The sequence below is a fragment of the Bacillus sp. 05T22 genome (assembly GCF_056396765.1).
The window spans coordinates 1-40,373 of sequence record NZ_JBFTMC010000027.1; the positions used below are offsets into that span (position 1 = coordinate 1).

The window sequence follows — 40,373 nt, forward strand, 5'->3', positions numbered from 1 at the left end:
TTGATGTACTGAATGAACCGAATGTACCGCCTTTATGGAACGGAAGTAACATCCACTCTGGTGTTGTTACATGGGGACCATTCTCATATACGATCGCACGCTCTTTCCCAACTTCTGCTACCATTTTCACTTCAAGTTGTTTCAAATAACGTAAACCACCGTGTACAAGCTTCGTTGAACGACTTGATGTACCTGCTGCAAAGTCTTGCATTTCAAACACAATTGTTGATAAACCGCGTGTTGCTCCATCTAATGCAATACCAGAACCAGTAATACCTCCACCAATTACGATCACATCTAACTCTTGTTTATTTACTCCGTTTAATACGTCTTTACGTTGTTCACTTGAAAATTTCATGGTAATTCCTCCCTTTGATAACGAAAAAAGAGACCACAAACTCCGCTATAGAATTCGCTTCTATAGCGTGTTGTGGTCTCTCCAAATCTCCTACCGAATTATTAACTTATCATCATTATAACACTGTTTATAATTATTTAAAAGCTTTTGTTGCTTCAATTGCCTTTTTCCAACCAGCATATAGCTCTTCACTTGTTTCCGCTTCCATTGCTGGTGCAAAGCGCTTGTCCATATTCCACTGCGCCTTAATTTCGTCTTGGTTTTCCCAATATCCAACTGCAAGACCTGCTAAATATGCTGCACCTAAAGCCGTTGTTTCATTCACTTCTGGACGCTCTACTGGAACATCTAACATATCACTTTGGAATTGCATTAAGAAGTTATTCTTAACCGCTCCTCCATCAACGCGTAATGTTTTCAGTTCAATACCTGAATCTGCTTCCATTGCACACAATACATCTTTTGTTTGGTATGCTAATGATTCTAGCGTTGCACGGATAAAGTGTTCTTTCGTTGTTCCGCGCGTGACGCCAAATACTGCTCCTCGTACTTCACTATCCCAGTACGGTGTTCCTAGTCCTACGAATGCTGGAACAACATATACACCGTCAGTAGATTCAACGCGAGATGCGTATTCTTCGCTATCACTTGCATCTTTAAACATACGCATGCCATCACGTAACCATTGAATTGCAGAACCTGCTACGAAAATACTTCCTTCTAATGCATATTCAACTTTACCATTTAAACCCCATGCAATCGTTGTTAATAGGCCATGCTCAGACGCAACTGCTTTTTCACCTGTATTCATTAACATAAAGCAACCAGTTCCGTATGTATTCTTCGCCATACCTTCACCGAAGCAAGCTTGTCCAAATAACGCTGCTTGTTGGTCACCTGCGATACCTGCGATTGGTATATTTTGGTTAAAGAAATGATAATCAACTGTATGGGCATATACTTCAGAAGATTGACGTACTTCTGGAAGCATGCTTTTCGGCACTTCTAACATGTCTAGAAGCTCATCATCCCACTGCAGGTCGTGAATATTAAACATTAATGTACGTGATGCRTTTGARTARTCTGTTAYGTGCGCTTTACCRCCAGACAATTTCCATACAAGCCATGTATCAATTGTWCCGAATAATAAYTCGCCRYKTTCYGCTTTYTCTCTTGCACCTTCAACGTTATCTAAAATCCATTTTACTTTCGTACCAGAGAAGTACGCATCAATTAAAAGACCTGTTTTTTCACGAACCATTTCGCTATAACCTTTTTCTTTTAACTCTTCACAAATTTCAGCTGTTTGACGAGATTGCCATACGATTGCGTTATAGATTGGTTTACCAGTTTCTTTATCCCAAACAACCGCTGTTTCACGTTGGTTTGTAATCCCGATACCAGCAATTTGCTCTGGCTTTACGTCCACTTCACTTAAACAAGTTGCAATAACCGCTAAAATTGATCCCCAAATTTCTTGTGCATTATGCTCTACCCAACCTGGCTTTGGAAAATGTTGTGTAAATTCTTTTTGAGCTGAATGAACAATTTTACCTTCTTTATTAAAAAGGATTGCACGTGAGCTTGTTGTTCCTTGGTCTAATGAAAGAATGTATTTTTTCATAATCGGTTCCCCCTTATGCTACTTTTCTACTATTTGTATTATTTTGGCTCTTTTTACTTGTCATATAAGAGATTGCTAGTACAATCACAGTTGCAATTATCACATAAATAAGTGCTGCATTTTGTTTTCCTTCAAATACAACTTGATGGAATAAACCTGCAAGTGATCCACCTAAAATCGGTCCTACTACCGGAATCCATGCATATTTCCAGTTTGATCCACCTTTACCCGGAATCGGTAAGAAGAAGTGTGCAATACGAGGTCCTAAATCACGAGCTGGGTTAATCGCATAACCTGTTGTTCCACCTAATGATAAACCAATACTTACAATTAAGAAACCTACGATGAATGGATTTAAACCATCCGCAAATTTATTTGCACCAATTGCTAATATACCAAATACTAAAACGAATGTTCCAATCATTTCACTTAAAAGGTTTGCAAATGTATTCGGAATTGCTGGTCCTGTTGCAAAAACGCCTAATTTTGTACCTGGGTCTTCTGTTTCTTTCCAATGAGGTAAGTAATGTAAATATACGATAATTGCACCGATGATTGCCCCAATCATTTGCGCTGCGATATAACCTGGTACATCATTCCATGGAAGCGCTCCTTTAAAAGCAAGTCCAAGTGTTACTGCCGGATTTAAATGCGCCCCGCTAATTGATCCTACTGCATATGCTGCGATGGCAACCGCTAAGCCCCAGCCCATCGTAATAACAATCCAACCAGAATCCTTAGCAAACGACTTCTTTAAACTTACGCCTGCACAAACGCCGCCACCAAGAACGATTAACAACGCTGTCCCTATTAACTCCCCTAAAAATGCTGACATAAAATCCCTCCACAATCAATTTAAATGATTCCAATGTGATAGAGGTAAAATGAATGGCCATTCGTTTTTTTTCAAAAGAAAAAGATCCACACCTGGCATGCTTCTATATAAAAAATATAGAAACAATGAAATGTGGATCTCTTCTTTTCTCCGTCACGTTTATTAACTTATCTATAATGTTAACCTCAAATGAAAGCGGTGTCAATACATTTTTTTCACATTTTCGACACTTTTTATTTTTCTCAACATACAAGCCACTGTTACGAGAAAAAGCGGTCTTTCACTCACTTTCTCCCTTTGTTTGTACAAAGCATAAGGCGAAATTAGGTACTGACCGCTTCTATGCTCAAACGGATCCTCTCTCCCGCCTAAAAGAAAGCTTTTTCTATTTTTGGTAATGTTTCCAGAGTTCTTTTTTCGACGTTGTAATCGCCGTCGCACCAGCGGATAACGCTCTTTCTACATCATCAACCGTACGAATAAATCCGCCTGCTAAAATCGGTACGCCCGTCCGTTCTTTCACCTCAGCAATCACACCTGTTAAAGCTCCGGGAAGCACCTCAATATAATCTGGTTTTGTTTTTTCTAACAGGTTACAACTCTTTTCCATCGCACTCGAATCAATTAAAAAGATACGTTGAATCGAGACAACACCCTTTTGCTTCGCCTTCATAATTACACTTGCCTTTGTCGACAATAGTCCATATGGCTTATACTCTTGGCATAAAAACTCTGTCGCATGGCCATCGCTTTGCAAACCGTGAATTAAATCGACATGTAAAAATACCTTTTTACAATGCTGCTTCGCCAGTTTCACAACACTTTTCAATTGACCGATATGAATGTCTAAAATAACAATATACTCATAAGAACTATATAGTAACTTTTCTAAGTCTTTTATTTGCCGAACAGCTGGCAAAATATTTTGTTCATGAAATTCCATTCAAAAATTCCCCTTCTTTACGTCATCCTACCTTTTATAGTACACAATTTAAGCGAAAAGAAAAGATGGTAGGAGAAACTTTTAGGTCTCTTGCTGCCAGATTTTGTCGAACGGTCGATATCCTATGTCGAAGCGCCGATATATGAAGAGAAACGATCGATATATTTTAAAAATCGCCAATATAATGATGGCGCAAAAAAAGAGTGAATAACCGATTAGTTACTCACTCTTTACTAGGATTAAAGCAATACAGAATCCTTATCACTCTCTTGATTACGTCGCTCTCGTTCTTCCTCTAAGCGCTTCATATATACTTCGCCTTCTTTTTCAATAAACTCATTATCCATCTCTTGCTCTTTTTTTGAAGTATATAAAACCATGTAGCCACTTACGACAATCCCGATAATAACAAGATAGATCCACCATGGTAAAGTTTCCACTTGATTTCCTTCCCTTCCTAAGACAAGCCTTGTTAGTTTCACTGTATGAGGGTAGGACAAGAGTTATGACAATTTCTTTTTCAAACAAGTAAAGCAGTACTCCCATCTACAATCACCGTAGATAGAAGTACTGTCTTTAAAATTCTATTGATGAATCCAAACTGCACCTGCAGACTTGTCTTCTGCTTGGCCTACTACTTCAAACTTTAATCCTAGTTTCGGCAACTTACGTCCTGCATCTGGAATCATGCTGTTGATATACTGCTTAGAATCATCGAATTTCGCAACGCCTGGTAATCCTTTATAATCAAAGATACCGCGAGCTGGTGAATCTACTTTCCATGCTGGCGTTTGATCAAATGAGAATGCAGCATCTGCAATTTGATAACGCGTACTGCTTTTCACAGTCGGTTGTCCGTTTAATGTACCTACGATTGCCTCTGGATGAGAATCTACTACGCCTAAGAATCCTTCACCTGGATGAACGCCTACCCAGTTATCTGTAAAGCTTTGATCCGCATACCATACAACCATTCCTGTATTAAATACTGGGCCACGCGCATGTTGTAACGCCATGTCAGAACCAGCGTAATTTCTCCACTCTACATAATAGTTATGTTTTTTCTGTTCAAATCCGTTAGACACAGTAAATCCTTTTAACGTCATTGCTGGTTGTCCTTCTGCATCATCAGAAAAAGCAACTTTACCATCGACAGTTAAGCTTGCATTGTCTAAAGCAAATCCTTTATAAGCTACTGCAATATCTGTTAAATATTCAAACTGTAATTTTACTTTTTTCCCTTTGAATTGGCTTAAATCGTATGATTTATCAACCCACTTACCATCAGTTGTATCCATACCGCCTTTTACATCTTTTTCACCCATTCTATCAATGCGTGTCTTCGTTCCATCTTCTGCAATAGCGTACACGTCAAGGAAATCATACTTCGCTTCAAGCTCATAGAATGCCTTATAATCAAACTTAGCATTCGTTGCATTTGTTAAATCAAATACTGGTGTCTCAAGTGTTGTATAAATGTCATTTCCTTTTGTACTGTAATAAAACTTCTTGCCAAATGCCGATTCGATATTTTTTATATCTTTGTCCGGCAAATTAACGCGAACGATTCCTGGTCGGTTTGATTTCGTAACACTTTGGTCTAAATATGTTGCAGCACCGATTCCCGTGCGAAGTTTATCATAATCTACCTCAACGATATTCGCCCAGTTACCCTTCATATTCTTTTGGAAAAACTCTTTATTTTGTGGTGAAAAACTTGTTGGCTCTGTTCCTGCAATCTTTCCAGCCCAGCTGCCGCCGCTCATAATAGACCAAGATTCAACTGGTTCACCTTGTCCAGTGTACTTTGTATCGTACTCATCCGGTAAACCTAAATCATGACCGTACTCATGGGCAAACACACCAACCGCTCCATCTTCAGGCTCGATTGTATAATCGTATGCAGCCATCTTTCCGCCCCAATTCGGAACAGAAGCTTTTGTTCCATCAATTGCATATGGTTTTGATCCAAGTTTTGAACGGTGAGACCAAATCGCATCGTCTTTCAATTTACCGCCACCAGCTTCTTGTCCTACTCCCGCATGAACAACCATTAAATGATCAATAATGCCGTCTGACTCATTTTTATTTCCGTCACCATCTTGATCGTACTGATCAAACTGGTCAAAATCAGCTAAATTTATCCCTTTTTCTACTGCTGCTTTTAATGCTTCCTTCACAAAATCACGCGGCCCTAAAGGCCCTTTATTATCATGACCAGTTCCAGCATCTGCACCATAATCAGAAGCTTTTCCTGGAACAGTAAGCCACTCCGTTACAGTTCCATCAACTGTGTAGCTACCACCTGATTGCTCTTCATAATATTGCTTGAATGTATTAATTTTTGACCCATCAAATAGCGTAAATGGCTCATCACCAAATAACATTTTTTGATAATGCTCACGATTAAAGTCCTTAGCATACATATATCCTGGCGCTTGATCAATATTATTATGTTTAAAATCGCTAAATTCTACGAGTAAAACAAGCACTTTATCTTTTCGAACAGTTCCATTGTACTCTTCTTGCTTCGCTGGTGTAGTAGGTACTTTTCCATTTAATTTCCTAGGATTCAATCCTGCATCTTGTCCAGCTACTGGTCCTGCTGTTGGCTGCTGCGCCTGTTCATTTTCCTTCATTTTTGCATCTTTTACTTTTTTCATAAAATCAGAAGCTTCTTGCGTAAGACTATCCCCTGCAATTACTTCTTTCCCAGGGTTTTCCCCTTTCTTTTTCTCAACATACTTTTCAACAGCCTTTGATGTCTCAGCTTGTGATGCAGATTGATCAATTACTCCCCGTTGTTTTAGCGCTTCTGCCAAACGCTCCTCCGGTATTAAATGCTCATCTATTGGTAGAGATGATGTTGGTGTCTCAGCATACGCTGCATGACTTCCAAAAGCAAAAGTACTACTTAGCACTGCCGCTGTTGCTAATACTGACAAGGGTTTTAACTTCTTATTCTTTTTCAATGCATTTCCTCCCCGATGTTTGCGAATTATCGTTTTTTTTGTCGATAACAATATAATATTCGTATTATGATGAATATTCAATATTTTTCAATAAATAAAATGTTGAGAAATATTTTTTTATGCAGGGTGAAATACATAAGATAGCAAAATAAAAAAGTTCTGCCCTAAATAGCAGAACTTTCGTTCGAATCATCTTCTTAATTATGAAAGAAGGAACGGGTTTATAATTATAAAATTCTATTCATTGATAGATACAGCATGCTCTTCAAAAAAAGCTTGGACATATTTCATAAACTCTTCCGGCTCTTGACGGAACGGAGCATGATAACCTTTTTCAATAATATGGAATGTACTATTTTTAAATAGTTGATGATACGTTTCACCATTTTTCCACGGAACGCTTTTATCATTTCTACCCCAAATAATTAACGTCGGCACCTTAATCTCATCTGCATCCATCGCAATGCGGCGCTCCCTCATTTTCGTCAGTTCACTATAATGTTCTTTATCATCCCGTCTATTTTTCACTTCATTTTTATCATAATCCGTAATGGTAGATACCGTATTTACATCAACTGATAACTTTGGCTTTTGGAAACCTTCTTTTTGCTGGAAAGATTCTATCCCTGTCGAGTCCGCTAAAATAAGGTGCGTAATCGCCTCAGGATATAAGTACGTTAAATTAAGAGAAATCTCTCCCCCCATGGAATGACCGAGCAGCGCAAACTTATCATAGCCTAGTTTTTTCATTAACTTATAATATAAATTTGCTTGTGCAGGAAATGAATACTGGAAATCCATCGGCTTAGAAGAACGTCCAAACCCTAAAATATCCACTGCAATAATCGTATGATCTTTCGCTAATTCTGGATAAATATCACCAAATCCATCAGAAGAACCCCCAAACCCATGAAGCATGAGCAGCGGTGGTTTCCCTTCACCAATTTGTTTAAAATATATCGTTTGTCCATCTATTTCTGCCATTTTTTCTTTTGTGTTTAATTTTGTTGCAACAGTATTTTTTACTTCTTCTACTTTCGCTGTCGGTTTCTCAACGATATTACAAACCATTAATAATACAAGTGAAAGACCACTAATTATATAGAACTTTAATTGTTTCAAGTTAATTGTCTCCTTTCTGTTACTGTAACTATGAACAAATACACTTACAATAAGCTTTCACTTTTTGTCATTATTTTATAGCCGACACAGTTGTAACCATTTTAGTTACAACTGTGTTAAAAAAATATACTTTCCCTCTAAGTAAGCATTKGGATATTTCTTGTATTTGATTATTTTCGTACTGTTCAACCCTCTTGTAATCATTATAGTTACAAATAAAAAGTAGGTCAATCATTTTTCAAAATTTTTATATACTTATAGAAATGAAGAATAAAGAAAAAAATAAAAGAAGAACGTCCTGTTAGTTAGTTCAGGAAAACGTTCTTCTGTTTTTGCTGTAAATTTACTTAAATTTCTTTTGGTGCTGAAAAATCTGCGTGGCTATTAGAAGGTGCTCCTCCCGTGTCCCCTTTGTTTAAAGCCACATTGTTAAAATCACTAAATCCAGCTGTAATAGATAACGTAAATGCAAAACCTACTGCTGTTAAGATAATTTTTTTCATCATTTTAACGCTCCTTTTTTTATTTGTTTTTTTCTTGCTTCTTTACTCATGTGATAATATTTGCTTGCTTTTTCATGATTGTTTTCATTGTAGAATTTATCAGCTAAACGCTCTGCATACTCTTCAATACAATCAAATAATTCTTCTTTTTCAAAGTACATAATTCCTTTTAAAACAGCCTTTTCGAATGCATTTATATTAGTATTCATTTCTTTTAAAATCATAAAACGATATTGATACTCCTGATTTTTAAATTGATTACAAATATGCAATCCTTTTTCTATTAATGATTCAGCAATATCTGAACGATTTAATTTCAAATTTTCATCAGCTTCTAAATACAATGCTCGGAAATGATTTGGAGATTTCTTTGTTACTTCTGATAAGTGACGAATTGCGGATTCGGATACATTTTGATTTGCATACAGTAAACCTAAGTTATTGCGTACCATGAGGATATATTTTTCATGATTTGTTTTTTGGAATACATCTAATGTAGCGTTCAATGTTTCTTCAGCTAACTCAAATTGTTTTAAATCAATACAACATAGTCCGTATATATTTTCACATAATGCAAGATTGATTTCATATCCTGATTGCTTAGAAAATTCCTCTTTTGCTTTTTGAATGAAATCAATTGCTTTTACTTGTTGGTATGAGTGATAATAAAATTCTCCTAACCTATAGTTAAATTCAGCCTTTTCGAATGGATTTGTAATGTATTGTAATAGTTTTTCAGCTTGATCAAACTGCTCTTTTGCTTCTGTATAGTTTGTGATAAGTCTCAAATGAAAGCCTTTAAAAAAATGATAATAATATGCTAGAAGCCCTTCTKTCGGAATTTCAAAAGATTCTACTCTATCAAAACTATCTTCTTTAACCGCAACCCAGTCAGGACATTGTATCTGAAATTTAATAATGCATAATACAATAATACATCCTGATTTGCTTCTACCTGATTCAGGTTATTATCAATTTCTTCTTTACATCGTGTCGCTTTTTCCACTTGTTGTTGCAACATTACTTGATACCAAGTGTCTAGTGAATGTTTCATTTGTTCTTTCGTTACTACATGTGTGCTCACAACAATTCATCCCCTTCATTTTCATCTACAATAAACTGAATGTTAACACAATTCCACAAATTGTATACAGAATCCCTCTTTTAAGTTGATTGAGAAATAATTGTTAGAATATTCAACTCGAAAGACACAATTAAAACCTACCTCATAAATAAAAAGCATTATACCGATTGGTGTAATGCTTTTTATTGGGGTGAAAAATTTACTTTAGGAAGAATATGCTTTTGTAAACTGTTGCTACTAAATGCACTTACTGTTTGTGTGTTTGGATCAAATTGCAATCCTAATGCTTTAAATATAACCTCTGTTTGTACAGGGGATACACTAAATGATACTGTGTCATTATCTAGGTAAATATTTAATTCAATGCTCTCAATCATTATCTTTCATCTCCAATTTTTTGATTCATTCTTGGCTATTTTTTGTTTTGGAATAGCTTTTTGTTTTTCTCTTAAAACCTCAATGGAATTTAAAGGTTTATCTTCTTCGTAATAACTTAATAATATTTGTCGTTTTGTATCGTTCCCTTTCATCATAATGTTAAGATTTACGATATAAACGCCATTTTGCTTTTTCTTGATGAAGTTGTTTGCTTGTAGCTTTCTCATTAACTTTGCAATAGTAGGCTCAAAAACCCCGACATCACTAAAAAACAAATTAATTAAAAAGTTAAGCATCTAAAATCCCCAAAACCATTGATATAACTGGGTTTTCCCTACTTTTTTGTTTAATTTACTCTCTTCTATAACCAAAGAGGCTTTTCATAAAATACCTTTTACTCTATATGTTTATGACACTAGAAGGGGCTAGCCCCCCGCTTCGATTCACTTCAGCCACTGCGCTCACATCCAAAAACAAAGGGTAATACTTTTATGTTTGATATCCGCCTTATTAAAAATATTTTCCGTATAGGAAGTGAATAAGCTTCCTATACGGAAAATATTACATATTAATACTTTAGGAAATTTTAAAAGTAAAGAGGTGGTTTTTAAATGTATAATGGGTCAATATATTTTCCTTATATAAATTATAATCAATACTTCGATCGTCAATTCCCTGTTCCTCAGATTCCAAGTATACCGGGAATGCCAAGTTTTCCGAGTGCACCAGGTTTTCCGGGAATGCCAAGTTTTCCGGGTGCACCAGGTTCCCCAGGGACACCAGGTTTTCCGGGTGCACCAGGACAGCAAAGTTCACAAGCTCCAACATCTCCTCCTCCATCATTTATTCCTCAACAATCAACTGCTTCACCATTTGCTGTTGATCCAGGAGCAATTTCATTCTGTTTATTTCGAAATACCTATATATGGCTTAGTAATGGTGAACARTTTTGGTATTWTCCRATTTTTGTAGGACCRAGGTCTGTTGCTGGTTTTAGATGGAACGGTAGGTTTTGGGTTATTTTTGGAATTGATACGAGAAGGATTATTTCATTTACATGTTTTTAAAAATTATAGAGTAACGATAAAAGTTTAACTATATAAACAAAAGAGGTATTAGAATGAAAAACTTTCAATCATTTGATGGTACAATCACTATGATTAACGATTTTGTAACAGGATCAAATGAAGAAATAGGATGTAATAAATTAATATCCGTAGATAATGGTTATGGGACTCTAGTAAATTTTGTAGTGAAACCAAATACTTATTTTATTGACTACGCAGCGGTAGTAGTAGGAGATAAAGTAACTGGATTTTACGATGCTAACGTCCCTGTTCCTCTCATTTTCCCACCACAATTTCAAGCAATTGTTATAGCGAAATATATACCCTCTCAAAATGTAAAAGTAGATAATTTTAATGAACAGTTAGAGAGTAGTGATGGAAAATTAAAATTAAATATTTCTCCTTCTACTCAAATTTTATTAACAAATGGCCAATTTTTTACAGGGAATCTTGCGAATCGAAATTTAATAGTTATTTATGGTCTTACAACAATGAGTATACCAGCTCAAACTACACCATATAAAATCATTGTTTTGTGTCAAAAGTGATTTTTATTTTAAAGGGTCTCTCGGTTTATTTGAGAGGCTTTTTTTGTTGCATGTTCAGCTAGTTTTTTCGGTTCATAACATTGCATATTTATTTTAGTTTTGCAACACCCTCGATATAGTTTGTATATACAGTATGCTTGCACTTTTTCGATTCTATCAGGTTATAAAAAATACGAAAAAGTGTTGTTTTTTAAGGAATATTTAAGGTTATATATGTATAATAAAAATAGATATGAAGATTGAGAGTATAATGTTTTTACTGATGCGAGGTGAAACAAAGAAACGAAAAGAGGGAATAAATTGCATTTGGATTTTGTAGCTCAGAAACAAAGAAGAAATGAATTGCGTTTTAATTTTTCTGTTCAGCAAGCAAGAAGGAACCCATTACTTTCTTTCATTATTAGCGGAATGTGGACCATTTTTTTAGAAATGTTGTTTTTTATCACGCTAGGCTATTTCGAATTAGAGAAGACTAAGCTATTTTTTAATGAGGGAATCACATTAAGTATAGTTACTATAATTTTATGGAGTATACTATTTTTTATTGTTTATTTGAATAAAGGGATAACCAATAGACTTAGACCATCTATAAGAATTCATATTTTATTGTTTGTAATAGCTCATTTAATAGCTTGGCTTTATATATTCATACAAGAAAATATGAATTATTCACTTGTGAATAATTGGATTTATTTGCAGTATGCACAGTACCTATTCAGCTTGGTATTCATTTATATGGTGTATATTTTAGTTTATAATTTATTTGGTAAAATTTTACCAAGTGTAATATTAACTAGTTGTTCTTTAATTATTTTAGCGATTGTTAATTATTTCAAAATTATGTTCAGAGGAGAGCCGCTTTATCCGTCTGACTTTACACAAATCGGGCATATGCAGTCCGTTATACCGATGGTTATGGATTATTTTAGTTTGAAAAATATATTGATAGTAATCATTAGTATAGCTTTATTTATATTTGTAGTTTTTTATATTCGAAAACACATTAACTCTATAAAAATCCATATTAGTATGAGGATTGTTTTAATATGTGCATCCGTGTTTATGGTATATTCGTTTAGTAATTACCCTAATACATTTGTGAATAAGTTATTTGCAAATGGGGGGATATACTTCCCTTTGTGGAATCAAAATATGAACTATGGTCAAAATGGTTTGGTTTTGGGGTTTTTAAGTAACTTAGATACAACGGTCATCCAGGAACCAGAAGAATATTCAAAAGAAAATATGCTTCAAATTGCAGAGAATATAAAGAAACAATATGGCGATAATGTGGGAGAACAAAAAAAAGCAGAGAAACCGAATATTATATTTCTTATGAGCGAGGCTTTTTGGGATCCTACAAAACTAACGAACCTTTCATTTAGTGAAGATCCGGTGGCGAATTTACATCATTATATTGAGAGTTTTCCAGGTGGACAAACAATAGCTCCTACATTTGGGGGAAATACAGCGAATACAGAATTTGAAGCGTTAACGAGTTATTCAATGAGTTTGTTAATGCCTGGTTCTATACCATATCAACAAGCTGCTACAGGTCAGAAAGAAATTCCATCCATCGCAAGTGAATTGAAAAAGCAAGGGTACTATGCGAGTGCAATTCATGCTTTTAATCGAGCGTTTTATAAACGGGACGATGTATATAATACATTTGGATTTGATAACTTTAATGCAGAAGATACGATGAAAAATAAAGAATTAGCTGGAGACAATATTAGTGATTTATCTATGAGTAAAGAAATAATAGATGAATTGAATAAGAGAAAACAGCCTACATTTATTCATGCGGTGACGATGCAAAATCATTTTCCATATAATCCAGAGCGGTTTGAAGAAAATAAAATAGAAGTTAGTGGATTAACAAATGAAGAATCAAAAGCAGAATTAGAAATCTATACGGAAGGTGTAAGGCGTTCCGATGAAGCTCTACAATATTTAATAGAACAGCTTAATGGGTTAGAAAGACCTACTTTATTAGTCTTCTTTGGGGACCACTTGCCAGTGTTAGGAACGAATAAGGCTATTTATAAAGAGGCTGGATATATAGAAAATGAAGAAACTTTAAGTGAAAAATTAACTATGTCAGAAACGCCATTACTAATGTATGCAAACTTTGATTTGCCAAATGATAACTTAGGCTTAGTAAGTCCGATTTATTTTTCAAATCTTGTTCTTGATTATGCTGGATTAAATAAATCACCATTCTATCAGTTTTTATCGGAACTACACAAAGAAATACCAGTGCTTAAAGATGATTTAAAGGTCGATAAAAATGGAGAAGAAATAAAAGATTTAACGCATAAACAAAAAGAAATGTTAGAGCAATATAAACTTATTCAATATGACTTACTTGCTGGAAAGCAATATAGTAAGGACATATTATTCAAATAAGCGAAAAAAAGAACTTGTATACGATACAAGTTCTTTTTTTATAGTATTTAACGGGGTAACCAGACAAGCTGGGTTAATTAGGGAGTATTACCTGTACATTTAGTATAAATTAAAATGTAATCGTTTTATTGAAATGAATCTTTAAGCTCAGGTGAATCAGAATAGAATTTCGCTTTTGATGGTTGAACACTGCAAATAAATAGTGTAATAGATACCAAAAACATTATAAATGCTCCTGAAACTACAACAAATCGTATAGATATAAGCTCGGAAGAAATACCAAAGATTGCAGTAACGGTAATAATTAAAAAAGCCTCAATAAACCCGTAAATACTTACAACTCTCCCCATCACATCAACAGGTATATTGTTTTGATAAAATGTGTAAAAACCAGTATTAGAAAAGGCAGTAGCAAATGACAAAACAAAAGCTCCTATAGATGCTATAAAAAAGGTATTAGAGGATGTAAAAACCACATAACCTACTGCAGTTATTAAGGAACCCATACCAATAAGCCATGAGGTAGGTATTTTTTCAATAATTATTGCATTGGATAAAGAACCTGCTAATACTCCTGCTCCAGCAATGCTGACTAAGACTCCATATTCACCTTCAGATAAGGAAAGTATCCTAGTTGCAAAAGCAGCTTCCAGCGAATCTGTAGCTGTCATCATGACTATCATCGCACTAAACAAAAGATAAATCATCATGATATATAGATACTTACGACTAAATCCAATAACAAGCTTCCAATCATCTATTAATAGCTTAAGAGATAATTTTGTTGTATCTGATGTTTTTTCTAATTGTGCAGCGGATTCTACATTAGGCATTCCTACTGTAATTAATGCAGATAAAAATAAAGCTACAGCATTGATATAAATAGCCATATTAGGTGTACCAATTGTAAACATCATTCCTGCTATTGCTGGTCCAGTCAAAAAAGCTCCGGAATCAAGTAGGCTACGCAAAGAATTGAAACGTTTTCTTTGCCCTGTTGGTATTAACTTCGTGATATAAGTTACCGATGTTGAGTGGTACATAGAACTCGCTATTGTAATTAGAAAGACCATAGTATATATAAGCCCTAAAGAAGAGAAGAAAGGTAATAATGCAATTAGAACAGTCTGAAAGACATCTAGTGCTATCATGAGATATTTTTTATTTAAACGATCTACAAGACTTCCTGACCAAATATTAGTAAACAACGTTGATAAAGCCCTAATAATATATAAACCAGAGACAGCAATAGCCGACTCTGTTATGTTAAGGACGATAAGGTTTAGAGCGATAAAGTAAACCCAACTTCCAACACTTGAAACACCAATGCTAAACAATAAGATAGATGGATACCGCCAAGTTTCCAATGTTTTTTTAAAACTCAATTGAATTCCTCCTAAAATATAATCAGATAGAATGCAACACTTAAAACAAAATAAAAAAATCCCACCCCCAAGACTTAAGTGTCTTGAGGACGAGATTTTAGATCGCGGTACCACCCCAGTTTATTAATATGTCACCATATTAACCTTATCAGGTACAACAAAAATACTTATACCCTAGCTCTATAACGGGAGCGCCCGTCACACTATCCCCCTATAGCGGGTTCCAATGTGCTGCTCTGAGCCTTGCTTCAATAAAGAAATTCTAACCCTTTTTCAGCTACCAGGGTTCTCTGTATAGAATTCACTTTATTTACTCTTCTCTTCATTGCATTTAATTTCATATACAATAACATTATTGGATATATATTGTAAATGTTTTTTTATATCTCATATACAAACTTAGTTAACATAACCCTACTTATTGGTAGTAGCCGAAACGATAAAAATGAACTTCATTGCTATAACAGATACCAAATTTTCGTTTAGGGGGTACTTCAAAATCTTAGCTTGATGGCGATGCCACTTTTAAAAATAAAAAGGGCAAGCAACCCCAGCTATACGCTAAAATCACTTGCCTCATAAGTATTATTTAGTTATGAAAAGTAGGCTTATAAAACGAACGATTATCAAGCGCAAAGACACGTTCTGTGTATTCACCTGGTTTCGTGCGTCCAAGCGCACGGTCCATCATGTTCATCTTCGCATCTAAATTATCGATGTAATGCAGAATTTCCGCTTCTTTTACTAATGGCGGTTTTGGGCTACCCCATTCAGCTTTGCCGTGATGAGATAAAACGATGTGCTGAAGAATTAATACTTCTTCTCCTTCAATTTTCAGTTCATCGGCTGCTTTTCCAATTTCGTTTACCATGATGGAGATGTGACCTAGTAGGTTTCCTTCCAATGTATACGTTGTTGAAATTGGACCAGACAATTCAATTACTTTACCAAGGTCATGTAAAATAACACCTGCATACAGTAAATCTTTATCTAAAGATGGATATAGCGTAGCAATGGCTTTCGCTAAATCAAGCATCGATACAACATGATAGGCAAGCCCTGATACAAACTCATGGTGATTTTTCGTTGCTGCTGGATAGTCTAAAAATTCACTTTGATGCTTATTTAATAAGTGTCTTGTGAGACGCTGAATGTTTGAGTTTCTCATTTCAAATATGTACTGTGTAATCTTTTCTACCATATCTTCTTTTTTCACTGGTGCTTTTTCAACAAAGTCTGATATATCTGTTACTTCATTCGCATTTGCAACGCGAATTTGCTTCACACGAAGTTGAATGCGCCCTTTATAGTTTTGAATATCTCCAGCTACCTTAACAATCGTTTCTGCTACATATTGTTTCTCAACTTCTGGTGATACATCCCATAGCTTCGCTTCAATATCTCCAGTTTGGTCTTGTAAGATTACTGTTAAAAATGGCTTTCCATTACTCGCGATACCTTTTGTCGCTGTCTTAATTAACAAGAAGATATCGACTTGTTCACCAACTTCATATTCTGCAATTTTCTTTTTCATTCTGATTCCTCCACCAACTTAAGTACTTTTAGTATAGCACATTACACCTTATTTTCTTTACGCTCATGTGTTAATTTTATAATCTGTTTTTCCGCAAAGAATGATAATAGATGGGCATGACATGTAAAGAAAATCACTTGTCTATCCTTCGCAATTTCTTTTATTAACTGGGTTGTTCGTTTTGTTCGTAGTGCATCAAAATGCACAAAGCTGTCATCAATAATAAATGGATAATCATGCTCAAACGTCCGCGCTAACGCAAAGCGCAATGATAAATAGAGCTGTTCCGCTGTCGCTTGACTGAGTTCATGACTATAAAAACGAATACCATCACTCCGTTCTACAATAAACGGCTCTGTTTCTGATGGTGAAAAAATCTTACTATACTGACCACCTGTTAAATATACAAAATACTCCTCGGCCTTTTGTAAAATGCGCGGCAGCTGCACTTCATGATAGTATTGCTTCGTTTTTGTTAATACTGTTTTTGCCGCTGCATACGCCGCCCACTTCTTCACTTGCTCACGTACTTGAGACTTTTTCATTTCCCATTCATGGAGTAAATCACCGTACGTACTACCTTCTTCTAAGTTCGCAATTTCCACACGGTGCTCCGCAATGCGCTCGGTCAGTTCCTTCTCTTGCGAAAGGAATTTTTGTATATGAAGCGCTTCTTGCTTCAGTTTTCCTTCATACCCTTCCACTTGATAGTGTTCCGCTAATGATAAGCTCTTTAAACGTTTTTCTAACATGTCAATCTGAGGTGATAGCCGCTCTACTTGCTTCTCTGCATCTTCACGCTTTTCTGCTCGCTTGCCCGCTTCTAAAAACGTTTCTTCATCAGTAGCTGCTGCCACGTTCCATAGCGCATCTCTTTCTAATGTAAGTTGCTCTACTTGATGCTGTAATAGTGCTTGTTCTTCTTTCCAATCAGCTAGCTTCCCTAAAAGCTGCTCCCTCTTTTGTTTCTTTTCTTTTTCCTTTTGAATACGATTACTGATCATATGAAGATGATCAAAATCTGTATTTTCCATAACGTTTTCTAGTCTATGTTCAAACTGCGAAATCATTTCATATAATATTCCTTTTCGCTCCGCCAGCTTTCCTACCTCACGATATAACTGCTGCATCTTTTCAATGCGTTCAAATGCCGGCAATACATGTGCATATGTATAAAAAGTCGGGAAAGAATAACGCGCATTATATGTATCCACTTGCTCTCCCACATGAAACGTATCTCGCTCCCATTCTTCATATGCAGAAACACCTTTATCATAGGTTCTTTCAATTTGTTGTAATTTATAAGACTCTCGCTCAAATAATTTACGGATTTCTTCATCTTTTTCTAATTGATAACGAATGGATAGCGCCTCTTCATTTTGCCTTCCGCCTGCACTTTGCTGCAGCGAGAGCAGTTCTTCTTGTAAACCATCGGAAGAAGTATCTTTATACAAAACAAGTGCAAGTACAATTAGGACAAAGACGATAACACTCGTAAATAACAGCGCACGGTTATCTAAAAATACACTTGTCAGCAAAATCACTGTATTAATAGCTAACAAAAGGAAACAAACTTTCTGCCAACGCTTTTTCTTTTCCTGCGCATTTTTCATTCTTTCTTCATACTTACTGCTAGTACCTATAAAACCTGCACCGTGAAACGATTTTTCCTTTTCTACAAGTTTTTGTCGCTCTTCATCCGCTAACATCTGCTTTCGAATGTGCCCTACATTCTCTTCCTGTTCTTCTAATTGCTCCTGGGCCACTTTAAAGCGCTCATCAAGCTGCTCTTTCCGATTATCTAATTCTCTTGCCTTTTGCACAGTTTGCGTTATCATTTCTTTCGCTGCAAGGCTTGTATCAAATGAAAGCACACTTTCTTTCTCAAAAGTAGCACCAATTTGCTGCTCAAGCTCTTCTATCTCTTCTTTCATATTTCCAATACTTACTGTAATATCGCGCATTTCTTGACGTGCATTTTCATATGACATATGCTGCATACGAAGTTCTTCTACATAGCTATCCTTTTGCAAGAGCTCTTCTTGTACTTCTACCCCATCCACTTCCGTTTGCACCATTTCCATCCTTTTTTGGATGGAATCCAATTGCACCCCGAGCGGCTCGAGTTTTACTTTTATCATTTCATAACGTTCTACTCCTCGAACAGGAAACGGATTCTTCTGTTCTTCTAGCGCTTTTTCATATGCATGTTTTTCAATCACAAGAGGTTGCAATGCAGCCAATACTTCATAGTCTTGCTTACGCTTTTCTGCCATCTCTTTTTCATTCCGAATATGAGCAAGACGCCCTTCATTTTCTTTTAACTGCCCCATTAACTTTTCATACGTACCAATCTTCCCTTGCCACGCCCCAAGCTTTTCTTGGAGCTTCTTTATTTCTTGAAGTGACGTATTGATCTCAGGCTTACGACCATTTGGCTTAAAACGCTGCTCCATTTCTTTTTCTAACTTTTTATCTAACTGCAGCAGAGCATCGCTCCCAACTGCACTCGCCGAAAATAAATAATTTCCGATTTCAGCTTCTCCAATATGATGAATATTTTGAAGACCGTGCATATCAAACGAAAAGATAGAATCAAACAGGCTCTCATTCATCCCGCTCAGCACAGTCTGTAACACTTCTTCTCCAGCTGTTTTTCCATCTTCAAAGTAAACCGTTACTTCCCCGGCAGCCGTTTTCGGCAAGCGCTCGATTTTGAGTCTCCCATACTGCTCCGTCATAACAGTCACCCTACCGCCGTACTTTCCGCCTTCTTTCGGCTCATAACGCCTTTGTCCCCTTATTGGGAACCCAAACAAAATACTCTTCATAAACGAACGAATCGTTGATTTTCCTGCTTCATTTTCACCGTACAACACCGTCAGCAATGAAAGATCCATTTCCACATTTTCTAATTTTCCATAACCATAAATATGGAGTTTTTCAATTTTCATTTTTTATCCCTCTCTTGCTGGAATAGTTGCTCTAATATAATATTTTTCGCTTCCTTTTGAATCTCTGCTTTTTCCTCATCTGAAAAGGATTCAATCACGTTACGCGCAACAGGAGATGTCCAAATCGTCCTGAGCACCGCATCCATATTCGTAAATGATTCCAATTCTTGCAATACACTACCAACAAAATGATTCTCCTTTTTTAATCGCTGGATTTCTGCAAATGAAACCGTTTCATTCTTCCACTTCATCACATACACAAAATCTCTTCGTTCTTCTCCCGCTGCTAAAATATGAAAAATCTCTTCCACTCGTTTTTCATCACGCAAATAAGGAGATAATGGTCCTTGTCCGATGAATACAACTGTCAAAAGAGTTCCTTCCTCTTCCTGACGCCATTCATTCATCACTTCCGTACAAGCTATCATAAGGTCATCAACCGTTTGCAATTCATCAATGCTAATTTCCGTCTCTCCCCAAACTACATCCGCCGCACCGAAAAATGAACACACCGTTCCCTGCTCTGTTATCTCAACAAGATACGCCCCCTTCTCTCCTGTTTCCTTCCGGTGGCGTCCTTGTATATTGCCTGGATAAATGATATACGGCTCCTCTGCTAAAATCTCTCGCTTATGTATATGCCCAAGAGCCCAGTAATCAAATCCCTTTTCTTTTAACTCACGAATTTGAAACGGCGCATAGCGATTATGTTCCGCATCGCCTTCCACACTCCCGTGAAGCATGCCAATATGAAAAGGCGCATCGCTCATTTTTGCATACTGCGCCGTCATATTATCCGTTACAGCCTGCTGCAAATAACTAAACCCATAAATAGATGCAAGCAGTTCACCATCTTTATAAAACGGCTTTTCTTCTACATATGGCTCTGCAAACACATGAACATTTTCAGGAAACTCAATTGCTGCCCAGCTTCCCCCTAAATGATCGTGGTTACCATGAATGATATAAACCGGAATCTCATACTGCGAAAGGCGCTTCATCTGCTCCCTCACAAACACTTGCGCCCTAAGACTTCTCGTTTCCGCATCATATAAATCTCCTGCTAGTAATACAAAATCAACGCGCTCTTGAATTGCTTTATCGATAATACGCTCAAACGACTGAAACGTACTTTGCTTCATTCTCTCCCAAACAGATGACGGCACATTCATTTCCATCCCTTTAAACGGACTATCCAAATGCAAATCTGCCGCATGTATAAACTTTACTTGTTTCACAAATAAACGATCCTTTCTTTATCCGATAAAAGTTTCACTCTATTTTACCACGCTATGTCATATATTTCTTTGCATATTCTAGCGATTTATGACAAAATAGTTATAAGATTCTGATTTTAATTTTTGGAGGGAATTTTCATGGGAGTATACGTTCTAACAGTCTTTGAAAAAGATGGTTCAAAAATGCTAGACGAATCATTCGAGGCGGCAACAGAAGCAGAAGCGAAATCAAAAGGAGCATCCATTTTACAAGAAAAGGGATTGCATAAGCACACACATCGCTGCACATCTTCAGCGGGAAAACTCGTTTTATTCCAGCGCTAAAAAAAGAAGCGTCATCCGCTTCTTTTTCATTCTATATCTTCATCACACCACGTAAATACCACATCTAGAATCCGGTTACCAATACGCACGCGTCTGTTCCACTTTCCAGTTTGAATTTGGCGCTGCAATTCATCTTTCATCTTTTCCGTCCAGTCGTGAATGGTTCCATTCCCGTCGTACGGATATACGCTAGGAAACTCTTCCTGCAGAAGACTCAGGCTCTCTGCATCCAAATGAAAATGGAAATAGTAGTTAGCTGTAAGCGATGGCTCTTGCAATCGTAAAAACGGATCGTCAATTTGCTTTCTATTTCGGTAGAAAGTAAATATATTCACCTTTCCGCTCGTAATTTGGTCAATTTGAATTTCGTGCTTCTCTATAATCACGTCGTGCCCACCTCGTTATATACTACCCTTAGTATATATGTCTTTTGCACCAAAGTTAACCATTTTCAAACGAAATTCATTTCCTTCATCTATTTCCCGTACCTCCAAGTAACAATCAGAACACATAAAAAAACAAATTTGAAGGGGAGCGATTCTATGTATTTCGGTAGCAAAGGTTGGTATGTAAAAGAACTAAAAAAATTAGGTATCCGTACTTATGAAGGTAAAAAACTAGAATCCTATCGTACGCATGTGTTGGCTAGTTTGCTTGAGAGAATGAAGAAAGAGTCGGCTTAATACTAATACAAGAAAGAAGCAACGTTTGTTTTTGCGTTGCTTCTTTTTTATTTTTCATAAAGGCTGTTTTCGTATATATTGGAGACACAAAATCTTGAACGCATTAGGAAGTCTTGGTTTTAATCAATTACAAGGCATCATAGTGAGCGACGAAGCTTTCTTTCGATAATCTTTAAAAGGTCATCGTGAAATCGCTCATAGAAAAGACAAAAAACGTGGTGAGAAAGACAAAGAAACAACTTGAATTAGTCCAAATTGTTTTCCCTTAAGAAATGTATAATTTGTCCTTTGTGGTGGTTATCGTGGTCTGTAAATTCCTTAACAATATATATAAGTGAGTAAGGTGCTCCAGTATGTGGACAATGAGTTACACCATTTGCAGTTAATGACTTGCTTAACTTTTCGATTGGAAATTCGTTAAGTTCTTTTATAAGTAGTTCCCTTGTATTTTTTGCTTCTTCAAGAAGTTTTGACTGTGATATTCCTGATTTTGCATAGTCTGATGCCTTTTTATTATGTGTATCAAAATTTGGAAACTCCATTCCCTTTTCATTTTGTACAGATGGGAGGACTTCCTTTAATAGATGATTATCCCAATTCATAATATGGGCTATTATCTCACTTACAGACCACTTACCTTCGGCTATTGGTTTAGACCATAATGTATCATCAATTTCTTCTAAAGTGCTTAACCAAGATGAATCATGACTAAAATTGCTAATTATGTTTTTTACCTCACTCAATTTAATCCCTCTTTTCTAAATTAATTTAATATAATTATAACATTAAACTCACAATAAACAAACATATGTTCTTGTTGATGTTTTCAGTTATAAAACCAACAACCTTTGATAAAAAAAAGAAACCGATGATATGCATTTCGTTAGCAAAGGTTGGTACTTAAAGAAATTAGGTACCCGTTCCGATGCTTCGCCACATGACTTGGATAGTGATGTAGCAGTGTTTACCTTAGTTCTGTATAAACATCTGAATTTGACAACTATAGGATTCTGTATTAAAGAAATCATTAAGTAACTCCACTTCAATGAAACTGTTAACGTTTAACTTATTTTCTTTTACATAGTTAATGATCTTATTTCGACGTTCCTCTTCATTCTCTTTACTATAGGATAACGTTACATATTTTCCCTTTGGTAATATTTTTATATTTTCTTCTGCTTCTATATTAGAATCCCCTTGCAATCTACTAAAAACATACTTTGGTTCTACATTCCACTCTGTATTAACGTTATAGAAGATTCCTCTTTCCATTGACATTTTTCCTTCCTTCTCTTGAATGATTTTCTCTAAATCTGAATAGGAAAGTAACTCCTGTAAACTTCCTACTTCTTTACATGGCGCTACAATGACATACCGCTCTGCAAAGAACTGAGTAGATATCTCATCATTATTGACTATATCTTTAGAAGTCTCTACCTTCATATGTAAGCTATCAATGGTTTTGATGATTTCTTGCATTTTCTTTATGTTTTCTTCTGCTTCTTCTCTTTTTAATTGTAAAAATTGTAGTAATTGATCCGTATCACAGCCCTTAAAAATCTCTTGAAGTTCTACGATACTAGTCCCTAACTCTCGACAGCTTTTTATGATATCTATATGAATAAATTGATCTATAGAATAATATCTATAACCTGTTGTTTCATCAATATATCTTGGAATAAGTATCCCCATTTTGTGATAATATCGTAACGCTTTTATTGTAATGTCCTTTATTTTAGCAACTTCCCCAATCGAAAATAAATTTTTCACTATAATCACTTCCTTTATATTTTTTCTTATACCACCGTTGACTCTACCCTTAGAGGAGACTTTATTATCATAATAAGATATTTACAAGAAAATACTATATAAATCCATTTTAATTTCTCGACATCTAAATCCCTGCTACACAGAATAAAAAGTAACCTACGCTCGCTTGCTATTTCTGCTTTTACTTCGCATGTGGCAAAAATAGGCCCTGACCGCTTCTATGCATGGCCAGATGCTCTCGCCCACCTAAAAAGAAAGGTCTTTATGTCGTTTTTTTAATTGGAGTTTATATATAAAGAGGAGTTTATAAACATGTACCAAGTAATATATAGAAACCTAGTTAAAGAAGATTATGAAGCTGTTAAAATTTTAATTGGTGAAGCATTTGGTTTCAATGAATTTATCGAGGATAAAAAATTTTTAGATTCAGTATTAAACATGTACTTGCAAAGTTGTATTTTAGGAAGTTCATTTAACAAAGTAGCAGAAAAAGACAATAAGATTATCGGCGTTATTTTGGGCGATTCCAAAAAAGATAAAAATCGTTTAAAGAAAGCTCATAATACTCTAAGTCTTACCTATAGTATGCTTAAAGTATTCATGGCTAATAAGGAAAATAAAAAATTCATGAAAGAATTCGCAAAGGTTCAAGATGCATATAAAGAGCTTATCCAAGAAAAAGAAGATGATTTTCAAGGGTGTATACAGTTATTTATTGTATCAGGGGAATCAAGAGGCCTTGGAGTTGGTAAGGCGCTAATGAATCATTTGTATGATTATATGAACTGTATGAATGTAAAGTCTTTATATTTATATACAGATAACAGATGTAACTATGGATTTTATGACAGTCAACACTTTGAGCGTATCAATGAAAAAGAAATTTATCTTGATTCCATAAAAGCAAACCTTAATGTATTTTTATACTGTTATGAGTTTTAACGAATGGTAAAACCGTATCCCTTATTAACATGCCTTAAAGTTAATATAGTCATATGGACACAACTTAGTTAAAACCTTACAATATTGTGTCCGTATGACAACGCTTGTACCGAGTCATTTCACGCCATTTCACATAGATAGGTCATCCGTTTAGATCATGTTTATTTTATAAACGGGTAACGTCAGGAAAATGCGGATTTACAACGTTAAGGAAATCTCAATATAAAAAATCCCAATTAGTACTCAAATCATAAAACCCATATTTCGGAAATTTGCACACTAAGGAACCGACTTTTTAGATTAGCTTTTTTACTTGTTTGATACTTTCATCAACAAAAAGTAAAATCATCTATATAACAAGGGAATGCTTGTATATTGAATCTATACTGCATTCCCTTACTTCTCCATTGTTTACTTGTTGTTAAAATGAAACCATATCAACAACAATATATCTAGAAAATCAAAAGAATCTCTTCAGATCCTATGAAGAGATTCTTCTTTCATGTAATAAATATTATTTAAAGTAAAAAAACAGTATATGTAAAAAATAATAATGGTAAAAAGATAATATTTTATTTATAGTATTAGCCCCACCTACGCTAAATACCATGACAGCCACTCGTGCCATCCAACCCATTATCATTATAAAAGAAAACGCTTTCAATGTAAATGATTTCCTGATTATTTAGATCTAAAATATGCAATATTACATGAAAATACATATATATAATCTACTATAATTTACAGTGAAGTTTATAATATACTCCAACATGTGAGAATATACCAATTTAGTTATACCCCTAAACCAAAAAAGAGATCCTTTTATTTTTTAAGGACCTCTTTTTTTAATAAAATCCATATAAACGATCCATATAGAGGTACCGCCACATCCATCAACTTAAGAATATTTACTACCCATTATTGTTAAAAACGTTATTCTGTCTAGATTAGTAAGAAGGGATAACCACAAAAATCCCCTTAGAGTATGTCTACTCTAAGGGGATGATCCTATCATTTCATGAGATGCTTTTTTTATTTTATATACGTACAGCAGTACCACTTACAGCAACCATTAACATTCCGTCACGAACAACCTCGTAGTCTATATCAACGCCAACAATTGCGTTTGCTCCCTTTTGCTTCGCAAGTTGTTTCATTTCTTCCATTGCAATATCACGAGCTTCTTTTAATTTACTTTCATATGCACCAGCACGGCCACCTACAACATCACGCACAGAAGCGAATAAATCGCGGACGATATTGGCACCCATAATTGCTTCACCATTTACAATATCAACATACTCAATAATTTCTTTCCCTTGAATTCCAGACGTTGTTGTTACAATCATTACTGACACTCTCCTGCAATTTATAATTTTGATTAACATTTCTTATGTCTTTATTATTACATTAAAAAAGGTAATAAACTATCTGATAACCTTACAGAAAGGTGACAGTTTTGTAAGGGTTCATAAATAAAAAGAACAGAATCACTTTCATGGACTCTGCTCTAATCATTTTAGTTTATCCCGCATTAACGGACAGTAACAGCCCGATTCGTTCAACTAATAATCAGTGGGGGATGAAGAAAACCCCCACTGATTAAAGTTTCACTTTATTTTTCCTATTAAACACTCGCTCTATTTTTTCGAATCTCAATTGTGTATAAACTATAGAGGAGCACTCCTAGACCTAGCATTTTTTCATTCTTAGACGCATTGGAACCTAATGTAATAGTAGGCACATTTAATCCCATAAACCTTTCGCTCCATTCTATAGGCATATACCCTTGCTTACCGATTGCTAATGTACGTCCATCTGTTGTGCGGAGAGTACTTTGAATAAAATCAAACTCGACTTCTACATCGGACAACTTTGTGGCTTTATCAGTCATCAAGGAACCACGTATCATGGTAAATCCTTGTATCATCTTTTCCTTAAACATACCAATCTGGTTATAATTCGAATCATAGATTACCCAATCATACCCGTCCGCTTCAGTATGAAAATATGCAAGAATTTCCCCGGTACTCGTTTCTAATCCATAAACATCTTTATTATTTAAAAAAGGTATCACTGAAAAAAGAATGTTAGATGAAATGATCTTTGTTCCAGCAACATATTCCCCATCAGGATGATATAAACCAAATTGCTTGTTCCGTTTAGGTAATTCTAATACGACAAACGTATCAACATCCCAAAACGTTACATTACTTTTAACAGTATTCTTTTGTATCAAATTCCCTTTTCTTACCTGCCAAAATCCAATTCCGAAAAAGACAGAAGAAACAAKGACAATAAAGATAATCTGTCCCCAATTCACAAATCCCCAAGTCCCATATACACACCATAGCGCAAATAGAAAAATACCGGCTCCGATAAAGAGTTTAAACTTCCCTTTCCGCTTATAATAATCAAATAATTCCATTTCTGCATCTCTACCCCTTATTTGTATTTCCCAACTATTAATATATCAAAAACAACTTATATCCTCTAGAAAAAAATGGCTTCGTTGCAATACCGAAACCATCTTCTAAATATATAATTTTAAGGCCCTTTCTATAAAACTGCCCCTCGCATTACAATAGTTCATTCATTTTATTCCCGTACCTTCAGTAATATCCGAAAATAAAGCATCGGTAATATTTTCAGGATTGATAATATCCTCACCATCTAAACAACAAGGGATAACTGTTCCGTTTGCTAAAATACCCGCTTGATTTCGAAGGTCATAACAGAAGTCCTTCCCATCATCCTCTTCTTCATGTAACGCAAGCCACTGAAATTCGTAATCTTGATTAATGAAGATGTGGTCCGCAATATCGTTCATCTTCATTTTGAGTGACAAATACACCTAGTGCAAATTATAATGAATTTTTGAAAGCGTATTAATTTACGCGAAAAAGTAAGCTACAATAGAAAAAGAAAATAAACTACTATAAAACGAGAAGAAATAGAATTTATCGTCATGAATTTGAAAAACTATAGGGGTATAAGAAAATGAACAATAAACTTCATGAACTCAATAAACAAAAAAAACCACTATTCGTCATTGTGTATGACCAATTGTATAAATTAATCATGGATGGAACATTTCCTCTAGGCAGCCAACTTCCAACAGAACCCGAATTGGCCAAAATATTTGGTGTGAGCAGAATGACATTAAGACATGCTTTGGCACTTTTACAAGAAGATGGATTGGTTAAAAATATCCATGGAAAAGGAAATTTCATTACAAGATTTCATCATAATGAAAGTAGCGATGGCTTAGAGAAGCTGGGGAATCCCTTATATAAATGCTATACGGAAAAAATAGATGATATCGAACTTAATTTCCGAATTGACCTAGTAACGGACTATGCAATGCAAGTATTAAATCAACAGATGACTGCAGTGGTTGCGTTGGAACGCTGGTATAAAAATCACGATAAGATAGTAGCTTTTGCTTTTACTATGATGCCAATAGAAGCCGTTTCCAAATTGAACCTTGACTTACATAACGAGAAGCAAGTATTGGAAATGTTGGAGGAGAAAGTATATGAACTGGCTAACTCCTCTACCATTGAAATTAAACGTTCTAATTCCGCCAATACTCCGTCATTAAAATACCAAATTTTCCACGGGGAGGAATTTGATTTAATTTTAGAAAGTGTATATATCAGCGACAAATACCCTGTGGTTTATAATAAATACTATATACCAATAGAATTTAGTCAAATTAGGATTAAAGCATCTAAATAATCGAATGAACAATCCATTATCTCTTAGAAATTTCCATTCGTGGAGAGCTATAAGCGATAAAGTTCTATATTTAATTTAGAAGGAGCTGCCTCAAAGGTTCTTTTAAATGACTAAAACCCACGGAGAAAATAAATTTTCTCCGTGGGTTTTGTTGTTTTGGAAGTTTTGCCCTCAAACAAGTGCTTCTTTTAATTTCTCCAAATGCGGTATGAAACAACGTGTATCTGTCGGAATTTGGTGAAGAGAGTATCCTACAATAAACTGATTTTCTGTTCCTACTTGCACATTATATCCAGCTTTCAGTTGACCGTTTTTCATGTGGTCTTCTTTCATTCTCATAAACGTGGCATCTGGATCTGTCTTCGAGAAGCTATTACGATCACCGAAAGTCTCTTGATGTGACTCATATTTTTGTAGTCGTGGTAAATAGTCTTCTTTCAGTTTCTTATGTATTTTTCGTTTCTCTTGATACACTTTCTTTTTCTCTTTTTTTGCTCCCTTATCTTGTTCCTGTTCTACTTCCGTTTTCGCTTGTTCCACCTGTTTTTCTACTTGTTTTACCACTTGTGCTAATTGTTCAAAGGTGACCTTTCGAATAGGTTTTTCTGAACTCACTAGTAATCTATTTTTTGTTTGTGTGGTTACTTACAATTATAATGGGTGGGCGATTTTTTTGTAACAAAAAAGACAAATTCCAAAAGAAAGATGGGTTGTGAGCAAAGGAAAGGTATGATATCCTTTTCATTGTTCAGATGTATACAAGTTTTTAGACAACTATACAATATTGTATATCTCAAAGAGTCATCATGCATCGTCATGAAAGCGTAATCAAAAGGTAAGATGTTTTTGGTGTTCATGAAAATGCTTCCTTGTAAGCATCATAAGAAGGAAAGGCATGATATCCTTTTCAATATTCGGGTGCATACAAGTTTTTAAATAACCAGACAATATTATATAGTTCAAGGAGTTATTATGCATCACCATGAAAGCGCAATCAAAAGGTAAGATGTTTTTGGTTGTTCATGAAAACGGTTCCTTTTTAAACCCCATAAGAAGGAACGAACAAAAATCGGTACAACTGTACACAAGGAAGCCTCGCATATGAAACAAAAGGTGTAGAAATTACTGAAACCATCCTTTACAAAAGGATCAATTGGTAGTTAAAGGCCAGACAATCATGACTCAGGAAGAAAATTCCCTGAATAACAAGAAAAGAGGAATATAGCTATGTCTACAATCAATGAAGGTGTGAGCATGAAGAAAACTCAGGAATATAGTGCTAAGAAAGCAGTACCCGTTACCTTACTGTTATTTCTATTATGTTTGGTAATTGACAATTCGTTTAAGATTATTTCTGTTGACATGGCAAAGGATTTTCACATTTCAGTGACAACAGTTAGCTGGCAAGCAACCCTAGCTGGCCTTGTAATTGGAATTGGGGCAGTGGTTTACGCAGCTTTAGCGGATTCCGTTAGTATCAGAAAACTTTTTAGCATTGGTATTATTTTAATATGTGTCGGTTCAGCCATGGGGTATATTTTTCAACACTCGTTTTTACTAGTTGTTATCTCACGAATTATCCAAACTGCCGGTTTAGCATCAGCTGAAACCTTATATGTGATATTTGTAACAAAACATTTACCTGCAAATGAACAAAAGAAATTTTTAGGATTAAGTACAAGCAGTTTTGCTCTTTCACAGCTTATCGGTGCATTAACTGGAGGTTATGTTTCAACATATTTCCATTGGACAACTCTATTTTTACTTTCTTTAGTAACACTTTTCACTCTTCCTTTTATTTTAAAGTATCTTCCTAAGGAAGAAGCGAAAAACAGTAATGTAGATGTATTAGGATTATTTCTAGTTGGAATCATTTCAGCATCCCTACTACTATATATTTCAGATTTCAATTGGATGTACCTTCTCTTGTTTATTGTTGCAATAGCCTTGTTCCTTACTTATATCAGTAAGAACTCAAAAGCGTTTATCGGAATCTCATTCTTTCAAAATAAACAGTTTATCTCATTGCTTGGCGTTGCTTTTGTAATTTACTCTGTACAGTTAGCATACATTTTCTTATTCCCATTCTTGCTTGAAAAGATTTATGGTTTACAGCTAGATACCATTTCCCTACTATTGATTCCAGGCTATATAGCAGCTACTATAGTCGGAGCTCTTTCTGGAAAAGTTGCAAAAGTTATGGGAAGCAAGCAATGTATTACACTCGCTATGTCTAGCATTATCGTCAGCTTACTATTAGGCGGATTCTTTATAAACACTTCTGTTGTTGTATTCGTAATATCTATGGTTCTATTCTCTAGTTCATTTGCATTCATGTATGCACCATTACTTGATTCTTGCATTTGTACAATTGAGAAAGAAAAAACAGGAACAGCAATCGGATTTTATAATTTAACACTTAATGTCGCGATGTCAATCGGAATTGCCTACACAGCGGCAATGATGGACCATTCCGCAATGCGAAAAAGCTTCATAGGGATTACAAGTAATGTGGATGCTTCCATGTTTAGTAATATCCTATTCATCCTCGTACTCGTTACCCYTTTCAGTTTATCTCTGTACTGGGTATTAGTAGGACGAAAAGCGACAAAATAGCTTTATAAAGGTTCTGTTGCAAAGTTACCCAAAACATAGAGAATCTAGGGTTGCATCGTTAAATGGTTATGCAACAATTCCTGTAATTCGTTATACACCGAAAAGGCGGAGTCTATTTGAAGACTTCGCCTTTGTTTGTATAGGGCATGAATGGTTTCAATGCCTTTTATTGTACGAGAATCATGCCGGAGAGTTTGAAATCCCGATGACCTAGCAAGAGGAAGTTTTGCTATGTTTGAACCCCAAATGAACTAGGAGTACCCGTTATCTGTTGATAATGTTTTTCCTTCTGAATTCATTGTTACTCGCTCCTTCTACCATTTTGCTTTTCCCATTTTTAAACGATTCAAACAAACCACTTTCTCTTACACCTTGTAGAGATAGATTACCGTTTCCTTGTAACATACTAGACATAGGATTATCTTCTGCGGATCCAGATGGTTCGATATACTGGAATCCATCAGCAGTTCCACCAGATGCCAAAAGATAATTATAATTTTTAACATACTTTGATTTGGCTAATTTTTCTGTAAGAGGAGTAAATTCATCCTCTTTTCCACTATTCATTAGGCCCATAAAATCAGGAGATAATTCAACATCAGCCCCTAATTTTTTTCTTGCAGCATCAGTTGCTTTTTGAGATGCATGCTGGATTGTGAATCCTGCCAGCACTAAATTTGTAACAATCAAAAAGATTACCACCAAAATGAATGATGTTTCTTTTCGTTTTTTCATACTGAGAATTGCTCGTTTTATCCCGCATTAACGGGCAGTAAGACCCCCACCTCAAAATTCAGCGAAAGCAAAGAAGTTAGGTGGGGGATCAACTGCCCGTAAAAGCCCGATTCGTTCAACTAATAATCAGTGGGGGATGAAGAAAACCCCCACTGATTAAAGTTTCACTTTATAAAATTCATTTTTTCTAACCTCCTTGATAGCTTTTATTCTATATACGCTATCTGGAGTCTGTATGGAGATATTCAGTAGTTTATCTAGAGGGATACGGAGTTTATATGTAGTTATTCATGTATATATTTCTAACGGGTTCTGTTGGAGAAGAAATTACAAAACGTTTAGTTTGAATGAGACAATATAAAAACAAAAAAGGTACCTGCTGCTTCATAAGGTACCTTTTTTATCGGACTTTTCCTCTTTCTTATTTTCCTTCTATTCACCTACACAATTGAGAGTTTCCAGTATCCAGAAACACCAAACTGCCATTATTTTAGGCTGCGAGAAAGCTCCGTAAATATAATCCCTAATGCAAAGGCACCAGCATCAGGATAACCTAAGCTTCTTTCACCAACCGTACCAGCGCGGCCCATTCGAGCGACGATTTCTTTTGTATATTCTGCTCCCTTAACGGCAGCCTCTGCTCCTTTTTCAAAAGCAGTCTTAAAGTCCACGCCAGCTGCAGCACTTTCTGACCAAGAATTGACACAAGGTACAAGCGCATCTACAAGCGTCTTATCGCCTACTTCTGCTCCTCTTCCGAAAGAGCGCTCACCGATAGACTGTATACCATGAAGTGCAGCTTGCAACATTTCAGCAAACTCTCCAACTGTTAATTCCATTTTCCCTTCCATCGCCTTACCTGCAGCTCGGAAAGCTCCACCCCAAATTGGACCAGAAGCTCCTCCGCAATGTTCCATAATCACCATAGAGCACGAATCAAGGAAAGTCCCTATATTTAAACGTTCTTGATCTAAAATCGAGCTCCATTCACGCTTTAATTGTTTAAATCCTTTCGCAACGCTCATTCCAAAATCACCATCACCTGCATGCGTATCCAATTCGCAGAATGGCACTTCGTTCTTAATAATAACTTCGCTCATTTTATCTATAAGATAAATCATATTATTTAATGTGATTACCTCATTTTTAATGATCGCATGTTCTTCCGCTGTTTCCGTCTCAAAGAAAACAGGCTTCTCTTCTTCGTGCTCCGCAATATCAACGTATTCTACACTCTCAATTGGTCCATCTACTTTAAACGCAGGTGTATTACATTCTTTCGATAGCAATGTCTTCAGCTCATCGTCTAGTTTCATCACTGTTAGAGAAATTCCAGCCATATCGATACTCGTCATATAATTACCGACAAACGTTCTATTGATTCGTATATTTCTTTTACTTAACTCTCTCGTAACTGCATTGTTAAACAGATACAGTTCTTGAAGCGGTGTACCGCCAAATCCATTTACTAGAACAGCAATTTCAGCATCTTCATCTAGTTCTAAATCTTTCACAAGGTCATTTGTCATGCGTAAAGCCAATTCGTCTGCAGTCGCAATTTTTTCACGTTTTCTGCCTGGCTCTCCATGAATGCCAACGCCATATTCCATTTCATCTTCACCTAATTTGAAAGTAGGTGATCCACTCGCCGGAACCGTGCAGGAAGTTAATGCGAGACCAATTGTTCGAACATTTGCCGCTGCTTTTTCCGCTACAGCTTTCACCTGCATCAAATCCATACCTTCTTCCGCTGCTGCACCGGCTATTTTATGTACCAACACAACTCCTGCAACACCGCGGCGCCCTACTGTATAAAGACTATCTTCTACCGCAATATCATCATCTACGCGGACATATTCTACTTGAATGCCATCCTCCGTAGCTAAGTGCGCACCATTTTTAAAGTTCATGATATCTCCACTGTAATTCTTAATAATTAGTAGCGTACCTTTTTTACTAGCTGTTGCCTTAATTGCCTGATATACCTGTATTTGCGTGGGAGAAGCAAATACGTCTCCGCATACCGCAGCATCCAGCATTCCTTTTCCTACTAACCCCGCATGTGCCGGTTCATGTCCACTACCGCCACCGCTGATTAAAGTTACCTTATTTTCGTTCATTTCTTTTTTCTTAATGACCTTATACTTTTTTAATAACTCGAGTTCCGGATGAGCCATAACCATCCCATTGCACATCTCCATAACGAGAGTTTCAGGTTTATTTATAATTTTTTTCATTTGTTATTCCTCCTCTATAAGTTTTGTTACATGCTTCGCAAACCAATTCGTATCCACACTTCCATAATTTTATTAATTCATAGGAAATTCCTGCCACGGTACATTCTCTTCTGAATTATGATATATTTGAAAGCGCATTCTTATTAACTATAGTAAAATGAAAGCGTTTTATGGTAAACGGACAAAATGAACGATTTGTCTAAAGACACCCACTTCATTTATAGGTAGGATGTTAATTATTAAAAACGAATAAAGCTGTAGGGATGATTATAATGACCTCTTCTATCATTTCAAAAAAAATCATAGCCAACTCATTAAAAAAATTAATGGAAACTGAACCTTTCCATAAAATATCCGTGAGTGACATTATGTTAAATTGTCAGATGCGCAGGCAAACTTTTTATTATCACTTTAAAGATAAATTTGAATTGTTAAGTTGGATTTATAAAGAAGAAACAAAAGAGAATATTATAGACTTTCTTGATTATGAAAAATGGGAAAATATTTTCGACCTATTATTTGATTACTTTTACCAAAACCAATGCTTCTACCGAAATGCATTTAAAGTAATCGAGCAAAATTCATTTAATTATTATCTCTTTGAACATACGAAAAACTTATATCTCAAAATCATCGATGAACTATTAATTGGCTGTAAATTAGCAATTTCTGCGGTGAAAAAAGATACACTGGCCTCTTTTTATAGCCACGGATTTGTTGGGACAATAAAAGATTGGATTGAGAATCATTGCGCTATTGATCCGTCTATCATGTCTTCGATGATGAAAAATATGATAAACAACCAATTAGTCCTTTTACTAAAGCAATCAGCAAACAAATCATAAGGTGGAAAAACAATGAAAAAAATTATGAATGATGTTCAAAATATTGTTCAAGATATGTTATATGGTTTTTATTTTGAACATAACGATAGAATATCTTATAACCGAGAACACAACATCATTTATCAGAAAGACCTTGCCGAAATTGGGCAAGATGTTTCCATTATAAGTGGCGGCGGTAGCGGGCATGAACCAGCTGATGTTGGTTATGTCGGAAAAGGCATGCTTTCAGCGGCAGTCAATGGAGAAATTTTCACCCCTCCTACACCAGAACAATTATTAGCGGCTATTCGCTTAGTACCCAAAGAGAAGGGCGTCCTATTAATCATTAAAAACTTTCAAGCTGACGTGGAAAGCTTTTTAACTGCTGAATCTTTAGCAAAAGAAGAAGGAAGACTTGTTGATCATGTAATTGTGAATGACGATGTTTCCATTGAAGATGATGCTTCCTTTAATAAAAGAAGACGAGGAGTAGCTGGTACGGTTTTCGTTCATAAAATACTCGGAGCAGCCGCACTTGAGGGCTATTCATTACAACAATTAACAGGCATCGGCCATTCTGTTATTCGGAATCTGCATACATTAGGAGTTGCGCTCTCTCCAGCAACCGACCCTATCCAAGGAAAGGCTTCTTTTACCTTACAAGACAATGAAGTCTTTTACGGAGTCGGCATCCATGGAGAGAAAGGATACCGAAAAGAAGTATTATCTTCTTCTGAAAAATTGGCAATCGAGCTTATGAATAAGCTCAAAAGTATTTACCGCTGGAAAAAAGGTGATAAGTTTGCCATCTTGATTAATGGATTAGGTGCTACTCCATTAATGGAACAGTATATCTTCGCAAATGATATTCGCCGTTTGTGTGAGCTTGAAGGATTAGATATTCGATTTGTCAAAGTCGGAACCCATCTAACCTCCTTAGACATGCAAGGCACTTCATTAAGCTTACTTAAAATAGAAGATCCTCTTTGGGAAAAATGGTTAAAAGCGGATGTTGAGGTGGCTAGCTGGTAGTTTCAATTAGCTTGAAAAGGTGTTTTCCATATGTGAAAACACCTTTATATTGTTTAGAATCCTTTGCTCTTCTTTAAATTGTAGTGCCCATTCTGGTGTATGCTCCTCAATAACAACTTGCTTATCCATAGTTCTGTCTCCTTACTCGTTTTTTGCTTGAATATAACACCAACTTAAGATACATAAAACTATTAGATCCCGTATATACATGAAGCCTACATAACATTTCATTATCAAAATTTCAAATTAACTTTCTGGTCTAAAACTTTATTTTAATAAAAATTCTTTTTCCTAAATAAACACTAATTTTGCCCATAGAAAAATCCCCTTCATAGTAAACAGATTAATGTGCTTTCTTTTTACTGTCTACAATAAGGGGATCATATCATCGTACCACCTTCTTTTTTATATCACTCTTTAATCCCCGCTATTCGTGGGCAGTAAGTCCCCCACTGACGGACTCTTTCTTTCGTTTAATAATATTTCAGTTCACTCTCCGGTGTTTGTACAATCACAGGACTTTTAGCAGGATTTAACCATCTTAAAACAGAAAGAACATTTTCCCGAGATGTTGCTGTGCAACCGTATGTATACATATCTGAAATATGGAAGAAAATCGCCGAGCCAGCTCCAACTATTCGTTCTGTATTATAGTTAATCACAAACCCATAATCATATTGAGGAATATTCATATTTTCGGCACTGCTCCAACGGCCATTTGCTGGTTTTTGCTGCCACGTGTTATATAAAGATGAATTAGAATCATCCACCCAAACATCATTTGATGTAATTTGTCGATATGGTAGTTTTGTTCCTGGATTACCGTAGCGACCAAAAGCTGTTCCAATTGTATATTTACCGCGCGGAGAACTTTTTCCTCCTTCTGCCATTGTATAAGCAAATCCATTACGTCCAATATATCCTTGCATAGCAGCATACACTGGATACCATTTATTATTTCGCTTCTCGAATGTTTGAATTTCTGCCTTACTAGTTCCATAATCATTTGCCGTCACAAGAATAAGCTGTTGATTTTCTCCTATTGTATATAAATAGTCAGCATCATTGCTTGCAACCCATACACCGCTATTCTCAAAGTAATACAATGCCCCGCCTATTTTATTCCAACCAATCTCCATTCCACCATTGCTATTCATATAAAACCAATTCATTCCGTCAAAATACCAATCTGTTTTCATTACGCCATTACTCTCAAAGTAATACCATGTTCCCTGAACCTTTTTCCATCCTGTCTCCATTCCACCATTGCTATTCATATAAAACCAATTCGTTCCATCAAAATACCAATCTGTTTTCATTACGCCATTACTCTCAAAGTAATACCACGTTCCTTGAATCTTTTTCCATCCGCTTGCCGGCACATTATTCACATAGTAATACCAATTGTTTTGTTCAAACACCCAGCCATCTTTTACGATAATTTGCTGATTTCCACCTGTATTTACTCCTGCAAAACTTTGTATAGGTGCTATTAATAAGCTTCCTGCTACACATATTGATGCAATCATTCGCTTCATTACATTTCTCCTCTTTTTCTTTACAGAATATACACTTACATTTTTAAAATATCTAACAAAAAAATTTTCTAGCATCCTATGAAAAATGCTAGAGAATCAAAACCACATTGCTAATTTTTACGAATTTCTTCCTTCTATAATAGAATGGAAAAGAAACAGCTAGCAAGAAGGATTTTAAAACTCCTTTGCATACTAATGATAATAGTGATTTTATTCCTTATTAACAGATAATAAGGAATAAGACCCTTACAGAAAGAAATGATTCTGATACTTTCGTAACATCTTTGTAACACATTCGTAATAAAAGTATTGAATTTGTTTTATTATTCAGATATATTAGTAGTAGAGAAAGGCATTTTTCTAAAAAAGGAGCAGATTATTATGAAAAAACAAATCGTTAGTATGTTATTTGTTGCAGGTATATTGTTTAGCGGAATACAACCTCATGTTTATGCAGAAACAAATAAACAGTCTACTCCAATAACGGGTTGGGTACAAAAACAACATGCATGGTATTACTACATAAATGGAAAAATGGAAACAGGATGGGTAAACACAAATAACAATTGGTATTTCCTTGAAAAAAATGGTGTCATGAAAACTGGATGGTATCAAGAAGGACCACATTGGTATTTTTTAAATAAAGATGGCGCTATGCACACTGGATGGCTAAACCAAGATGAAAAGTGGTACTTCTTCAATAAAAACGGTGCTATGCAGTATGGATGGGTTTCCGACAGTGGGAAATCGTATTTTCTTGGAAAAAATGGTGTCATGAAAACTGGATGGCATCAAAGCTCACCATATGAATGGTACTACTTAAATAAAGATGGCGCTATGCACACTGGATGGGTTCTTGATCAAAACAAATGGTACTTTTTAAATGCAAAGGGTATTATGCAAACGGGTTGGGTACTCGACCAAAACAAATGGTACTTCCTTGATAAAAGCGGTGCAATGAAAACTGGATGGTTTGTCGACGATCGATTACAATGGTACTATCTCGATAAAGACGGTGCATGGAATCCTGATGCAAAACCAACTTCTATTCTATACAACGTTCAAGGAACATGGTCAGAACAAGAACTACCGACGAAACCACCGTATATCGGCCCAGCTTTCACAATGATGAAGATTAGTCCTATTTCTGAAAACGAAGCAGTTGTCGGTGTATCTTCTTATTCCGATAACGCTGAAGATATAGCATATATAGACGGTACTGTAACATTCAAAAATAATAAAGCAACTTTAATTTTTGATCAATTTGGTAAAAAAGGGCAAATTGATATTGAAATCTTAGATGACAAAGCATTGTTAAATATTAAACTTCTAAGAAGTTCGGATGAGTGGAACTTAATTCAAGGGAAACATACATTGCCTATTTATAGAAGATAAGATTTCATAAAAAAGAGGAGAACCAATATATGAACTGTACCCTATAAAATGGACAGTTTAATAAAAAGACCTTTAAAAATTAAGCACTTAAAAGATGGTTCCGGTATTGTACCGGAACCATCTTTTTGAGAGGCCATTGATAACGATCATAATTATAATCTTGTATATAATTCTCGATTACTAGTTGAAGAGATTGAAACGTTTGACAACACTTATAGTCTAATTCATCTTTCATATGACCAAAAAAGGATTCCATTGAGGCATTATCTAGACAGTTTCCTCGGTTTTCTTTCACAGCTTTTATTTTAAAATCAGAACAATAGATAATAGAACGTTCCTATACCTTCACGACATTTTCATTCTTCTCTAGTTGTTCATTTGTATTTCATTAAAAATAATTTTACTCATTTCCCGTACCTCACTTTATCATTGTTTCCATTATAACTATTAAAGTATTATATTATGATGACATTTTCTTCAATATTTCTTTAGACTGAATATCTTTTCTAATAAACAATCCAGTGTATAAGAGGAATGTGCCAATTATCACAATGATTCCAATGTAAACGGACATTATCGTAGGAATCAAGAAAGCACCAACAATAATGGTAATTCTTGCAATCAGGTCAGCACCAATATCTGATAGACCTGCAAAAGCTGAATAAGATCCTCTTTTATCAGCCGGGATCATATTAGCTTGTTCTGCATTTCTGACAGGCGAGTAGACAAGTTCACCAACAGTAGCTATAAAATTAAAAATAATAAGTACGTACCAAGTGTTTGCAGATGTTACTGTTACATATCCTACACCATAGAGAACCAGACCTAAGAGTAACGCCTTCTTTCCACTTAAACGATCTGTAAATTTATTCACAATAAACGTCAAACATACCACTAAAAGCATATTCTGTATGTTAAGAATACTCAGCATCCTTACTCCTACTATTTCAAAGTTCCCAACGTTTATTGTATTAAATGTTTCTGAAAGTCGTATACCTATATAGCTATTTAAAGAGAACTCTGCCGCAAATATGCATGTAGATCCTATTACAACTTTTAAAAATGCTACATCTTGAATAGCAATTTTATAGTTTTGGATTAGATCCAATACTATATTTTCATGTTTTGGTTCTAAGAAATTATTAAATTCAGCAACTAACCGCAATTTATAGATAATTGGTAGTGTAGCAGAAACCAAAGTTAGTAATATAAATAACTCTTTTTGGTGATTCATGTATAAAAAACCACCTAATGCAGCACCAATTGCCATCGAAAGATTCATAAGCCAATAGTCAATTGTATAAACAGCCTTTCGATTTTCTGGTGTAGTTGAATCTATTATTATAGCGTGCATGGATGGACGACCAAGACTACTAGATATTACAAAACCTACATAAGCAATTGCAAATAACCAAATCAACTTATCTGTAGGATATAAACTTAAGGTCATTAATAAAAACATTACAGCACTAGAAGAAGAAGTTAACAATAAAACTTTCTTCCGTTGAAAACGATCTGAAATGTAACCTCCAATTAAACTTGAAAAAAAACTTAAAATAACAGTCGAGATTAAAAATAACCC

At 35.4% G+C, this 40,373-nt stretch carries 35 protein-coding genes, 6 pseudogenes and 1 other annotated feature; of the genes and pseudogenes, 13 read left to right on the forward strand and 28 right to left on the reverse strand.

Annotated features, from left to right (window positions below):
• The 3 genes from AC1DIT_RS11300 to glpF all read right to left on the reverse strand — a co-directional run.
• Positions 1-358: FAD-dependent oxidoreductase (locus tag AC1DIT_RS11300; RefSeq protein WP_476998193.1), on the reverse strand; the 358-nt coding region annotated here is incomplete at its 3' end.
• A 133-nt stretch (positions 359-491) separates the two neighbouring features.
• Entirely contained in the window at positions 492-1,982 is a 1,491-nt protein-coding gene (glpK, locus tag AC1DIT_RS11305; protein ID WP_476998194.1) for a glycerol kinase GlpK, read from the reverse strand.
• 13 nt (positions 1,983-1,995) lie between these two features.
• Entirely contained in the window at positions 1,996-2,817 is an 822-nt protein-coding gene (gene glpF, locus AC1DIT_RS11310) for a glycerol uptake facilitator protein GlpF (protein ID WP_016113653.1), read from the reverse strand.
• Between the two features lie 53 nt (positions 2,818-2,870).
• Between glpF and AC1DIT_RS11315 the strand changes: the two genes are divergently transcribed.
• Complete coding sequence (locus tag AC1DIT_RS11315) at positions 2,871-3,215, forward strand: hypothetical protein (protein WP_016132559.1); 345 nt, start codon at positions 2,871-2,873, stop codon at positions 3,213-3,215.
• Here AC1DIT_RS11315 and AC1DIT_RS11320 read toward each other — a convergent pair.
• The 8 genes and pseudogenes from AC1DIT_RS11320 to AC1DIT_RS11355 all read right to left on the reverse strand — a co-directional run bounded on the left by AC1DIT_RS11320 (position 3,203) and on the right by AC1DIT_RS11355 (position 10,115).
• Positions 3,203-3,760, reverse strand: a complete 558-nt coding sequence (locus tag AC1DIT_RS11320) for a glycerol-3-phosphate responsive antiterminator (RefSeq protein WP_016132558.1) — start codon at positions 3,758-3,760, stop codon at positions 3,203-3,205. The genes AC1DIT_RS11315 and AC1DIT_RS11320 overlap by 13 nt on opposite strands.
• A 239-nt stretch (positions 3,761-3,999) precedes the next feature.
• Entirely contained in the window at positions 4,000-4,200 is a 201-nt protein-coding gene (locus AC1DIT_RS11325; protein WP_016113651.1) for a sporulation YhaL family protein, read from the reverse strand.
• A 144-nt stretch (positions 4,201-4,344) separates the two neighbouring features.
• Positions 4,345-6,732 (reverse strand): immune inhibitor A domain-containing protein, encoded by a 2,388-nt coding sequence (locus tag AC1DIT_RS11330; RefSeq protein ID WP_016132557.1) that lies wholly within the window; start codon positions 6,730-6,732, stop codon positions 4,345-4,347.
• A gap of 237 nt (positions 6,733-6,969) precedes the next feature.
• Positions 6,970-7,854 (reverse strand): alpha/beta fold hydrolase, encoded by an 885-nt coding sequence (locus AC1DIT_RS11335; protein WP_016132556.1) that lies wholly within the window; start codon positions 7,852-7,854, stop codon positions 6,970-6,972.
• A gap of 347 nt (positions 7,855-8,201) precedes the next feature.
• Positions 8,202-8,357, reverse strand: a complete 156-nt coding sequence (locus AC1DIT_RS11340; RefSeq protein WP_176505851.1) for a hypothetical protein — start codon at positions 8,355-8,357, stop codon at positions 8,202-8,204.
• Positions 8,357-9,441, reverse strand: a pseudogene (locus AC1DIT_RS11345) (response regulator aspartate phosphatase). The gene AC1DIT_RS11340 and the pseudogene AC1DIT_RS11345 overlap by 1 nt, the downstream one beginning before the upstream one ends.
• 182 nt (positions 9,442-9,623) lie before the next feature.
• Positions 9,624-9,818, reverse strand: coding sequence for a hypothetical protein (locus tag AC1DIT_RS11350; protein ID WP_016132552.1), 195 nt, complete (start codon positions 9,816-9,818; stop codon positions 9,624-9,626).
• A 6-nt stretch (positions 9,819-9,824) separates the two neighbouring features.
• Positions 9,825-10,115, reverse strand: a complete 291-nt coding sequence (locus tag AC1DIT_RS11355; RefSeq protein WP_016113626.1) for a replication/maintenance protein RepL — start codon at positions 10,113-10,115, stop codon at positions 9,825-9,827.
• 315 nt (positions 10,116-10,430) lie between these two features.
• Here AC1DIT_RS11355 and AC1DIT_RS11360 point away from each other — a divergent pair, with 315 nt between their 5' ends.
• The 3 genes from AC1DIT_RS11360 to AC1DIT_RS11370 all read left to right on the forward strand — a co-directional run bounded on the left by AC1DIT_RS11360 (position 10,431) and on the right by AC1DIT_RS11370 (position 13,843).
• Positions 10,431-10,886: a collagen-like protein gene (locus AC1DIT_RS11360; RefSeq protein ID WP_476998195.1), complete on the forward strand. Its 456-nt coding sequence runs from the start codon at positions 10,431-10,433 to the stop codon at positions 10,884-10,886.
• Between the two features lie 53 nt (positions 10,887-10,939).
• Positions 10,940-11,434 (forward strand): hypothetical protein, encoded by a 495-nt coding sequence (locus AC1DIT_RS11365; protein ID WP_016113624.1) that lies wholly within the window; start codon positions 10,940-10,942, stop codon positions 11,432-11,434.
• A 300-nt stretch (positions 11,435-11,734) separates the two neighbouring features.
• The gene (locus AC1DIT_RS11370; protein ID WP_016132551.1) at positions 11,735-13,843 is read left to right on the forward strand and encodes an LTA synthase family protein; all 2,109 of its coding nucleotides are present in this window, start codon (positions 11,735-11,737) and stop codon (positions 13,841-13,843) included.
• Between the two features lie 125 nt (positions 13,844-13,968).
• On the opposite strand, the gene AC1DIT_RS11375 is transcribed toward AC1DIT_RS11370, so the two are convergent.
• The 4 genes from AC1DIT_RS11375 to AC1DIT_RS11390 form a co-directional block, all read right to left on the reverse strand.
• The gene (locus AC1DIT_RS11375; protein WP_016113622.1) at positions 13,969-15,228 is read right to left on the reverse strand and encodes an MFS transporter; all 1,260 of its coding nucleotides are present in this window, start codon (positions 15,226-15,228) and stop codon (positions 13,969-13,971) included.
• Positions 15,229-15,310: 82 nt separating this feature from the next.
• Positions 15,311-15,563 (reverse strand) — a binding site (T-box leader).
• Between the two features lie 254 nt (positions 15,564-15,817).
• Complete coding sequence (gene yhaM, locus AC1DIT_RS11380; protein WP_003195696.1) at positions 15,818-16,762, reverse strand: 3'-5' exoribonuclease YhaM; 945 nt, start codon at positions 16,760-16,762, stop codon at positions 15,818-15,820.
• Positions 16,763-16,803: 41 nt separating this feature from the next.
• On the reverse strand, positions 16,804-19,716 hold the full coding sequence (locus AC1DIT_RS11385; protein WP_016113621.1) for an ATP-binding protein: 2,913 nt from the start codon (positions 19,714-19,716) through the stop codon (positions 16,804-16,806).
• Positions 19,713-20,954 (reverse strand): metallophosphoesterase family protein, encoded by a 1,242-nt coding sequence (locus AC1DIT_RS11390; protein ID WP_016132550.1) that lies wholly within the window; start codon positions 20,952-20,954, stop codon positions 19,713-19,715. Before AC1DIT_RS11390 ends, AC1DIT_RS11385 begins: the two co-directional genes overlap by 4 nt.
• A 138-nt stretch (positions 20,955-21,092) precedes the next feature.
• Between AC1DIT_RS11390 and AC1DIT_RS11395 the strand changes: the two genes are divergently transcribed.
• A complete protein-coding gene (locus tag AC1DIT_RS11395) occupies positions 21,093-21,278 on the forward strand; it encodes a YhzD family protein (protein ID WP_003195690.1) in 186 nt (61 codons plus the stop codon).
• A gap of 26 nt (positions 21,279-21,304) precedes the next feature.
• Here AC1DIT_RS11395 and AC1DIT_RS11400 read toward each other — a convergent pair whose 3' ends face one another.
• Positions 21,305-21,664, reverse strand: a complete 360-nt coding sequence (locus tag AC1DIT_RS11400; RefSeq protein WP_016113619.1) for a hypothetical protein — start codon at positions 21,662-21,664, stop codon at positions 21,305-21,307.
• Positions 21,665-21,820: 156 nt separating this feature from the next.
• Here AC1DIT_RS11400 and AC1DIT_RS11405 point away from each other — a divergent pair, with 156 nt between their 5' ends.
• Together AC1DIT_RS11405 and AC1DIT_RS11410 are read left to right on the forward strand one after the other, a co-directional pair.
• Positions 21,821-21,961, forward strand: a complete 141-nt coding sequence (locus tag AC1DIT_RS11405; protein WP_016113618.1) for a YflJ family protein — start codon at positions 21,821-21,823, stop codon at positions 21,959-21,961.
• 76 nt (positions 21,962-22,037) lie between these two features.
• Positions 22,038-22,196 (forward strand): annotated as a pseudogene (locus AC1DIT_RS11410) (IS1595 family transposase); the annotation flags it as partial.
• Between the two features lie 10 nt (positions 22,197-22,206).
• On the opposite strand, the gene AC1DIT_RS11415 reads toward AC1DIT_RS11410, so the two are convergent.
• Both AC1DIT_RS11415 and AC1DIT_RS11420 read right to left on the reverse strand, forming a co-directional pair.
• The gene (locus AC1DIT_RS11415) at positions 22,207-22,704 is read right to left on the reverse strand and encodes a DinB family protein (RefSeq protein ID WP_016113617.1); all 498 of its coding nucleotides are present in this window, start codon (positions 22,702-22,704) and stop codon (positions 22,207-22,209) included.
• Between the two features lie 226 nt (positions 22,705-22,930).
• Complete coding sequence (locus tag AC1DIT_RS11420) at positions 22,931-23,761, reverse strand: MerR family transcriptional regulator (RefSeq protein ID WP_077295565.1); 831 nt, start codon at positions 23,759-23,761, stop codon at positions 22,931-22,933.
• A gap of 282 nt (positions 23,762-24,043) precedes the next feature.
• On the opposite strand from AC1DIT_RS11420, the gene AC1DIT_RS11425 reads away from it, so the two are divergent.
• Positions 24,044-24,673 carry a GNAT family N-acetyltransferase gene (locus AC1DIT_RS11425; protein ID WP_016113615.1) on the forward strand — a complete coding sequence of 210 codons (630 nt, stop codon included), beginning with the start codon at positions 24,044-24,046 and terminating at the stop codon, positions 24,671-24,673.
• Positions 24,674-25,710: 1,037 nt separating this feature from the next.
• On the opposite strand, the gene AC1DIT_RS11430 is transcribed toward AC1DIT_RS11425, so the two are convergent.
• From AC1DIT_RS11430 to AC1DIT_RS11440, 3 genes and pseudogenes are all read right to left on the reverse strand, one after another.
• Positions 25,711-26,022 (reverse strand): heavy metal-binding domain-containing protein, encoded by a 312-nt coding sequence (locus tag AC1DIT_RS11430; RefSeq protein WP_016113614.1) that lies wholly within the window; start codon positions 26,020-26,022, stop codon positions 25,711-25,713.
• A 278-nt stretch (positions 26,023-26,300) separates the two neighbouring features.
• Entirely contained in the window at positions 26,301-27,101 is an 801-nt protein-coding gene (locus tag AC1DIT_RS11435; protein ID WP_476998196.1) for an ABC transporter ATP-binding protein, read from the reverse strand.
• Positions 27,102-27,284: 183 nt separating this feature from the next.
• Positions 27,285-27,494 (reverse strand): annotated as a pseudogene (locus tag AC1DIT_RS11440) (SPASM domain-containing protein); the annotation flags it as partial.
• A gap of 179 nt (positions 27,495-27,673) precedes the next feature.
• Between AC1DIT_RS11440 and AC1DIT_RS11445 the strand changes: the two are divergent.
• Positions 27,674-28,414, forward strand: a complete 741-nt coding sequence (locus AC1DIT_RS11445; protein WP_016113611.1) for a GntR family transcriptional regulator — start codon at positions 27,674-27,676, stop codon at positions 28,412-28,414.
• Positions 28,415-28,665: 251 nt separating this feature from the next.
• Here the strand turns inward: AC1DIT_RS11445 and AC1DIT_RS11450 are convergent.
• Positions 28,666-28,864 (reverse strand): annotated as a pseudogene (locus AC1DIT_RS11450) (IS5/IS1182 family transposase); the annotation flags it as partial.
• A 777-nt stretch (positions 28,865-29,641) separates the two neighbouring features.
• On the opposite strand from AC1DIT_RS11450, the gene AC1DIT_RS11455 reads away from it, so the two are divergent.
• Complete coding sequence (locus tag AC1DIT_RS11455; RefSeq protein WP_476998197.1) at positions 29,642-31,030, forward strand: MFS transporter; 1,389 nt, start codon at positions 29,642-29,644, stop codon at positions 31,028-31,030.
• Between the two features lie 566 nt (positions 31,031-31,596).
• On the opposite strand, the pseudogene AC1DIT_RS11460 reads toward AC1DIT_RS11455, so the two are convergent.
• Together AC1DIT_RS11460 and dhaK are read right to left on the reverse strand one after the other, a co-directional pair.
• Positions 31,597-31,765 (reverse strand): annotated as a pseudogene (locus AC1DIT_RS11460) (ABC transporter permease); the annotation flags it as partial.
• A 485-nt stretch (positions 31,766-32,250) separates the two neighbouring features.
• Positions 32,251-34,002, reverse strand: coding sequence for a dihydroxyacetone kinase subunit DhaK (dhaK, locus tag AC1DIT_RS11465; protein ID WP_016132549.1), 1,752 nt, complete (start codon positions 34,000-34,002; stop codon positions 32,251-32,253).
• A 272-nt stretch (positions 34,003-34,274) separates the two neighbouring features.
• Between dhaK and dhaS the strand changes: the two genes are divergently transcribed.
• Positions 34,275-34,847 (forward strand): dihydroxyacetone kinase transcriptional activator DhaS, encoded by a 573-nt coding sequence (gene dhaS / locus AC1DIT_RS11470; protein ID WP_016113606.1) that lies wholly within the window; start codon positions 34,275-34,277, stop codon positions 34,845-34,847.
• 12 nt (positions 34,848-34,859) lie between these two features.
• Entirely contained in the window at positions 34,860-35,858 is a 999-nt protein-coding gene (dhaQ, locus tag AC1DIT_RS11475) for a DhaKLM operon coactivator DhaQ (RefSeq protein ID WP_016113605.1), read from the forward strand.
• A 6-nt stretch (positions 35,859-35,864) separates the two neighbouring features.
• On the opposite strand, the gene AC1DIT_RS11480 is transcribed toward dhaQ, so the two are convergent.
• Positions 35,865-35,987, reverse strand: coding sequence for a hypothetical protein (locus AC1DIT_RS11480; RefSeq protein ID WP_003205188.1), 123 nt, complete (start codon positions 35,985-35,987; stop codon positions 35,865-35,867).
• A 344-nt stretch (positions 35,988-36,331) separates the two neighbouring features.
• On the reverse strand, positions 36,332-37,396 hold the full coding sequence (locus tag AC1DIT_RS11485; protein ID WP_016113604.1) for a hypothetical protein: 1,065 nt from the start codon (positions 37,394-37,396) through the stop codon (positions 36,332-36,334).
• Between the two features lie 381 nt (positions 37,397-37,777).
• Between AC1DIT_RS11485 and AC1DIT_RS11490 the strand changes: the two genes are divergently transcribed.
• The gene (locus tag AC1DIT_RS11490) at positions 37,778-38,791 is read left to right on the forward strand and encodes a PspC-like choline-binding domain-containing protein (protein WP_016113603.1); all 1,014 of its coding nucleotides are present in this window, start codon (positions 37,778-37,780) and stop codon (positions 38,789-38,791) included.
• 79 nt (positions 38,792-38,870) lie between these two features.
• Here the strand turns inward: AC1DIT_RS11490 and AC1DIT_RS11495 are convergent.
• Positions 38,871-39,074, reverse strand: a pseudogene (locus AC1DIT_RS11495) (IS3 family transposase); the annotation flags it as partial.
• Between the two features lie 177 nt (positions 39,075-39,251).
• A partial coding sequence (locus tag AC1DIT_RS11500) for an MDR family MFS transporter (RefSeq protein ID WP_476998198.1) occupies positions 39,252-40,373 on the reverse strand: 1,122 nt, incomplete at its 5' end.

Coding starts and splice junctions, on each gene's coding strand:
- yhaM (WP_003195696.1), bottom strand. CDS start 16,762: ATGAAAAAGAAAATTGCAGAATATGAAGTTGGTGAACAAGTCGATATC.
- dhaQ (WP_016113605.1), top strand. CDS start 34,860: ATGAAAAAAATTATGAATGATGTTCAAAATATTGTTCAAGATATGTTA.
- AC1DIT_RS11355 (WP_016113626.1), bottom strand. CDS start 10,115: ATGCTTAACTTTTTAATTAATTTGTTTTTTAGTGATGTCGGGGTTTTT.
- AC1DIT_RS11445 (WP_016113611.1), top strand. CDS start 27,674: ATGAACAATAAACTTCATGAACTCAATAAACAAAAAAAACCACTATTC.
- AC1DIT_RS11350 (WP_016132552.1), bottom strand. CDS start 9,818: ATGATTGAGAGCATTGAATTAAATATTTACCTAGATAATGACACAGTA.
- AC1DIT_RS11425 (WP_016113615.1), top strand. CDS start 24,044: ATGTACCAAGTAATATATAGAAACCTAGTTAAAGAAGATTATGAAGCT.
- AC1DIT_RS11365 (WP_016113624.1), top strand. CDS start 10,940: ATGAAAAACTTTCAATCATTTGATGGTACAATCACTATGATTAACGAT.
- AC1DIT_RS11480 (WP_003205188.1), bottom strand. CDS start 35,987: ATGGATAAGCAAGTTGTTATTGAGGAGCATACACCAGAATGGGCACTA.
- AC1DIT_RS11340 (WP_176505851.1), bottom strand. CDS start 8,357: ATGAAAAAAATTATCTTAACAGCAGTAGGTTTTGCATTTACGTTATCT.
- dhaK (WP_016132549.1), bottom strand. CDS start 34,002: ATGAAAAAAATTATAAATAAACCTGAAACTCTCGTTATGGAGATGTGC.
- glpF (WP_016113653.1), bottom strand. CDS start 2,817: ATGTCAGCATTTTTAGGGGAGTTAATAGGGACAGCGTTGTTAATCGTT.
- AC1DIT_RS11490 (WP_016113603.1), top strand. CDS start 37,778: ATGAAAAAACAAATCGTTAGTATGTTATTTGTTGCAGGTATATTGTTT.
- AC1DIT_RS11485 (WP_016113604.1), bottom strand. CDS start 37,396: ATGAAGCGAATGATTGCATCAATATGTGTAGCAGGAAGCTTATTAATA.
- AC1DIT_RS11395 (WP_003195690.1), top strand. CDS start 21,093: ATGGGAGTATACGTTCTAACAGTCTTTGAAAAAGATGGTTCAAAAATG.
- AC1DIT_RS11385 (WP_016113621.1), bottom strand. CDS start 19,716: ATGAAAATTGAAAAACTCCATATTTATGGTTATGGAAAATTAGAAAAT.
- AC1DIT_RS11315 (WP_016132559.1), top strand. CDS start 2,871: ATGGCCATTCGTTTTTTTTCAAAAGAAAAAGATCCACACCTGGCATGC.
- AC1DIT_RS11320 (WP_016132558.1), bottom strand. CDS start 3,760: ATGGAATTTCATGAACAAAATATTTTGCCAGCTGTTCGGCAAATAAAA.
- AC1DIT_RS11405 (WP_016113618.1), top strand. CDS start 21,821: ATGTATTTCGGTAGCAAAGGTTGGTATGTAAAAGAACTAAAAAAATTA.
- dhaS (WP_016113606.1), top strand. CDS start 34,275: ATGACCTCTTCTATCATTTCAAAAAAAATCATAGCCAACTCATTAAAA.
- AC1DIT_RS11430 (WP_016113614.1), bottom strand. CDS start 26,022: ATGATTGTAACAACAACGTCTGGAATTCAAGGGAAAGAAATTATTGAG.